Origin of the sequence: Enterobacter sp. Cy-643 (genome assembly GCF_011752815.1) — a bacterium.
In the GTDB taxonomy this organism is placed as follows: Bacteria; Pseudomonadota; Gammaproteobacteria; order Enterobacterales; family Enterobacteriaceae; genus Cedecea.
Window position 1 is genome coordinate 1 of the sequence record NZ_VWWV01000011.1, and the last position, 43,514, is coordinate 43,514.

General features: G+C 54.4%; 39 protein-coding genes, 3 tRNA genes, 1 rRNA gene and 4 pseudogenes. 18 read left to right on the top strand and 29 right to left on the bottom strand.

Annotated elements, in window-relative coordinates; all coding sequences use genetic code 11:
• Positions 1 to 672 (top strand): annotated as a pseudogene (locus F3J29_RS21915) (hypothetical protein); the annotation flags it as partial.
• Between the two features lie 175 nt (positions 673 to 847).
• On the opposite strand, the pseudogene F3J29_RS22805 reads toward F3J29_RS21915, so the two are convergent.
• A pseudogene (locus F3J29_RS22805) lies at positions 848 to 1,015 on the bottom strand (integrase core domain-containing protein); the annotation flags it as partial.
• 121 nt (positions 1,016 to 1,136) lie between these two features.
• Between F3J29_RS22805 and F3J29_RS21925 the strand changes: the two are divergent.
• Entirely contained in the window at positions 1,137 to 1,433 is a 297-nt protein-coding gene (locus F3J29_RS21925; RefSeq protein ID WP_166869259.1) for a hypothetical protein, read from the top strand.
• A 98-nt stretch (positions 1,434 to 1,531) separates the two neighbouring features.
• On the opposite strand, the pseudogene F3J29_RS21930 reads toward F3J29_RS21925, so the two are convergent.
• From F3J29_RS21930 to F3J29_RS21940, 3 genes and pseudogenes are all read right to left on the bottom strand, one after another.
• A pseudogene (locus F3J29_RS21930) lies at positions 1,532 to 2,058 on the bottom strand (IS30 family transposase); the annotation flags it as partial.
• 6 nt (positions 2,059 to 2,064) lie between these two features.
• A complete protein-coding gene (locus tag F3J29_RS21935) occupies positions 2,065 to 3,075 on the bottom strand; it encodes a hypothetical protein (protein WP_166869260.1) in 1,011 nt (336 codons plus the stop codon).
• Entirely contained in the window at positions 3,072 to 3,572 is a 501-nt protein-coding gene (locus F3J29_RS21940; RefSeq protein ID WP_286175471.1) for an XF1762 family protein, read from the bottom strand. Before F3J29_RS21940 ends, F3J29_RS21935 begins: the two co-directional genes overlap by 4 nt.
• Positions 3,573 to 3,887: 315 nt before the next feature.
• Between F3J29_RS21940 and F3J29_RS21945 the strand changes: the two are divergent.
• Positions 3,888 to 4,377: pseudogene (locus tag F3J29_RS21945) on the top strand (NADPH-dependent FMN reductase); the annotation flags it as partial.
• A 187-nt stretch (positions 4,378 to 4,564) separates the two neighbouring features.
• On the opposite strand, the gene F3J29_RS21950 reads toward F3J29_RS21945, so the two are convergent.
• From F3J29_RS21950 to proB, 4 genes are all read right to left on the bottom strand, one after another.
• Complete coding sequence (locus F3J29_RS21950; RefSeq protein ID WP_166869262.1) at positions 4,565 to 5,761, bottom strand: tyrosine-type recombinase/integrase; 1,197 nt, start codon at positions 5,759 to 5,761, stop codon at positions 4,565 to 4,567.
• A 163-nt stretch (positions 5,762 to 5,924) separates the two neighbouring features.
• Positions 5,925 to 6,000, bottom strand: a tRNA-Thr gene (locus tag F3J29_RS21955).
• Positions 6,001 to 6,111: 111 nt separating this feature from the next.
• On the bottom strand, positions 6,112 to 7,365 hold the full coding sequence (proA, locus tag F3J29_RS21960) for a glutamate-5-semialdehyde dehydrogenase (protein ID WP_166869263.1): 1,254 nt from the start codon (positions 7,363 to 7,365) through the stop codon (positions 6,112 to 6,114).
• Positions 7,366 to 7,376: 11 nt separating this feature from the next.
• Entirely contained in the window at positions 7,377 to 8,480 is a 1,104-nt protein-coding gene (proB, locus tag F3J29_RS21965) for a glutamate 5-kinase (protein ID WP_008457354.1), read from the bottom strand.
• Between the two features lie 298 nt (positions 8,481 to 8,778).
• Here proB and ompC point away from each other — a divergent pair, with 298 nt between their 5' ends.
• The gene (ompC, locus tag F3J29_RS21970) at positions 8,779 to 9,888 is read left to right on the top strand and encodes a porin OmpC (protein ID WP_166869265.1); all 1,110 of its coding nucleotides are present in this window, start codon (positions 8,779 to 8,781) and stop codon (positions 9,886 to 9,888) included.
• A 55-nt stretch (positions 9,889 to 9,943) separates the two neighbouring features.
• Here ompC and crl read toward each other — a convergent pair whose 3' ends face one another.
• The 3 genes from crl to gpt all read right to left on the bottom strand — a co-directional run bounded on the left by crl (position 9,944) and on the right by gpt (position 12,230).
• On the bottom strand, positions 9,944 to 10,345 hold the full coding sequence (gene crl, locus F3J29_RS21975; RefSeq protein WP_166869267.1) for a sigma factor-binding protein Crl: 402 nt from the start codon (positions 10,343 to 10,345) through the stop codon (positions 9,944 to 9,946).
• A gap of 57 nt (positions 10,346 to 10,402) precedes the next feature.
• The gene (frsA, locus tag F3J29_RS21980; protein WP_166869269.1) at positions 10,403 to 11,650 is read right to left on the bottom strand and encodes an esterase FrsA; all 1,248 of its coding nucleotides are present in this window, start codon (positions 11,648 to 11,650) and stop codon (positions 10,403 to 10,405) included.
• A gap of 121 nt (positions 11,651 to 11,771) precedes the next feature.
• Positions 11,772 to 12,230, bottom strand: coding sequence for a xanthine phosphoribosyltransferase (gpt, locus tag F3J29_RS21985; protein ID WP_008457349.1), 459 nt, complete (start codon positions 12,228 to 12,230; stop codon positions 11,772 to 11,774).
• 255 nt (positions 12,231 to 12,485) lie between these two features.
• Between gpt and pepD the strand changes: the two genes are divergently transcribed.
• Positions 12,486 to 13,943: a beta-Ala-His dipeptidase gene (gene pepD / locus F3J29_RS21990; protein ID WP_166869271.1), complete on the top strand. Its 1,458-nt coding sequence runs from the start codon at positions 12,486 to 12,488 to the stop codon at positions 13,941 to 13,943.
• Between the two features lie 362 nt (positions 13,944 to 14,305).
• Here the strand turns inward: pepD and dinB are convergent, their stop codons facing one another.
• Complete coding sequence (gene dinB, locus F3J29_RS21995) at positions 14,306 to 15,361, bottom strand: DNA polymerase IV (protein WP_166869280.1); 1,056 nt, start codon at positions 15,359 to 15,361, stop codon at positions 14,306 to 14,308.
• Positions 15,362 to 15,653: 292 nt separating this feature from the next.
• On the opposite strand from dinB, the gene dpaA reads away from it, so the two are divergent.
• A complete protein-coding gene (dpaA, locus tag F3J29_RS22000; protein WP_045781444.1) occupies positions 15,654 to 16,394 on the top strand; it encodes a peptidoglycan meso-diaminopimelic acid protein amidase in 741 nt (246 codons plus the stop codon).
• Here the strand turns inward: dpaA and F3J29_RS22005 are convergent.
• Together F3J29_RS22005 and lpcA are read right to left on the bottom strand one after the other, a co-directional pair.
• Positions 16,365 to 17,132: a class II glutamine amidotransferase gene (locus F3J29_RS22005; protein ID WP_008457309.1), complete on the bottom strand. Its 768-nt coding sequence runs from the start codon at positions 17,130 to 17,132 to the stop codon at positions 16,365 to 16,367. The two genes, dpaA and F3J29_RS22005, sit on opposite strands and share 30 nt — an antisense overlap.
• A 55-nt stretch (positions 17,133 to 17,187) precedes the next feature.
• Positions 17,188 to 17,769, bottom strand: a complete 582-nt coding sequence (gene lpcA, locus F3J29_RS22010; protein WP_008457307.1) for a D-sedoheptulose 7-phosphate isomerase — start codon at positions 17,767 to 17,769, stop codon at positions 17,188 to 17,190.
• 229 nt (positions 17,770 to 17,998) lie between these two features.
• On the opposite strand from lpcA, the gene fadE reads away from it, so the two are divergent.
• Positions 17,999 to 20,443 carry an acyl-CoA dehydrogenase FadE gene (gene fadE / locus F3J29_RS22015; RefSeq protein ID WP_166869282.1) on the top strand — a complete coding sequence of 815 codons (2,445 nt, stop codon included), beginning with the start codon at positions 17,999 to 18,001 and terminating at the stop codon, positions 20,441 to 20,443.
• 96 nt (positions 20,444 to 20,539) lie between these two features.
• Positions 20,540 to 21,307, top strand: coding sequence for an amidohydrolase (locus F3J29_RS22020; protein ID WP_008457303.1), 768 nt, complete (start codon positions 20,540 to 20,542; stop codon positions 21,305 to 21,307).
• A gap of 42 nt (positions 21,308 to 21,349) precedes the next feature.
• Here the strand turns inward: F3J29_RS22020 and hpxK are convergent, their stop codons facing one another.
• The 3 genes from hpxK to F3J29_RS22035 all read right to left on the bottom strand — a co-directional run bounded on the left by hpxK (position 21,350) and on the right by F3J29_RS22035 (position 24,875).
• Positions 21,350 to 22,609 (bottom strand): allantoate amidohydrolase, encoded by a 1,260-nt coding sequence (gene hpxK, locus F3J29_RS22025; RefSeq protein WP_166869283.1) that lies wholly within the window; start codon positions 22,607 to 22,609, stop codon positions 21,350 to 21,352.
• On the bottom strand, positions 22,609 to 23,850 hold the full coding sequence (locus F3J29_RS22030; protein WP_166869285.1) for a pyridoxal-phosphate-dependent aminotransferase family protein: 1,242 nt from the start codon (positions 23,848 to 23,850) through the stop codon (positions 22,609 to 22,611). Before F3J29_RS22030 ends, hpxK begins: the two co-directional genes overlap by 1 nt.
• 185 nt (positions 23,851 to 24,035) lie before the next feature.
• Positions 24,036 to 24,875, bottom strand: coding sequence for a MurR/RpiR family transcriptional regulator (locus F3J29_RS22035; protein WP_166869287.1), 840 nt, complete (start codon positions 24,873 to 24,875; stop codon positions 24,036 to 24,038).
• A gap of 122 nt (positions 24,876 to 24,997) precedes the next feature.
• Here F3J29_RS22035 and F3J29_RS22040 point away from each other — a divergent pair, with 122 nt between their 5' ends.
• Genes F3J29_RS22040 through hpxZ form a run of 4 tightly spaced genes read left to right on the top strand, consistent with a single transcriptional unit; the run spans position 24,998 to position 28,538 of the window.
• The gene (locus F3J29_RS22040; protein WP_166869289.1) at positions 24,998 to 26,581 is read left to right on the top strand and encodes a gamma-glutamyltransferase family protein; all 1,584 of its coding nucleotides are present in this window, start codon (positions 24,998 to 25,000) and stop codon (positions 26,579 to 26,581) included.
• 11 nt (positions 26,582 to 26,592) lie between these two features.
• Positions 26,593 to 26,781, top strand: a complete 189-nt coding sequence (gene hpxX, locus F3J29_RS22045; RefSeq protein WP_166869290.1) for an oxalurate catabolism protein HpxX — start codon at positions 26,593 to 26,595, stop codon at positions 26,779 to 26,781.
• Positions 26,778 to 28,154 carry an AtzE family amidohydrolase gene (locus F3J29_RS22050; RefSeq protein WP_166869292.1) on the top strand — a complete coding sequence of 459 codons (1,377 nt, stop codon included), beginning with the start codon at positions 26,778 to 26,780 and terminating at the stop codon, positions 28,152 to 28,154. Before hpxX ends, F3J29_RS22050 begins: the two co-directional genes overlap by 4 nt.
• Positions 28,155 to 28,538, top strand: a complete 384-nt coding sequence (gene hpxZ, locus F3J29_RS22055) for an oxalurate catabolism protein HpxZ (protein ID WP_166869294.1) — start codon at positions 28,155 to 28,157, stop codon at positions 28,536 to 28,538.
• A gap of 64 nt (positions 28,539 to 28,602) precedes the next feature.
• Here hpxZ and puuE read toward each other — a convergent pair whose 3' ends face one another.
• The 3 genes from puuE to F3J29_RS22070 are packed head-to-tail and all read right to left on the bottom strand — an operon-like array spanning position 28,603 to position 31,030.
• Entirely contained in the window at positions 28,603 to 29,559 is a 957-nt protein-coding gene (gene puuE, locus F3J29_RS22060; RefSeq protein ID WP_166869322.1) for an allantoinase PuuE, read from the bottom strand.
• A 17-nt stretch (positions 29,560 to 29,576) separates the two neighbouring features.
• A complete protein-coding gene (gene hpxA / locus F3J29_RS22065) occupies positions 29,577 to 30,314 on the bottom strand; it encodes an allantoin racemase (protein WP_166869296.1) in 738 nt (245 codons plus the stop codon).
• 2 nt (positions 30,315 to 30,316) lie between these two features.
• Positions 30,317 to 31,030 (bottom strand): GntR family transcriptional regulator, encoded by a 714-nt coding sequence (locus tag F3J29_RS22070; RefSeq protein ID WP_166869298.1) that lies wholly within the window; start codon positions 31,028 to 31,030, stop codon positions 30,317 to 30,319.
• Positions 31,031 to 31,173: 143 nt separating this feature from the next.
• Here F3J29_RS22070 and F3J29_RS22075 point away from each other — a divergent pair, with 143 nt between their 5' ends.
• Positions 31,174 to 32,667 (top strand): NCS1 family nucleobase:cation symporter-1, encoded by a 1,494-nt coding sequence (locus F3J29_RS22075; protein ID WP_166869300.1) that lies wholly within the window; start codon positions 31,174 to 31,176, stop codon positions 32,665 to 32,667.
• A gap of 146 nt (positions 32,668 to 32,813) precedes the next feature.
• On the top strand, positions 32,814 to 33,737 hold the full coding sequence (locus F3J29_RS22080; protein WP_166869302.1) for a DMT family transporter: 924 nt from the start codon (positions 32,814 to 32,816) through the stop codon (positions 33,735 to 33,737).
• Positions 33,738 to 33,848: 111 nt separating this feature from the next.
• Here the strand turns inward: F3J29_RS22080 and F3J29_RS22085 are convergent.
• Both F3J29_RS22085 and dnaQ read right to left on the bottom strand, forming a co-directional pair.
• Positions 33,849 to 33,925 (bottom strand) — tRNA-Asp (locus tag F3J29_RS22085).
• A 134-nt stretch (positions 33,926 to 34,059) separates the two neighbouring features.
• The gene (dnaQ, locus tag F3J29_RS22090; protein WP_039290488.1) at positions 34,060 to 34,791 is read right to left on the bottom strand and encodes a DNA polymerase III subunit epsilon; all 732 of its coding nucleotides are present in this window, start codon (positions 34,789 to 34,791) and stop codon (positions 34,060 to 34,062) included.
• 66 nt (positions 34,792 to 34,857) lie between these two features.
• On the opposite strand from dnaQ, the gene rnhA reads away from it, so the two are divergent.
• A complete protein-coding gene (rnhA, locus tag F3J29_RS22095) occupies positions 34,858 to 35,334 on the top strand; it encodes a ribonuclease HI (RefSeq protein WP_061278896.1) in 477 nt (158 codons plus the stop codon).
• Here the strand turns inward: rnhA and F3J29_RS22100 are convergent.
• Entirely contained in the window at positions 35,288 to 36,052 is a 765-nt protein-coding gene (locus F3J29_RS22100) for a class I SAM-dependent methyltransferase (protein ID WP_166869304.1), read from the bottom strand. The genes rnhA and F3J29_RS22100 overlap by 47 nt on opposite strands.
• A gap of 35 nt (positions 36,053 to 36,087) precedes the next feature.
• Between F3J29_RS22100 and gloB the strand changes: the two genes are divergently transcribed.
• Positions 36,088 to 36,843: a hydroxyacylglutathione hydrolase gene (gene gloB, locus F3J29_RS22105; protein WP_166869306.1), complete on the top strand. Its 756-nt coding sequence runs from the start codon at positions 36,088 to 36,090 to the stop codon at positions 36,841 to 36,843.
• Positions 36,844 to 36,913: 70 nt separating this feature from the next.
• On the top strand, positions 36,914 to 38,284 hold the full coding sequence (gene mltD, locus F3J29_RS22110) for a murein transglycosylase D (RefSeq protein ID WP_166869308.1): 1,371 nt from the start codon (positions 36,914 to 36,916) through the stop codon (positions 38,282 to 38,284).
• A 47-nt stretch (positions 38,285 to 38,331) separates the two neighbouring features.
• Here the strand turns inward: mltD and F3J29_RS22115 are convergent, their stop codons facing one another.
• The 3 genes from F3J29_RS22115 to F3J29_RS22125 form a co-directional block, all read right to left on the bottom strand.
• The gene (locus tag F3J29_RS22115; protein ID WP_166869309.1) at positions 38,332 to 39,099 is read right to left on the bottom strand and encodes a class I SAM-dependent methyltransferase; all 768 of its coding nucleotides are present in this window, start codon (positions 39,097 to 39,099) and stop codon (positions 38,332 to 38,334) included.
• A gap of 71 nt (positions 39,100 to 39,170) precedes the next feature.
• On the bottom strand, positions 39,171 to 39,974 hold the full coding sequence (locus F3J29_RS22120) for an endonuclease/exonuclease/phosphatase family protein (RefSeq protein WP_039290472.1): 804 nt from the start codon (positions 39,972 to 39,974) through the stop codon (positions 39,171 to 39,173).
• A 146-nt stretch (positions 39,975 to 40,120) separates the two neighbouring features.
• Positions 40,121 to 41,296, bottom strand: a complete 1,176-nt coding sequence (locus F3J29_RS22125) for an MFS transporter (RefSeq protein ID WP_166869311.1) — start codon at positions 41,294 to 41,296, stop codon at positions 40,121 to 40,123.
• Between the two features lie 104 nt (positions 41,297 to 41,400).
• On the opposite strand from F3J29_RS22125, the gene yafC reads away from it, so the two are divergent.
• A complete protein-coding gene (gene yafC, locus F3J29_RS22130) occupies positions 41,401 to 42,303 on the top strand; it encodes a DNA-binding transcriptional regulator YafC (protein WP_166869313.1) in 903 nt (300 codons plus the stop codon).
• Between the two features lie 6 nt (positions 42,304 to 42,309).
• Here the strand turns inward: yafC and dkgB are convergent, their stop codons facing one another.
• The 3 genes from dkgB to rrf all read right to left on the bottom strand — a co-directional run.
• On the bottom strand, positions 42,310 to 43,116 hold the full coding sequence (gene dkgB / locus F3J29_RS22135; protein WP_166869315.1) for a 2,5-didehydrogluconate reductase DkgB: 807 nt from the start codon (positions 43,114 to 43,116) through the stop codon (positions 42,310 to 42,312).
• 175 nt (positions 43,117 to 43,291) lie between these two features.
• A tRNA-Asp gene (locus F3J29_RS22140) sits at positions 43,292 to 43,368 on the bottom strand.
• A 55-nt stretch (positions 43,369 to 43,423) separates the two neighbouring features.
• A 5S ribosomal RNA gene (gene rrf / locus F3J29_RS22145) occupies positions 43,424 to 43,514 on the bottom strand; the annotation flags it as partial.

Consider the following 43,514-nt stretch of genomic DNA (forward strand, 5'->3'; position numbering starts at 1 on the left):
CTTCAGAACGGCGATGATCTGGTGTTCGGTGAATCGGGCTTTGCGCATGGCGATCTCCTCCGGGGACATAATCAGTATGCCGGAAGATCTCTAAATGTGAATGGTCCGGTTTGCCGGGATGCTTACACTGGCAACAGCGCCATTCCTGATGTTCCTGATAACTACTACACCTATGCAGGTGAGATGTCATTCCCATCAATACCTGGGCTACCACTCACTGGCGAGCAAGAAGATGGCTATGAAAATATGGTTTCCGCTGACAGATGGTCAGGCAGTGGTGTTGGGGTAGAGATCACAGTACAGAACTACAATTGGGAGAGCTACCATAGTACAGAGAACCAAAGCAGCGGGGCGAGCCTACCCTCAAAGCAACTTTGTGAGGCTTTGAATCTCAGGTACCGCGCAAATAAATGGGATTTGCATGATGCGGCAGGTGTGGCGTCACTCTACCGCAAAGTTGGCGAGTATGGTTCGGACGTCAGTGGCTCAGTCAGTTATCTATGTCGTGATCTACTTGATCGCTACTTGATGCAATCCGGTAAGGTATTGGTATGGCTTATGTGGGGGGAGCGTGGTTTTCATTATCGGTCTAACAAGATGCGTAATTTGCACCGGTATTACGTGAATCACCAACATATTCACAAGCGTATTGATGTCCATCAGATTGGTTAGAGTACTAGCAACAATAATATTGCAAAGGGTGTCACTACATGAGTTATAACTTCAAAAATCGCTCATCTGCTAATTTTGACGATTTTGTTAAGGAACTTATTAGAAAAGAATAAGCCTTCGCTTCCAAGCGTTCGCTGTAAGTGTAAGCGCACCCATTTTAGCTTCAAGCATTTTTCTAAAGTACCGGTTTTTCAGCCATCAACCGGTACTCTTCCGGCATCAGGTTTTTCAGGGATTCATGAGGCCGCTCACTGTTATATTCCGTCAGTCAGCGCCACATGATTTCCCGCACTTCATTCAGGGTTATGAACAGGATTTCTGTCCGGTATGTTCGGTTAAATCTAGCTGACCTGTCCCCACAGATTAATATGTTCCGATGTTAGCAAAGCCCGCTGCTGGCATGAACGAAAAGTCTCGCTATACTCCGATTAGTTCCGTGGAATCATCTAACAATAGGGTAATAAATGCTGATATATAAAGTTGCAGATAAAGATTATTGTTCCATACTTGAATTGGACGCTTCACCATTAAGCTATTATGAGTCTGACAAGACTGTCATGATGCAATGGGAAGAAGCCAGAGCAAGGATACGTAATCTTCCTAATTATCAGGGAATGAACGCCATACTACCTTTTCACCATGATCCTTCAGTCTATAAGCATAAGGATGGTTATGTGTTCATTTTTACCAATGTTGATGGAACCCCCCTTTATCTGGCCTCTACTCAGCCGTTACATAATTATGGGACACCTATAAAATAATCTGCTTTATGTAAGCACCTCACCCAAGCGGACTATACACTTTTATATATCTAGCCTAGTGTGTCGTAGCATCAAGATGTCCGCTTCTAGCTGTGAGTTCAATAGATGAATGCAACACATTGGTTAAAACACTCTGCGGGTGATTGATCGTCTAGCGTTTTTCTTGGCCTCTCGTTGAGTTGCCTGGCACCGCTGTTCAGTCTTTGCTGGCTGTGAACTGATAATTCAGTTCCTTTTGGAAAATACTACCTGAGTAATTTGTTCGTATTTTAATTAGAGCAGCACTACCAACGGGTGTTGAGGATCGCAGAAATAAACCTAAATATCTATGGCTACAGTAAACCGGGTGTAGCTCGTCATTTCCACGCCCCGGTCCCATGTTAACATTTTATAAAGTTCAGAAGGTAATTCCCGGGCTTGTTTGATGAGTGCAGATATAACCGTTATAGTTTTGTTGTCCCTGATATTGAGCAGCATAACAAAACGAGAATGACGTTCTACTAAGGTGACTATGTAGGAGTTTTTAGAATCCTATCAGATATCCTTCCCTGTGACCTAGCATGACTCTGTCAGCGGCTTCAGATGACCTTTCGCTGAGAGAGATCGTATCAGGAATTGCCCCTAATTTATTTTATTTTTTGTTAAAAAAGTAAAATAAACCACTTGTTGAAATAAATACAAACACGCCAGCCACAAGATATTTAAACAATGGAAATATGTCAAAACCTTCTTTTGCGCTTGATACCATTGCTGCGGCAAAAGCAATTAAACTTAACAAGCCAAATACACTCGCACTACGGAAGTTTATTTTCAACAAGAATTCCTGAGAGACTTTGAAAATATCATTAGCTGTATTTTTTTCAGAAGTTAAATCATAACCCGTAACAGGCTTGAAAGTTATAAAATTTGAATGCTTGAATACTGAAGAAATTTTAACATTCAAAGGAATGAAAATATCATCAAATTCTACTGATGAGTCTATAGGGTTTTGATAGGAAATTACAATATCATCATAGTTGTAATCGATAGATAATTTTCTATCAACATCACCAAAATTCGCAAGGTGCATTGCAATTGTATATCTCTCGCCATGATATAAATCATATACCCGGGAATAGCTTTGTGTATTGTACGTCGAACTAACACTATTCCCCTTAGAATCAAAGATACCCTTAATGTTAAAAAATATAACATCACTGAAAGAAGAACGAAGTTCTTCCACACGACTTTTCCAGTTGTTTTTTTCTTGTTTTTCTTCTATATCTACTTCTTGAAAAAACTTATTTCTAATTGTATGGCCTTTTATTTGCGCATTAATAAATCTTCCAAGTTTCATTCTAATATGATACAACTCAGTTTCTGGAATCCAATCACATGAGAGAATATTTGCTTCCCTGGTGGACACATGAGTTAGCTCATCCACACCCTTGGGGTCATTTGCATCATTGCCTTGTGAAAGAAATATTACAACTTTCCTATCTTCAAGCATTTGCCAAATTTGCTTGTTGACTAATAAATCTTGAACATGCTTCTTTTTATATCGAAAGTGAATAACGTCCCCTTCAGACAAACACATAACTTTATAAATATCCGCTTTATACTGAGGGCGACTATCTGAGCTAAATGCAGCTATAACTTTCATAAATTGGCTCCTGCTAAATCTCGTTCCCATCGGTATTTTTTTAATGTGTAAATCTCAAGTTGTTCTCGCTGAATCCCATCTGTTTTAATCTTATTAGTCCAACGCTTATGAGGGTTGACTATTCCTGACAATTCCCAGCCAGCGCCTTTAAGAGATGCTCCTGATTCAGTAGAGAGAGTATATGTAATAATTTTTCGCCCTCCCATCATTCTCCAAATTGAGCAACAACGACTGAGCAGGAATGAACAAGTGCCCATGGGGGCTGAGGGTAAAACACATAATCTAGTAATTTCTAAAGTCACACCATCCATATATGTTGCGGATACCGGGTTACCTACTATAGCCACGCCAACATTTTCGTCAGAAACTCTATCATATGCAGCCAGAGCCCACCTACCAGTATTTCGTGACGTTGGTCTATGATGCCGATGATGATTAGCAACAAAAATATTAGCACTTTTAATTGTAATTGGTTTAATATAAATGCTTTTTGCCATCGTTATATTTCATTACCATTCTAAAAATCCCATTGTTATTCTTAATCATACCCTATCAATTAACATTTAACCATCCCTAAAGCAAACAATATAGTTTTGACAATCATTCAAATCCTAATAATAAAAACGGGAATCAATAGGCTCTCGTTCTCAAAAATACAGAATCTGGATTACATATTTCGATTATCGCATCACTAAACTCTTAATGTTTCAGCAGCTTCTCACCTTCTCTCAGACGTTCGAAGTCATAGGTCAGGGTCTTAGCGGTAATAGTACCTTTGGTGCATTTAACAATCGGGTCTGCGGCTTTGAACTCTATTTAACCCATCAGGTTTGCCTCTTCCGGATGATGCTCCGGATACCCATCCTACAGTCACCGAGTTGCGCGGGCTGATCCGATGATGTTACGGAATGGTGTGGAGTTCCCCAGACCTGCATGGGCAATGAGTGCTGCGATGAAAGCACAAATTGGTTGGGTCCCTTTAAGCAAAGGGGCCGTTCGCCCTTCCCAAGGAAAAACTCATGCGGAAATGCTGGTCTGCGGCTGTTCTCAGTCCTTCAACGCCGTGAACCAGATGCGTATTCTTAGGCGTTGGATGCGATGTACACGATGCTCAACCAGTCCCCAGTGGCTATGGCCTGGCAGGAATTCGATGAGAATGGGTGAATAAGACCTTCGTCCTAGTATGATCGTATCGCCAATGTGCCCGAAGAGTTTTTTAAAATCACGCCGCTGCTCAAGGTCGAAACCGGCTACCTTGCAGACTGTTACAGTGAACGAAAGGAAAGTCATAAAGAGCTTTAATCCCGCGTGAACCAGGACAAAATATAACATTCGTTTCTTCGTTAAATTAAAGACTCTCTTTTGGCACTAAGCAGACCTTCATACTCTATGGTATGCAAATATAACTTTTCTGAAGAAAGCGTAAAAAAATACCAGCATTGAGCCCCTCCATTTTGGAGGAGCTTAACTCAAACATTTTATTGGGAACTTATGAGGCGACGGAGAACTTAGATTGTCCTTTTTTTCCGATATAATCCGCATACCACTGCATCATCTCCCTCCGCCCTTCCAGATACAATGCATGGTTATACGTCCCACGAATCGCGTTCTTATCAACATGCGCAAGCTGGGTTTCAATCCATGCCGTATTGAACCCTTCCTCATGCAAGATCGTACTCATCGTGTGGCGGAAACCATGCCCCGTTACCTTCCCTGTATATCCAATCCGTTTGAACACCTGATTTATACTCGCTTCGCTCATCGTTTTGCGGGGATCATTCCTCCCAGGAAACACCAGTGGATATTGCCCTGACATCACTTTGATTTGCTGTACAATTTCCAGTGCCTGGGTAGAGAGGGGGACAAGGTGAGGCCGTTTCATCTTCATTCGGTCGGCAGGTATTTCCCACACCGCTTTTTCAAGATCAAATTCACTCCAGAAAGCACCTCGGAGCTCGCCTGTACGAACTCCCGTAAGTATCAGCAAACGTGCGGCAAGAACAACCAGAGGGCTGCCTGTATAGCCTGTGAGAGCTTTAAAGAAGTCTGGTAACTCCTCAACAGTAAGGAAGGGATAATGCTTCGATTCATGCCCTGACATCGCGCTGGTTAGATCCGCTGCAGGATTGTATTCCGCGCGACCGGTAACGATGGCGTAACGAAAAACTTCGCTGCAGCGCTGGCGAACCTTCTTAGCCTTCTCTGTCGCACCACGGCTTTCCATTCGACGCAGTACATTCAGCAGAACCAGCGGTTTGATTTCATTCACCGGCTGCTGACCGATATATGGGAAAATATCTTTATTAAAGGCCTCAAGAATGTCAGAAGCATACCCTTCTGACCATCTGCTCACCTTCGTACCGTGCCACTCAAGCGCCACAGACTGGAACGTATTATTGAGTTGCACATCGCGAACCAGCTTTTCTTCTTTCTTGGCAAACGATGGATCGATACCTTCGGCCAGTTTTTTCTTGGCTTCATCACGTAGTGCCCTCGCTTGTGCAAGGGACACTGCCGGATAAACACCAAAAGCCATACGCTTCTCTTTTCCATTGAAGCGATATTTCATTCGCCAGTATCGAGAACCAGAGGGAACAACTTCAAGATACAAACCAGCACCATCTGCCAGCTTATAGGCTTTCTCTCTGGGTTTAGCTGCATCTACCTGTCGCGCATTTAGCTTCATTGGGGGCATCTCCCTGGACCGAACACAGAATGCCCCCATTTATGCCCCCAACTGTAACTTGATTTCGGTTGAGTACAGTTGATAACAGGAGATAAGATACGGGCTATAAACCGCAGTATACGAGCTTTTAGTTGATTTCGGTAGACCTGGGAAGAGCTTGAAATGGTGCCGATAATAGGAGTCGAACCTACGACCTTCGCATTACGAATGCGCTGCTCTACCAACTGAGCTATATCGGCTTTCCGGACGCGCCACGAGCGTGGCTGCGGTGTAAAAGGTTAGGGAAGATTGGGTGATGCGTCAACCACTTATCAAACTGACTGCTGGTTTTTGCATCACCCTCTCTTCAATTACGCACGAATAGTGTCGTCGCCGAAGCCGATCCATTTGTAGGTGGTTAAGGCTTCAAGCCCCATCGGGCCGCGGGCGTGCAGCTTCTGGGTGCTGACCGCCACCTCCGCACCGAGGCCAAACTGGCCGCCGTCGGTGAAGCGGGTTGAGGCGTTGACGTACACCGCCGAGGAATCCACTTCGTTAATAAAGCGGTTCGCGTTGCGCAGCGTGCGGGTCAGGATAGCGTCCGAATGCTGGGTGCCGTGCTCGCGAATATGGGCGATGGCAGCATCGAGATCCGCCACTACTTTCACATTCAGGTGCAGCGACAGCCATTCGTCGTTGTAATCCGCCTCTTTCACCGCTTCCACCGCCGCCGGGCCGGTTTGCAGCACGGGCAGGGACTTCTCGTCAGCATGCAGCGTCACGCCTGACTCGGCCATTTGCTTGCTCAGGGCAGGTAAGAAGCGGTCGGCAATCGCCTGGTGCACCAGCAGCGTTTCCACCGTGTTGCAGGTGCTCGGGCGCTGGGTTTTGGCGTTCACGATAATTTTCAGCGCCGGTTCAATCTCGGCGGTGTCGTCCACTACGATGTGGCACACGCCGATGCCGCCGGTGATCACTGGGATCGTCGACTGTTCACGGCAAAGTTTATGCAGGCCCGCACCACCGCGCGGGATCAGCATGTCGATGTAGCGATCGAGGCGCAGCATTTCGGTGACCAGCGCGCGGTCCGGGTTTTCAATCGCCTGAACCGCCGCTTTCGGCAGGCCGCACTCTTCCAGCGCCTGCTGGATCACCGCCACCGTGGCGTTGTTGGTGCGCCAGGTTTCTTTCCCGCCGCGTAGAATTGCCGCGTTGCCGGTTTTCAGGCACAGAGAGGCGACGTCCACGGTCACGTTCGGGCGAGCTTCATAGATTACGCCCACCACGCCGAGCGGTACGCGGCGGCGCTCAATGCGCAGCCCGCTGTCCAGCAGCCCGCCGTCGATCACCTGCCCTACCGGGTCAGCGAGACTGCATACCTGGCGCACATCTTCAGCGATGCCTTTCAGGCGAGCCGGGGTGAGCTGCAGGCGGTCGAGCATGGCTTCGCTGAGGCCGTTTTTACGCGCCTCGTCCACATCCTGCTGGTTGGCGGTCAGGATTTGTTCCGAGCGAGCTTCCAGATAGTCGGCAATTTTTTCCAGCACGCGGTTCTTTTCGCGGCCGGAGAGCAGTGCCAGCTGGTAAGAGGCCTCTTTTGCCGCTTTGCCCATTTGTTCAAGCATTGATCTGCTCCTTAATTAACAATCATGTCGTCGCGATGCACGGCCACCGGGCCGTATTCATAGCCGAGGATATCGTCTATTTGCTGGGAGTGGTGCCCGGCAATGCGGCGCAGCGCGTCGCTGTTGTAGCGGCAAACGCCGTGGGCGATGTCGCGCCCTTCCAGGCTGCGAATGCGGATCACCTCCCCACGGGAGAAGTTGCCGCTCACGCTTTTGATGCCTTTAGGCAGTAGCGAGCTGCCGCGCTCCAGAATAGCGGACAGTGCGCCGTCATCCACGGTGATTTCGCCGGCAGGCGGAGCGCCAAAGATCCAGCGTTTGCGGTTCTCCAGCGGCGACTGCTGCGCGTGGAAGCGCGTCCCTACAGGATTGCCGGCCATGACGTCGCCGATAACGCCGGGCTTGCTGCCTGCGGCGATGATGACGTCAATACCCGCGCGGCAGGCGACGTCGGCCGCCTGGAGCTTGGTGCCCATGCCGCCCGTGCCGAGGCCGGAAACGCTGTCGCCCGCAATGGCGCGCAGCGCATCGTCAATGCCGTGCACTTCTTTAATCAGTTCCGCTGCCGGGTTGTTACGCGGGTCCGCGGTATAAAGACCCTGCTGGTCGGTGAGCAGCAGCAGTTTATCGGCCCCGGCCAGAATCGCGGCTAGCGCGGAAAGGTTGTCGTTGTCGCCGACTTTGATCTCAGCCGTCGCCACTGCGTCGTTTTCATTAATGACCGGCACGATGTTGTTATCTAACAGCGCTCTGAGCGTGTCGCGGGCATTAAGGAAACGCTCGCGGTCTTCCATATCGGCGCGGGTCAGCAGCATCTGCCCGACGTGAATGCCGTAAATAGAGAACAGCTGTTCCCAAAGCTGAATCAGGCGACTTTGCCCTACCGCGGCCAGCAGCTGCTTGGACGCGATGGTGGCGGGGAGTTCGGGGTAGCCGAGATGTTCACGCCCGGCGGCAATCGCCCCGGAAGTCACAATCACAATACGATGCCCCGCCGCGTGCAGCTGGGCACACTGGCGAACCAGTTCAACAATATGGGCGCGGTTCAGGCGGCGGGAGCCACCGGTTAATACGCTGGTGCCTAGTTTTACGACCAGCGTCTGGCTGTCACTCATGATTCTCTGCCGTTTCTACAAATAAGGGGAAATTAAAAAGCCAGATGACGTTGTAACAGGAGTCGCGCGGCTTGCCAACAGGCGGCGTGGGAAAAGGGCTAATAAGCCAGAAAGGATCGCTGAGGATAGCGGATATATTTTACATTTTTATGACATATAAACTTTATTACGTTTATTTAATCTTTCTCCTAAATTGTCATAAATCTTTAATCTGAGAACGATAAAACCCTTCCTGTTTTTAGCAGGAGCCCGACTCCTGGATCAATTTTGCAAGCGTTCATCATTCTTGGGATAACAAATGAAAAAGAGCACACTGGCATTAGTGGTAATGGGTATCGTGGCTGCTTCTGCTTCTCAGGCAGCCGAAGTTTATAACAAAAACGGCAACAAGGTTGACATCTATGGCCGCGTTAAAGCTGAACACTACTTCAGTGACAACACCGGTTCCGATGGCGACCAGACTTACGCTCGCCTGGGCTTTAAAGGTGAAACTCAGATTAACAGCCAGCTGACCGGTTACGGCCAGTGGGAATACCAGATTGCGGGTAACAAAGCAGAGAACGACTCTACCGGCACCAAAACTCGTCTGGCGTTCGCGGGCCTGAAAGCCGGTGACTACGGCTCATTCGATTACGGTCGTAACTACGGCGTGCTGTACAACATCGCCTCTTACACCGATATGATGCCAGAGTTCGGCGATGATGCTTTCGTCAGAACCGACACCTTCATGACCGGCCGTGCGACCGGCGTGGCAACTTACCGCAACAACAACTTCTTCGGCCTGGTTGACGGCCTGAAGCTGGCTCTGCAATACCAGGGCAAAAACGGGGCTGACAGCGCAAACACCCGTTCCGACACTTCTCGCCAGAACGGCGACGGCTTCGGTACCAGCCTGTCTTACGACATCGCTGACACCGGCCTGAGCGTTGGCGCAGCATACGCCAACTCTAACCGTACCAACGCGCAGAAAGCCTCCGTTTACGGTAAAGGCGATAAAGCTGAAGCCTGGACCACCGGCATCAAGTACGACAAAAACAACGTGTACCTGGCAACTATCTACGCTGAAACCCGTAACATGAACCCAATCAGCGTCCCGGGTTCCCTGGCGGGCACCAGCAGCAGCGTCTCTGGTTTTGCTAACAAAAACCAGGCGTTCGAAGCCATTGCTCAGTACCAGTTCGACTTCGGTCTGCGTCCATCCCTGGGCTACGTGCAGTCTAAAGCAAAAGACATCGAAGGCATTGGTGATGCGGATCTGGTGAAATACATCGACGTGGCCGCCACCTATTACTTCAACAAAAACATGTCTGCGTTTGTTGATTACAAAATCAACCAGCTGAGCGACAACAACAAACTGAAGCTGAACAACGACGACGTTGTTGCGGTAGGTATGGTGTACCAGTTCTAATTCGCGATACTGCGGATAAAAAAATCCCCGTCAGGTTGACGGGGATTTTTTATTTTCAGGCGGAGAGTTTAAGCGACTTTTCCGCAAAGTTCTCGGCAGGCACCAGCCCAAGCTCAAGGGTGGCGAGTAAATCTTTCAGGCGTCCGTGGAATCCGCGCAGCGTCTGCTCCAGTTTTTCATCCACTTCTTTATCTTTTGCCGGGATCGCCGTCCATTTGCCGTCTTTATCAAACAGGCCGAACTGCCAGGTGTAGGTAAACTGCTTTTCCTGGGCTTCCAGCACCATCCACCATCCCCAAAATTCGCGTTTCTCCGGCGCGGGCTTTACGTTAACGCACACCGCCAGGCAATCGAAGAAGAAACGGTTGTCTTCACACTGCTCTTCCCGGATATACGGGCCAAGCGAGGCGAACTTTCTGATCAGTCTACTTTTCGGGTGTCCACTCGGTAACGTCATTACGATCTCCTGTTGTGAAGCAACTGTTTTAGCAAACCGCCGTAATTTAGCAAATATTTAACGTAATCTTTGTTTCACCCAGCCGGTAATTTCCTGCAGCGCTTTGTCAAAATTTTGATACACCGGCTTAAACGGGATCTGGAGTAATTTGCCGTCGGCAGATGACGAAGTGATTAAACGGGATTCTTCTTCCGGGCTGAACGGATCGTTCTCCCAAAAGCCGGACAGCATCGGCGTTGGGCAGCGGCGGCCAAGCAGCCCCTGCGTTTTCAGGGAGTAGCGGTTCAGCTCCACGCTCAGCGCGCTGTCGGAGATGCTGGTCATGCCCAGCCGGCTCGCCAGCACGTCAATGTACATTTCCGGCACGCTGGCCTGGCGCTGTGGGTCGCTCAGCAGGGCGTGAACCACCGGCCCCAGGCAGGCGACGGCTTTCAGGCGCGGCGCTTCCAGGTAGGCCAGACGCACGGCAACGTTGGCGCCAAAGCGGAAGCCAAATGCCGCGACGCGGGTATGGTCAACCCACGGAATGTTGGGTAACGCTTTGAGCACGTGCTGATGCAGAATGCTGGAATCCTGGGTTAGCTTCCACTTTGAAGAGAAGCCCACCGACGGCATGTCGATGGTCAGCATCGCGATGCCCTGCGGAGCAAAATATTTCTCAAACAGGCTGTAATAATCGCTCTGTAAGGCATCGAGGCCGCCGCACATCAGCACGGTCGGGAATGGCCCTTCTGCCCCTTTAGGCATGTGCAGGAAGCCGCTGATGGTGCCGCCACCGGTCATCGGGAATTCAAGCTCGCGCAGCCCACCGGATAACCGGGGAGCCGCCTCTTCGTAAGCCCGATTAGCCAGCACCTGGGCCTGCTCCGCCAGCGCGTCCCCTTTCAGGTGCGGGTACGCCGCAATGCTGTAGAGGTTAGCCGCCTGCAGCCAGCATTTGCCGATTTTCTCTTCGTCCGTTTCCTGGCCAGCACGCTGCTGCCAGAGCATCGCCTGCTTCGACCATTCGTAGATCCAGTTGCCCCCGCGATAGCCCATCACGGTATCAAACAGGTCGTCGTTGGTACGTTCAGCCTCGGTGCAGGCAATCCGGGCCTGGACTTCGAGGATTTCACGCGGATCGACCCCGCGCCAGATCCACATCAGGCGGTTGATCATGCGGTACCAGTGGGGCACGTTTTTGCCGTCCAGCGCAGACTGAATCGCGGGCGTGGCGATATGCCGCGCGCGACGGACAAGCGTGGACGTTTCCGGGTGTTTGAATCTGGGCTTAAAGAGGGTTTCGCTGAGGTTGGCCTGCGACATCGTTTCACTGCCTCCATGAATACGAGAAACGTCGCTATTGTAGCCTGATACGGTCCAAATAACACAAACGCCCGGCTATGCCGGGCGCCAAATAAATGACAAAGCTCAAATCATGGAGGGATTAACGGCCAGCCAACGGCGGCACAAACACCACGCCCATATCCCACGGCTGCTCAATCCAGGTGTCCTGCGGAATATCAATCACGTAATCATCCACCAGCGGCTGGCCTGCTGGTTTGGCGAAGATAGTGACGAAGTGAGCTTTTGGATACATTTCGCGAATCGCCACCGCGGTACCGCCGGTGTCGACTAGGTCATCGATGACGATGAAGCCTTCGCCGTCGCCTTCCGCACGCTTCAGCACGGTCAGCTCACGCTGGTTGTCGTGGTCGTAGCTGGAGATACAAACGGTATCAACATGGCGAATACCCAGTTCACGAGCCAGCAGCGCGCCCGGCACCAGGCCACCACGGCTAACGGCAATAATGCCTTTCCACTGTTCGGCTGGCAGCAGACGCTGAGCCAGTTTGCGGGCGTGAATCTGCAACATGTCCCAGGTGACGACGTATTTTTCGCTCATGTGAAGTGTCCCGGCCTGTAAATAACGGCTTAAAAAGTATTCGAAGGAGTTTTGGTTGCGCGAGATTATAGAGATCTGGCGCACTAAAAACCAGTGCCGCAGGCCACTGGCAGCGGATTTTGCTCGTATTCAGCCTTCACGCAACAAAAGAAAGTGGTATTCTCAGGACATCGCGCAAGCCGTGCTTGTGGTGTATCTGAACCCGGCCAAAAACATAACCGGTCAGCCAAAAAAACGACTCCAGGGAGACTCAACGTGTCTGAATTGTCTCAATTATCACCACAGCCGCTGTGGGATATTTTTGCCAAAATCTGTTCTATTCCGCATCCGTCCTACCATGAAGAAGCGCTGGCGGAACACATCCTGTCCTGGGCAAAAGAAAAAGGCCTGCACGTCGAACGTGACCAGGTGGGGAATATCCTGATTCGCAAGCCTGCTACGCCGGGCATGGAAAACCGCAAACCTGTGGCGCTGCAGGCGCACCTCGACATGGTGCCGCAGAAAAACAACGACACCGTTCACGACTTCACTAAAGATCCTATCCAGCCGTACATCGACGGCGAGTGGGTAAAAGCGCGCGGCACCACTCTGGGTGCAGACAACGGTATCGGTATGGCATCCGCGCTGGCGGTGCTGGCTGACGACAGCGTGGCGCACGGCCCGCTGGAAGTGCTGCTGACTATGACCGAAGAAGCCGGGATGGACGGCGCGTTTGGCCTGCAGGCGGGCTGGATGCAGGCAGATATCCTGATCAACACTGACTCCGAAACGGAAGGTGAGATCTACATGGGCTGCGCGGGCGGCATCGACTTTATCACTACGCTGCCGCTGCAGCGTGAAGCCGTTCCGGCCGGTTTTGACACCTTCAAGCTGACCATTAAAGGGCTGAAAGGCGGCCACTCCGGCGCAGATATTCATCTGGGCCTGGGGAACGCCAACAAGCTGCTGGCCCGCTTCCTGCTGGCTCATGCTGCGGAACTGGACGCACGCCTGCTCGACCTGAACGGCGGTACCCTGCGTAACGCGATTCCGCGCGAAGCCTTTGCTACGCTGGCCGTGCCTGCGGCGAAAGCGGCCGAGCTGAAGTCTGCGGCTAACGACTACCTGGCCGTGCTGAAAAATGAACTGTCTGCGGTCGAGAAGAACATTACCGTGCTGGTAGAAGCCACAACGTCTGACAAACAGGCGCTGACCGCTAAAACTCGCGATACCTTCCTGCATCTGCTGAACGCGACGCCAAATGGTGTGATCCGTAATTCGGACGAGGTGAAAGGCGTGGTTGAGACTTCCCTGAACGCGGGCGTCGTGACCATGAGCGATGACAGCGCAGAAATTATCTGCCTGATTCGTTCCCTGATTGATTCCGGTAAAGACTACGTGGTTAGCGTGCTGGAGTCCCTCGGCGAACTGGCTGGGGCAAAAACCGTGGCGAAAGGCAGTTATCCTGGCTGGCAGCCGGACGCTAAGTCTCCGGTAATGGCTCTGGTGCGCGAGACTTACCAGAAGCTGTTCAACCAGACGCCAAACATCATGGTTATCCACGCGGGCCTGGAATGCGGTCTGTTCAAAAAACCGTACCCGGAGATGGACATGGTTTCCATCGGGCCAACCATTACCGGCCCACATTCCCCGGACGAGCAGGTGCATATTGAGAGCGTTGGCCAGTACTGGACGCTGCTGACCGAGCTGCTGAAGGCGATTCCGGCGAAGTAAGTTTTACCCTCACCCTAACCCTCTCCCTGTAAGGGAGAGGGGATTTTCTTTATCTGCCTTACTTTCATACGCACCTCTTTCTCCCTGACGCTTTCTCTCAAATAGAGAGGAGACCTTCTTTATCTGCCTTACTTCCAGCGAAAACGTGTTTTTCCCCTTCTCCCTTACAGGGAGAAGGCCGGGATGAGGGTTGCGTTTAAAACCTGAATAGCTGAAGGCGATTCCGGCGAAATAAGTTTTACCCTCACCCTAACCCTCTCCCTGGAAGGGAGAGGGGATTATTCTTGCCAGCCTTACTTCCAGCGATAACGTGTCTTTTCCCCTTCTCCCTTACAGGGAGAAGGCCGGGATGAGGGTCTTATTCACAACCCCAACAGCAGTTGCCTCTCCAGTTGCGGGTCGAGCAAAGTCACATGCAGCCCCACCAGTCGGACGCCACGCCCTCCCCGCCGCTCTTCCCATGTTTTACGGGCAGTGGCGATCAGGTCTTCTTTGTTCAGCTTCGGCCAGACGTGCTCCTGGGTCGTCAGCTGAAAGTCATTAAACTTCAGCTTGATACCTTGCCGGGCGATACGCAGGTCAGCCCGCTCTTTGGCCAGCCGTCGCTCAAGCTCCGGGTACAGGCGTTCAATAATCTCTTCGCATTCTGGCCATTCATGAATGTCTTCCGCGAGCGTCCGCTCAACCCCCACAGACTTTCTCTGACGATCGTTACTGATCTCACGCTCATCAATGCCCTGGCTGCGCTCCCACAGCACCCGGCCAAATTTCCCAAAGCGTTTTAACAACATGGCCAGGTCAGCATTTTGCACGTCAGCGCAGGTTCGCAGACCGAGCGTTTCCAGCTTTGCCGCCGTGACTTTACCCACGCCGGGAATTTTCCCGAGCGGCAGCGTCGCTAAAAAGTCCGGTACCTGTTCGGGCGTAATGACATACTGGCCGTTGGGTTTATTGAGATCGGAGGCAATCTTTGCCAGAAACTTTATCGGCGCAATGCCAGCTGAGGCGGTCAGGTTCAGTTCGTCGGCAATGGCCTGGCGAATTTCGCGTGCAATCAACGTGGCCGAGCCCTGGCAGTGTTCGCTGTCCGTAACGTCCAGATAAGCTTCATCCAGCGACAAAGGTTCGATCAGCGGGGTATAGCGGGAGAAGATTTCACGAATATGGTTGGAGGCTTCTTTATAGGCGTCGAACCGGCCTGGCAATAGCGTGAGATGCGGACAGAGTTTTAGCGCCATCGCGGTCGACATCGCGCTGCGCACGCCGTATTTTCTGGCGGGATAGTTCGCCGTGCTGATCACGCCTCGCCGCTGGGCGCTGCCGCCAATAGCGAGAGGAATATCGCGCAGGGCCGGATTATCACGCATCTCAACGGCGGCAAAAAAGCAGTCCATATCGACATGAATGATTTTGCGCATATCCACTCAACCAGAAAAATAACACTGGATAAGTATACAGCTAATTTTCAAAATGAGGAAATTGTCGCAGGCCACCAAATCTTTCCCTGCGAGTGGCATCACCTCGGGCATAAAGTGACACACCGCAAAAACTCCAATTGATTCCAATAAAATGTGTAAACGCCCGCGTCTGGCGCTTGCGAAAATTAGCCACGATGCTAATGTGGGCGCAATCCTGTACAGAATTTTCTGATTTCGGGTCCCTTTAGCCGTCCTGGCTGTTAGTTTCAGGTTTATCAAGGAATCAAGCAGTATGCGTAAGATCGCACTGATTATTGCGATGCTCTCTATGCCGTTTTTCTCTTTCGCCAGCCTGCTTAATAGCGGCGGTGTCGCCGCCCCTGTCGGCAAAGATAGCAGACAGCAGCTAATGGGCTCCCCGGTTTATATTCAAATCTTTAAAGAAGAGCGCACCCTGGAGCTGTGGGTGAAGATGGGCGAGCAGTATCAGCTCCTCAACAGTTACCGCATCTGTAACTATTCCGGCGGCCTGGGACCAAAACAGCGCCAGGGCGATTTTAAAAGCCCGGAAGGGTTTTATAGCGTTGATCGCAGTCAGTTAAAACCGGACAGCCGTTTCTATAAAGCCATTAATATCGGCTTCCCGAACGAATTTGACCGCGCTCACGGCTATGAAGGGAAATACCTGATGATTCACGGCGCCTGCGTGTCGATTGGCTGCTATGCCATGACCGACTCCGGCATCGACGAAATCTTCCAGTTTGTGACCGGGGCTTTGGTGTTTGGCCAGCCGCGCGTGCAGGTCAGTATCTTCCCGTTCCGCATGACCGACGCCAATATGGAACGCCACAAGTACTCCACCTACATCAACTTCTGGAAAGAGCTGAAACCGGGCTATGACTACTTCGCGGCTAACCATCAGCCACCGGGCGTGGCCGTGGTCAGCGGGAACTACGTCATCAGCAAACCTGCGGTGATGACGCCAGTTCAGCCCCAGCTGGCTTCAAACTATAAGCTCACCGAGGCAAAATAACGCCGACTTGCCTGGCTCAATTTTGTGCCAGGTTTCGTTGGCGGTCAGCGGCTGAGTCGCGATGACCGTGACCACATCGTTCGGTGTGGTCTCTTCCTGAAAATCAATTTCCACGTCCTGATCCAGCAGCTTAGCGACGCCGAACGGCGCTCTGCGGGTGATCCAGAACAGGTTCGTCGAGCAAAACGCCATCACGTAGCGCCCGTCCGACAGCAGCATGTTGAACACGCCCTTTTCTCTAAGCTCTGCACCCAGTTCAGTAATGTAGCGGAATACCGCTTCCATATTGCCCGGCGTGCGCGGATAACGCTGCGTGAGTTTGTGCAGCAGCCAGCAGAACGCCTGCTCGCTGTCCGTTTCGCCAATCGGGCGGAACGTCCCCGTCTCCAGCGTGCGATAGCCCTTGAGTTGCCCGTTATGGGCATAGGTCCAGTTGCGGCCCCACAGTTCGCGGGTGAACGGATGGGTGTTTTCCAGCGCAACCTTGCCGCGATTTGCCTGCCGAATGTGCGCGATAACCGAGCAGGATTTAATCGGGTAATCCTGAACGAGGCGAGCGATGGGCGAGTTAAAGCTCGGCTGCGGATCTTTAAACGTGCGGCAGCCTTTCCCTTCGTAGAAGGTAATCCCCCAGCCGTCTTTATGGGGGCCTGTTCCGCCTCCGCGCTGCACCAGTCCGGTAAAACTAAAACAGATATCCGTCGGTACGTTGGCACTCATCCCGAGCAGTTCGCACATCTCTTCTCTCCCACAACGAATGCCCCTGCTCCGGGAGGAGCTGGGGCATTACGGGCTAAGCTTTAACCATTTCTTTTTCGATTAACTGAATCAGGATGTGGATCACTTTGATGTGAATTTCCTGAATGCGGTCCGCATAGCCGAAGTGCGGCACGCGGATTTCGATGTCAGCCGTACCGGCCATTTTGCCGCCGTCTTTGCCGGTCAGGGTAATGACTTTCATGCCTTTCGCGCGGGCAGCTTCAATCGCTTTGATGACGTTGCCGGAGTTGCCGGACGTGGAGATCCCCAGCAGCACGTCGCCTTCGCGGCCAACGGCTTCAACGTAGCGAGAGAAGACATAGTCGTAGCCAAAATCGTTGCTGACGCAGGAGATATGGCTCACGTCAGAAATCGCGATTGCCGGGTAGCCCGGGCGGTTCTCACGATAGCGGCCCGTTAACTCTTCCGCAAAGTGCATAGCATCGCAGTGTGAGCCACCGTTCCCGCAGGACAGTACTTTGCCGCCCGCTTTGAAACTGTCTGCCAGCAGCACCGCTGCGCGCTGGATGGCATGAATGTTGGCTTCATCCTTAAGGAAGTTAGTCAGCGTTTCCGCCGCTTCATTGAGCTCACTACGAATAAGATCCTGGTACATGAGGAGGTCCTTGAGGTTTGAGTGAATTTCACATCCCGCAGTGTACCGGATAGCGCCGAAAGCGAGAAGCTTAACCCCGCGCCTTAAGCCGGGGTTTTCCCCGGAAGTGCGGCAACAATGTGAGCAAGGTTGTAATTATTTTGTAAACACATTGCTAAAGAAAGCAACATCCACTACAACCAATACATCACAAGTGGTCAGACCTCCTACAAGCAAGGGAGCTTTCTTTATGTTGATTTTAAGCATTGTCCTTACCGTTGTTCTGCTGGGTGTATTGTTCTATCACCAGGCAAATCTGCTGCTTAGCAGCGTCATTCTGCTCGCGTGGACCGCCGCGCTGGGTTTCGCTGGCATCTGGTCTTTCTGGGTGCTGGTTCCGCTGGCGGTGATTCTGGTGCCGCTGCTGGTCACGCCGCTGCGTAAATCGCTGATCTCCGCGCCGGTTTTCCGTGGCTTCCGTAAAGTGATGCCGCCGATGTCCCGCACCGAAAAAGAAGCCATCGACGCCGGGACGACCTGGTGGGAAGGCGATCTGTTCCGCGGCAAGCCGGACTGGCAAAAGTTGCATAATTACCCGCAGCCAAAGCTGACCGCAGAAGAACAGGCTTTTCTTGATGGCCCGGTGGAAGAAGCCTGCCGTATGGCGAACGACTTCCAGATCACCCATGAGCTGGCTGACCTGCCTCCAGAACTGTGGGCTTACCTGAAAGAACATCGCTTCTTCGCGATGATCATTAAGAAAGAGTACGGTGGCCTTGAGTTTTCTGCCTACGCTCAGGCTCGCGTCCTGCAAAAACTGTCCGGCGTTTCCGGGATCCTGGCGATTACCGTCGGCGTGCCTAACTCCTTAGGCCCGGGCGAACTGCTGCAGCACTACGGCACCGAAGAGCAAAAAGATCACTACCTGCCACGCCTGGCCCGCGGCCTGGAAATTCCTTGCTTCGCGCTGACCAGCCCGGAAGCCGGTTCCGATGCCGGCGCAATCCCGGACAGCGGCGTGGTTTGCATGGGTGAATGGCAGGGCGAACAGGTGCTTGGTATGCGCCTGACGTGGAACAAACGCTATATCACGCTCGCCCCTATCGCCACCGTGCTGGGCCTGGCGTTTAAACTGTCTGACCCGAAACGCCTGCTCGGCGGCGAAGAAGACCTCGGCATTACCTGTGCGCTGATCCCAACCCACACCCCTGGCGTGGAAATCGGCAAGCGTCACTTCCCGCTGAACGTACCGTTCCAGAACGGCCCAACCCGTGGGAACGACATCTTTGTGCCAATCGACTTTATCATCGGTGGCCCAAAAATGGCCGGTCAGGGCTGGCGTATGCTGGTTGAGTGCCTGTCCGTAGGCCGCGGTATCACCCTGCCCTCTAACGCCACCGGCGGCCTGAAATCCGTGGCGATGGCAACGGGTGCTTATGCGCATATCCGCCGTCAGTTCAAAATCTCTATCGGTAAAATGGAAGGGATTGAAGAGCCGCTGGCACGCATCGCCGGTAACGCCTATGTGATGGATGCTGCTGCCTCTTTAATTACCTACGGCATCGTGCTCGGTGAGAAACCGGCCGTGCTGTCAGCGATTGTTAAGTACCACTGTACCCACCGCGGCCAGCGCGCCATTCTTGATGCGATGGATATCGTCGGCGGGAAAGGCATCATGCTCGGTGACACTAACTTCGTGGCCCGTGCTTACCAGGGCGCACCGATCGCCATCACCGTTGAAGGCGCCAACATTTTGACCCGCAGCATGATCATCTTCGGCCAGGGCGCAATTCGCTGCCATCCGTACGTGCTGGAAGAGATGGCTGCGGCGCAGAATAACGATGTGAATGCCTTCGATAAGCTGCTGTTCAAGCACATCGGCCACGTGGGCAGCAACAAAATGCGCAGCCTGTGGCTGGGCCTGACCAACGGCCTCGGCAGCAGCACGCCGACCCGCGATGCCACTAAACGCTACTACCAGTACATCAACCGCCTGAGCGCCAACCTGGCGCTGCTGTCGGATGTCTCCATGGCCGTGCTGGGCGGGAGCCTGAAGCGCCGGGAGCGTATCTCTGCTCGCCTGGGTGATGTGCTGAGCCAGCTTTATCTGGCGACGGCGGTGCTGAAACGCTACGAAGATGAAGGCCGTAACGAAGCCGATCTGCCGCTGGTTCACTGGGGCGTGCAGGATGCGCTGTTCCAGGCCGAACAGGCAATTGATGACCTGCTGCGCAACTTCCCGAACCGCTTTGTGGCCGGTACGCTGCGCCTGGTTATCTTCCCGCTGGGCCGCCGTTATGATGCGCCGTCCGACGCGCTGGACCACAAACTGGCGAAAATCCTGCAGGTGCCGTCCGCAACCCGTTCACGCATCGGCCGCGGTCAGTATCTGACGCCAAGCGAGCATAACCCTGCTGGCCTACTGGAAGCCGCCCTGCTGGATATTATGGCCGCCGAGCCAATCCACCAGCGCGTATGCAAAGAGCTGAAGCGCAATCTGCCGTTCACTCGCCTGGATGAACTGGCGAAGCAGCTGCTGGGTGAAGGCAAGATCACTGCCGATGAAGCGGCGATTCTGACCAAAGCCGAAGCCAGCCGTCTGCGCAGCATCAACGTGGATGAGTTTGATCCGGAGGCGCTGGCAACACAGCCGGTGAAGGTGCCGGAAAAGCACAGAAAGGTTGAAGCCGCCTGACCATTAACCCCTCTTATGAGGGGTTTTTTATTGCCAACAAAAGCACGTTTTCTCGTGCTACAGTGGAAGAAATATTCTGCTAAGAGGCTGCCGATGGTGTCTGGTCTGAAAGTTTCCGTTCTGCAACAACCGCTCGTCTGGATGGACGGTGCCGCTAACCTGCGTCACTTTGATGTGCTGCTGGAAGGCGTGCGCGGGCGTGACCTGATTATTCTGCCGGAAATGTTCACCACCGGCTTTGCGATGGAAGCCGCCGTGCAGTCAATGCCGGAACAGGAAGTGATTGACTGGATGCAGTTCAAAGCCCAGCAAACCCAGGCGATGATCGCCGGCAGCGCCGCTCTGCAAACCGAACGCGGGCCGGTAAACCGTTTCCTGCTGGTGCAGCCGGACGGCAAAGTTCACTTCTACGATAAGCGCCACCTGTTCCGTATGGCCGATGAGCATCATCATTATCAGGCCGGGGAAGAGCGGGTGATTATTGAGTGGAAAGGCTGGCGTATTTTACCGCTGGTTTGCTACGACCTGCGTTTCCCGGTGTGGTCCCGTAACCGCAACGATTACGATCTGGCGCTGTACGTCGCCAACTGGCCAGCGCCGCGCTCGCTGCACTGGCAAAGCCTGCTGCAGGCGCGCGCCATTGAGAACCAGGCTTACGTGGCAGGCTGCAACCGCGTCGGCACCGACGGCAACGGCCACCATTACCGGGGCGACAGCCGGATCATCAGCCCGCAGGGCGAGATCCTGGCAAGCGTTGAACCTCACCAGGCAGCACGACTTGATGCCGATCTTTCGCTGATTGCGCTGCGGGAGTATCGGGAGAAATTCCCGGCCTGGCAGGATGCCGATCCTTTCAGTCTTTGAGCATGAAAGCATGGAGAAACCGGCCCATCCTGGCCGGTTTTTTTATTGTTCCGCCAATAGAGTGACGGCGCGAGTGAAAGCCTGGACGGCAAGAGCCACATCGCGTTCAGTGACGGATTCCGCCGGATGATGGCTGATGCCCTTCTCGCAGCGAACAAACAGCATGGCGCTCGGCCAACGCTCGGCGATGGCAATGGCGTCGTGCCCTGCGCCGCTTGGCAACGACAGGCTCCGCCCCTGAACTTCGCTCACCGCCTGCGTTAGCGTTGCCTGCAACGCCGCATCACACGGCGTGGCCGGAATAGCGTAGTAGGCTTCTGCGGTGAACTGCATGCCGCGACGGGCAGCAATGGCTTCCCCTTCGGCAAGAAGCTGGCCCAACAAACTTGCCAGGCTTTCGTCACGCGGGCTACGAATGTCCAGCGTAAGCTGCACATCGCCGGGGATGACGTTCACCGCGCCTGGCGCGCAGCTTAACGTTCCCACCGTGGCAACTTCGTCGGGACCGTGGCAGCGCGTGGCGGATTCAATAAAGGTCATCCACTCGGCGGCAGCGGCCAGCGCATCTTTGCGCAGCGCCATCGGCACGGTCCCGGCGTGGCCAGCATGGCCGGTAAAGCTGCAGTTCAGGCGACGGGCGCCGTTAATGGCCGTGACCACGCCCAGCGCAAGCCCCTGTTCTTCCAGTACCGGTCCCTGCTCGATGTGCAGTTCAAGGTAAGCGCTGAAATCGCTTTTTGGCCGCTCCGCGCAGGCCATTCGCGTGGGATCCAGACCGGCAATCGTCATGGCCTGCGCCACGCTGACGCCGCTGGCATCTTCGCAGCTCAGCCAATGCGCCGGCCAGCTGCCGGTGATGCCCCGGCTCCCCAGCAGGGTAACCCCGAAGCGGGTGCCCTCTTCATCGCCAAAGCCGACAATTTCAATGGCCTGTTCGAGCTGGATATTGTTTTGATACAGGTACGCGACAACTTCCAGGGCGCACAGCACGCCGAGCATCCCATCGTAGCGCCCCGCATTGCGCACCGTATCAAGATGAGATCCCAGCAGAATCGCCTGCGCACCTTCTTGCCTGCCTTCATAGCGCCCGCAAATATTGCCGACCGCATCCTGCCAGGTCGTCATGCCGAGTTGCTCCATCCAGCTGGCCACCAGCTGATTCGCCCGCAGATGTTGCACCGAAAGGTAAACGCGAGTCAGCTGGCCCGCGCTTTCGCTGATGGCGGCCAGCCGATCGGCCCTGTCCATGACGCGCTGGGCGGCAATCTCCGCATAATTCACATCCATAAACAGCGCGCCCATTAGCGGGCACCTTGCGCATAAACGTTCCACGCCGCCTGCATCGCTTCACCCTGCACGCTTTTAAAGCCGAGGCGGTTAAGCACCGCTTCCAGCGCGGTGAGCGTTTGCAGGACGCAGTCTTTGCGGGCGTTATAGCCCATAGTGCCGATGCGCCAGATTTTGCCCTGCAGCGGGCCGAAGGAGGTGCCGATCTCGATATGGAAATCTTCCAGCAGGAGTTTACGCACTTCTTCGCCGTGAACCTGCGCCGGGATAGTCACGCCGAGGACGTTGTTCATCTTGTGGTTAAGGTCGCCGAAGGTTTCCAGCCCCATGCCCTGGATCCCCGCCACCATCGCCCTGCCGTGCAGCTCATGACGGGCAATGCCGGCGTCCAGACCTTCTTCCAGGATAATGCGGGCACACTCGCGGGCAGCAAACAGCATACTCGTCGCTTCGGTGTGGTGATTCAGCCGTTCCGGCCCCCAGTAATCCATGATCATGCCCAGATCGAAATAGTTGGAGTAGATCATCTCTTCGTCCCCGTCCTGATGGGCGGCAGTGCGAATGCCTTCTTCCACGCATTTACGGCGGCGAATGGCCTCTTCCATTTTCGGGCTGAGCGTGACCGGTGAGCTGCCTGACGGGCCGCCCAGGCACTTCTGCAATCCGGCGGAAACGGCATCCAGTCCCCAGGCATCGGTGAGCAGTTCGTTCCCGCCAAACGATGCTGTAGCATCGGTGTAGAACAGCACGCCGTGGCGGCGGCAGATCTCACCCAGCTCGGCCAGCGGCTGCAGCATCGTGGTGGAAGTATCGCCCTGCACGGTCAGCAGCAGGCGAGGTTTTACCGCTTTGATGGCGTCTTCGATTTGCTGCGGGCTGAATACTTCGCCCCACGGCACTTCAATGGTGTGCACTTCGGCGCGGCAGCGGCGGGCAATCTCACACAGCAGGTGACCAAAACGGCCAAACACTGGCACAAGCACTTTATCGCCGGGGCGAATAGCCGACAGCAAAATGGCCTCGATCCCGGCGCGGGAAGTACCGTCCACCAGCATCGTCCACTTGTTTGTCGTGCGGAAGAGCTCGCGGTACAGCACCATCACCTCATTCATATACCCCGTCATCACCGGGTCATACTGGCCAATAAGCTGGCTCGCCATGGCACGCAGCACGCGCGGATCGGCATTGATCGGGCCTGGCCCCATAAGCAAACGGTGCGGCGGGTTGATCTGGGAAAACTGCTGAATATCAAACATGGCGATTCCTTGAGTCTGAGATTGAAACAAAAGATTCTTATAATCATCTTTTGCAACTAATGTGCCAGCCGCAGGCAAAATTTTTTCCGGCTGACAGGCTTAAGCCAGCGCGGAAAAACAGGTTCGGTAAAAACGATGAACTCTTTTGGCTCCCCCGGAGCGTGCAACTGCACCAGCGAGGAGCGTTAACGCTGTTCGAGCTCGTCCAGCTCTGTATACAATTCAGCGATATTATGGATACGCTGACGCCCGCTGGTCAATGATTCATGCAGCACCGCGTTAGCCAGTAAATTCACCAGGCTCATGGCGCTGCTGTAGCTGTCGAACGCCGAAACGCTATCGAGTGGCGCGCTCAAATGCCAGCCAGAATAAGCTGCCAGCCCGGTCGAAACGGGCTCGCTCAGCACCACCAGCGGGATACCGCGCTGCTGCAGGCTGGCGAGCAGCGGCTTGATAATGCGCGGCCTGCGGCGAAACGCCACGGCGACCACGCAATCTTCCGGGCCGATATCCACCAGCTCTTCCGCCAGCGTCTGCCCAGGCTGCGGGAGCAAATATACGCCGCTGCGCACCTGCAAAAGCTGCTGGCGTAAGTGCATCGCCACCGGCCAGGAGTTACGCATCCCAATGATAAATAAACGCTTCCCGGTCACAAGGGCATTAACCACTTCGGCAAACGGCCCCGCTTCCAGCTGATTCACCAGCTGAGTGAGGTTCGCCATTTCCTGTTTGTAATGCCGTGCCAGCAGCGTGTTGCCCTGCACAGCATCGCGGTTTTCCGTCAGCGGCATCCCGCTCTGGCGCAGGGTACGCAGCTCTTCGCGCATATCTTTGTAGCGCTCGTAGCCTAAGCGCTTAAACAGGCGGCTCACCGTGGCCTTGGACACGCCGGAAAGCCGCGCCAGCTCGGCGCTGTTGTAGCTGATTAAGTCATCAAAGTGGTCAACGATGAACGAGGCCACGCGCTGCTCCTGCGGGGAAAAAAGCGCCCATGATGCCCGCAACCGCTCGTCTAACTGTTTCATGCTGACTCCTGTAACTTTTGTTTCATCAAAGCCTGACACAGTGAAACGATCCTCGTCAACCTGGAACATCTCTTGCTTCTGACTCTCCTACCCGAGCGGATTTCCTGCAAGAGAAGAAAAATATGCAAAGCAATATGGCCCCCGGTGGCATGGCGGTGACGCCCCATCATCTGGCTTCTGAAAGTGCGCTGTCTGTGCTGCGCCAGGGCGGTGATGCCATTGAAGCGATGGTCGCCGCAGCCGCGAGTATTGCGGTCGTTTATCCCCATATGAACGGTATTGGCGGGGATGGATTTTGGCTGATTGTTCCGCCTGAGGGAGAACCCGTTGCCATCGACGCCAGCGGGGCTTCCGGATCGCTGGCGTCACTGGATTTCTACCGGGGAGAACGCGCCATTCCCCATCGAGGCACTCGCGCTGCGTTGACCGTGCCCGGCACGCTGAGCGGCTGGGCAGAAGCGCTGAAAGTGTCATCGGAGCTTGGCGGCGGGCAAATACCGCTTTCCCGCCTGATGGCCGATGCTATTCGCTATGCGGCGGACGGGATCCCGGTCACCGCCTCTCAGGCGAACGCGACGCAAAGCAAATACGCCGAGCTGGTTGATATTCCCGGATTTGCTGAAACATTCCTGCAGCATGGTGACGCACCCGCGACCGGGAGTCGTTTCACGCAGCCCCGACTGGCCGCGACCCTGACACGAATAACGGTAGAAGGCCTGGACAGTTTTTATCGTGGTCCGCTGGCCTCAATCATTGCCGAAGAGCTGGCCGGGCTGGGGATACCAGTCACAGCTGACGATCTGGCGGCGCACCGGGCTACTCGTACCAAACCGCTTCGGCTTGAGCACCAGGCCGGGGAAGTTTTTAATCTCGCCCCGCCGACGCAAGGGCTGGTCTCGCTGGCAATCCTCGGCATTACCGACCGTCTGTCGATGGCAAACGCCAGTGAAGTTCAGACCGTACACCGCATCGTGGAAGCCACCAAAAAAGCCTTTGCGCTGCGCGACACGCATATCACCGACCCACGCCTGATCGATACCTCAATACAAAACCTGCTGGATCCCGAAGAGTTGGATCTGCTGGCCGCAAAAATTGATGACCAAAACGCCGCCCCGTGGGGCAAAGGCAAAGGCCCCGGCGACACGGTCTGGATGGGCGTCATCGACGGTAACGGCCTGGCCGTGTCGTTTATTCAAAGTATTTATCACGAATTCGGCAGCGGGGTTGTGCTGCCCGAAAGCGGCGTGCTGTGGCAAAACCGCGGGGCGTCTTTCAGCCTCGATGCAGAGCACCTGCTGGCGCTGGCACCGGGCAAAAAACCGTTCCACACCCTGAATCCGGCAGCGGCCAGGCTTGCGGACGGCAGGACGCTGGTTTACGGCTCGATGGGCGGCGATGGGCAGCCGCAGACGCAGGCCACAATCTTTACCCGCTATGTACTTCAGGGCGCCGGTTTACAAGAGGCGATCTGCGCGCCTCGCTGGCTGCTGGGACGTACCTGGGGACAGGTTTCCGACAGCCTCAAGCTTGAAAACCGCTTCAGCCCAGACACCGTAAACGCGCTTGAAGCCCTGGGACACGAGGTAGAAACGCTCCCCGCCTTCAGCGAGATCGTCGGCCACGCCGGCGCCATCGTCAGACATACCAATGGCATGCTCGAAGGTGCGTGGGATCCGCGCAGCAACGGCAGCGCCGCAGGCTTTTGAGGAAAATACCAATGAACCAACCTTCTTTTGAGTGGCAGCACTACATTGCCCTGATGGAGCAACTGCTCGCCGTGCCGCTGACCGATGAGCGCCGTAGAGAGCTGGAGTTTCAGCTGGCGCGCATTGCGGCCATGGCTGAACCGCTGATGGCCTTCCCGCTTGCCGACCGCCAGGAAACCGCCGGAGTCTATACATTATGACCGTTCTTTCTATCCGCCAGATCCAGCAGGGACTGCGGGACAAGGCTTTTTCGGCCACCGAGCTGGCCCAACAAACGCTGGCAAAGATTGAACAGCGAAACCCGCAGCTTAATGCTTTTACCGACGTCACCCGGGATCGTTTGCTGGCAGAGGCCGCCTCGGTCGACCAGCTTATTGCCAGCGGCAGCCCTCTGCCTTCGCTCGCGGGTGTACCTTACGCGGTAAAAAATCTTTTCGATATTAAAGGCGTAACAACCCTTTCAGGCGCGGAGCTGTTTGCCGGACAACCCGCGGCATCCCAGGATGCCTTCGCTATTACGCAGCTGCAAAAAGCGGGTGGAATGCTCAGCGGCGCGTTGAATATGGATGCCTATGCCTACGGCTTCACCACGGAAAACAGTTATTACGGCGCCACCAAAAATCCGCACGATCTCTCGCGTATTGCGGGCGGATCGTCCGGCGGCTCGGCGGCAGCTGTCGCCGCGGGCATGGTGAATTTCTCTCTTGGTACCGACACCAACGGCTCCATTCGCGTTCCATCTTCGCTTTGCGGGCTGGTCGGCCTGAAGCCGACTTTTGGTCGCCTGTCGCGCGGCGGCAGCCATCCTTTTGTCGCCAGCCTCGACCATATCGGCCCGCTGGCTCGCAGCGTGGAGGATGTCACGGCGGTTTACGATGTGCTGCAAGGCTATGACGGCAGCGATCCTTTTCAGACTTCGCGCGCCATTGAGCCGGTTTATACGACACTGGATCGCGGTACGCCGCTTCGCGTGGCGATGCTTGATGGCTTCTTTGAAAGCTGGTGTGACGCGGATGCGAAAGAGGCCGTTAGCCGGGTAGCCAAAGCGCTCCAGGCCACGGAAAAAGTTTCTATGCCGGAAGCTGAACTCGCCCGCTCGGCGGCTTTTTTGCTGACCGCCGCCGAAGGGGGCAATCAGTATCTGCCCGCGCTGCGAACCCGCCCTGAATGCTTCGAGCCTAATTCTCGCGAACGCCTGCTGGCCGGGGCCATGACGCCGTCAGCCTGGTACACCCAGGCTCAGCGTTTCCGGGCCTGGTTCCGCGATCGTACGCTGCCGCTGTTTGACCATTTTGATCTGCTTATTGCGCCTGCCACGCCCTGCAGCGCCACGCTTATCGGGCAGCAAACCATGCATATCAACGGGCAGGAGATCCCGGTCAAAGCCAGTATGGGGATCCTGACGCAGCCGATCTCTTTCCTCGGGCTACCGGTTGTCAGCGCCCCGCTGATCGCGACCAGCGGTTTACCGATCGGCGTGCAATTAATTGCCGCACCGTGGCGAGAAGACATTTGCTTGCAGGCCGCTCGCCGCCTGGAAATTCAGGGTATTCTACAGACGAAGGTAAGTTAAATGATGCGAGATGATATCGACCGCCCGGCCGTTTTAAATGAAGTCACTGCGGCATTTTATCGCTATGAGCAGGCGCTGATCGCCAACGACGTCGCCGTTCTGGATGAGCTGTTTTGGGAGGATGCTCGCACCGTGCGTTTTGGTGCGACGGAAAACCTTTATGGCATTGAGCAGATCCGCACTTTCCGCAACGGGCGTTCGCCGAAGGGGCTGGATCGCCAGCTGAGAAACACCGTCATTACGACATTTAGCGACGATCTGGCGGTGGCAAGCACAGAATTTACCCGAGAAGGCAGCGATAAGATTGGCCGCCAGATGCAGACCTGGGTCCGGTTCGCGTCAGGCTGGAAGATTGTGGCGGCGCATGTAAGTTTAATGGGGTGATTTCCCCTCACCCTGGCCCTCTCCCTGGAAGGGAGAGGGGATAACACCATGATAAAAATGAGTATTACTCAACAAAAGGATGCGTCTTCACCCAATGTTCGGCAATGTCCTGCCTTCTGCAAATCCACACGCCCTCATGTTGCTGCACATAATCCAGAAAACGCTGCAGCGCCCGGAAGCGTCCTGGTCGCCCTAACAGGCGGCAATGCATGCCGATGGACATCATCTTCGGCGCCGTTTCGCCTTCTTCATACAGCACGTCGAAACTGTCTTTCAGGTAGGTGTAGAACTGCTCGGCGGTATTGAACCCCTGCGCGGTGGCGAAGCGCATATCATTGGTATCCAGCGTGTACGGCACGATCAGATGGGGTTTGGTACTGCCGTCTTCGCAGGTCACTTTGCTCCAGAAAGGCAGGTCGTCGCCGTAGTAATCGCTGTCGTACAGAATACCGCCGTGCTCAACCACCAGCCTTCGCGTATTGGGGCTGTCGCGCCCGGTGTACCAGCCCAGCGGGCGGGAGCCAAAGAGGTCTTCCAGGACTTCCATCGCCTGATGCAGGTGCTGGCGCTCGGTGGCAACGTCCATATTCTGATAATGGATCCAGCGCCAGCCGTGGCTGACCACGTCGTAATCGGCGGCTTTGATGGCAGCCACAATGTCCGGATTGCGGGCCAGCGCCATGGCGACGCCAAACACCGTCAACGGCAGGCCGCGCTTTTGGAATTCATTATGAATACGCCAGAACCCCACCCGGGAGCCGTATTCGTACAGGGAGTCCATCGACATATGGCGGTCCGGGAAGCTGGCCGCCCCGATGATGTCGGAGAGAAATTGTTCCGAGCCGCTGTCGCCGTGCAGGACGTTGTTTTCCGCCCCTTCTTCAAAGTTCAGGACAAACTGAACCGCAATGCGTGCGCCGTTCGGCCACTGCGCATGGGGAGGATTGCCGGCATAACCGGCGAGATCGCGCGGGTAGTTTTCAGTAAATGGGTAGCGATTACGCTTTTGCTCTTCCGTCATCATTAGCCTCTTCAACCTTAGCCCAGGCGAGCAAAAGCGCCGGAAAGCGGCTTTTTATTCGGATAAGCGAGGTCGCCAAATTTACTGGTGCCGATGCCCAGCGCAACCAGCGACTCCACCAGCTTCACCGCCGCGGTAACGCCGTCGATGACCGGGATGCCGATCTCTTCAGTCAGCTCTTTCGCCAGGTTTGCCATACCGCCGCAGCCCAGCACGATTGCCCCGCTGTTGTCTTCTTTTTTGGCCTGAATGCAGCGTTCACGCACCATGCGCTGGGCAAGCCCGGTGCCGTCTTCCAGCGCCAGCACAGGCAGATCGATGGCATGCAGCGCCGCGCAGTGATGCTCAAAGCCATATTGTTGCAGTAAATGGCGGGCGATGATCACCGTGCGCGGTAGCGTGGTCACAATAGAGAAGCGGGTAGCGACCATCGTGGCCATATGCATGGCCGCTTCGGCAATGCCAATCACCGGCCCGCTGGCTATCTCGCGCGCCGCCAGCAGCCCTGGGTCGCCGAAGCAGGCAATGACGTGCCCGTTCGCGCCCTGCGCTTTGCCCTGCTGGATTTGTTCCAGCACGCCGATGGCCGCAATGGCTTCGTCAAAATGCCCTTCTATTGACTCCACGCCCTGTTCCGGGCAGGTCGCGAGGATTTGCGTACCGGGAGCCGCAACGCTACGCGCGGCTTCAGCAATGGTGTGCGTCATAGCCTGGCTGGTATTGGGGTTGATCACTTGAATAATAGGCTGGGGCATGGTTATTCCTGTCGGGTGCCAAAGAGGCGGGCGAAGTCTGGGGTGGTTTCACCGCTGCGCTCAAAATGCAGGCTGGAAACAATGTGATCGAAGTGGTGCTGCATCGCCAGGGTCAGCGGTTCAATGTCTTTTTTACGCAGCAGATCGATTAGCTGTTCATGATCGTCACAGCGGCAGCCACGCTGCCACGGCGCGCCCCAGGCTGCGATCGCCAGCGAGGAGCGGTGCGTCAAACTGGTGACCATTTCCGTCAGCACAGCGTTGCCGGAAATAGCCTGCAGCTGGATATGAAACGCCGCTGACAGGCGGATTGCCGCCGGCCCGTCTCCGTCGCGGTGCGCCTTCTCTTCCTGCTGGATGATTTTACGCAGCGCGGCAAGGTGCGGCGCCTGAAGATGCTCGAGGACATGAGGCAGGTTGGCGCATTCAAGGACGGAGCGGGTCTGGAAGATCGCTTTTGATTCTTCGACGTCCGGCGTGGCCACAAATGCACCACGCCCGGGCAGCATGGTGATCATTTGCACCGTTGCGAGGCGCGTTAAGACTTTACGGATCCCGGTTCGGCTAATGCCAAAAACATCCGCCAGCGCTTCTTCCGGCAGTTTACTGCCCGGCGGCAGCTGGTGTTCGACCATCGCCGTCATCAGCGATTGCCAGATCACGGCTTCTTTATCATGCAGTTCTGCTGGGGCTGTCACCCCGAAATCACGCTTCATTCACCTCTCCTGTTAGCACCAGGCACTCTTTATTTGTATACAATATCACTGATAATTGAATACAAGAAATGCAAACCTGGCCTGGTTCCTGCAATACCTATGGCAGACGTAATCCATCTTCTGTTTTTATAGGAGCAGATCCCATGCCAGGTATAGAGAACAATGCAGCAGCCATGAAAGAGAGTGCCAACGCCGGCTACAGCCCGCGCCTGTGCAACGATGACCTGGCCCCAACCCGCCACCAGACTTGGTCCTGGTATAATATTTTTTCGTTTTGGATGTCTGATGTACACAGCATGGGCGGCTACGTGGTTGCAGCCAGCTTCTTTACGCTCGGGCTGGCCAGCTGGCAGGTGCTGATTTGCCTGCTGGCAGGGATTTGCATCGTGCAGTTTTGTGCCAACCTGGTCGCCAGACCCAGCCAGATGGCGGGCGTACCTTACGCGGTGATTTGCCGCCAGGCTTTCGGGGTCTTCGGCGCCAATATTCCGGCGGTGATCCGCGGGCTTATCGCCTTCGCCTGGTACGGGATACAAACTTACCTGGCCGCTAACGCATTGATGCTGGTGCTGTTGAAGTTCTGGCCAACGCTGGCGCCAATGACGGGCGTCAGCTTCCTCGGCCTGTCTCAGCTCGGCTGGATCTGCTTCGGTATTATGTGGGTACTGCAGGCGATGGTGTTCTGGCACGGGATGAACGCGATTAAGCGCTTTATTGATATCGCGGGCCCCGCCGTATACATCGTGATGATGGCGCTGGCAGGCTGGATCCTGTATCAAACCGGTTTCGATGGCATCTCCTTTACTTTAGCGAGTAAACAGCTTAGCTCCGGCGAGCAGGTGTGGCAGATGATCACCGCCACCGCGCTGGTGGTGTCGTACTTCTCCGGCCCGCTGCTGAACTTCGGCGATTTCTCTCGCTACGGTAAAAGCATGAATGAGATCCGCCGCGGCAACCGCTGGGGCCTGCCGTTTAACTTCCTGCTGTTCTCTATTGTCACCGTGGTGATTGTGTCCGGTACTCAGTCGCTGTTCGGCAAGATGATCACCGACCCGATCGAAACCGTGAGCCATATTGGTAACAGCCTCGCGATGGCGATTGGCCTACTGACGATGATCACCGCAACTATCGGAATCAATATCGTGGCGAACTTTGTTTCTCCGGCGTTCGACTTTTCTAACTGCTCCCCGCAGAAGATCAGCTTCCGTGCCGGCGGGATGATCGCCGCGGTGGGTTCTGTGCTGCTGACGCCGTGGAACCTGTTCCAGTCCCCGGAGCTGATTCACTACACGCTGGATGTGCTGGGCTCGTTCATTGGGCCGCTGTTCGGCATCCTGCTGGCGGACTTCTACCTGGTGAAAGGCGGTAAAATTCACGTCGACGATTTGTTTAACGACACGCCGAAAGGCCGCTACTGGTACAGCCACGGCTTTAACCCGAAAGCGATCATCGCCCTGGTGCCTTCGGTTGCCGTCTGCCTGACTATCAGCTTTATTCCTTCCCTGCATGAAGTCGCCAACTTCAGCTGGTTTATCGGCGTGTTCCTCGGCCTGAGCTGCTACCGCTGGCTGGCGCGTAGCGAAAGAGTCAGCGTTGCTGCCGGTTTTGCTGGCCGCGTCGCCACCTCCAAAGAGTAAACATTGAGGCCTGGGCCCGAAGGGGTTCAGGCTTTTTCATTTCCAGACATACTCTTTTTCTTCTCTGAGACGACGGCTGGCTCAGCGCGAGTGATATATTCTCCCTTCGCCCTTTCCAGCAAAATCCCGTGTCAAAGGAGAGTCCCTTGCTCAGCAGTAAGAAGTCGGCCACTGAGGCTGCCCCCCATAAGCCGTCGGCCTGGTATGTTTTGCTCTTGTTTACTGTTCCGCCGCTGCTTTGGGCGTGTAATTACATCGTCGGCAAAGCCGTTCGCAACGATATTCCTCCGGTAGGGCTCACCTTTATGCGCTGGCTGGTGGCGCTGATTGTGATCCTGCCGTTTGCGCTGCCTTATATAAAAAGAGACTTTCGTCGCTATCGGGAGTATCTGGGCTGGATTGTCGCCGTCTCGGTGACGGGGATCGTCTGTTTCAGTCTGCTGGTGTATATCGGCCTGCACCACACGTCGAGCACCAACGCGCTGTTGCTTAACTCCTGTATACCGGTGCTGATTATGCTATTTGGCGCGCTGTTTTTTGGGCACAAGCTCAGCGTTAAGCAGGTGGTGGGCCTGGCAATTTCCTGCTGCGGTGTGCTGTTTATTATCTTTAAGGGCGATATCCACGGGCTGCTGCAAATGGCGTTTTCATCGGGTGACCTGATGCTGCTGGCGGCCATGGCCTGTTTTGCGCTGTATACGCTGTGGATCCGTAAAATCCCCTCCGATATTAGCCGCATGGGGCTGCTGGGCGTTCAGGTAGCTATCGCGCTGGTGGTGACGCTGCCGCTGTGGCTGCATGAAATGAGCACCGGCGCTGTGCCGCACTGGAATACCATGACGATTTCAGCGGTGGTGTTCCTCGGCGCATTCCCCTCTTTTGTTTCCTATCTGCTCTACGGGCGCTGCGTGGAAGCTGTCGGCGCCGCACGCGCCGGACTTAGCATTCACCTGATCCCCGTCTTTGGCGTGGTGCTGTCGCTGGTGTTTCTCGGCGAAACGCTGCATCTTTTCCATATCATCGGCATTGCAACTATTTTGGTAGGCGTGGCGTTGGCAAGCAGGCACTAGAGGTGGTTTCAGGCAGTCCTCGCGCGATTACGCCGCGAGGACTGGCAAACTTTTAGGGAAGGCAAAAACGACGAAGGCCTGAATCATTGCTGACTCAGGCCTTCTGAATTGTGGCGGAACGGACGGGACTCGAACCCGCGACCCCCTGCGTGACAGGCAGGTATTCTAACCGACTGAACTACCGCTCCGCGTTTTGTTCCCCGTCGGGAACGAAGCGGATATTACGGATTACCCCGATAACCGTCAACGCTTTTTATCATAAAATTAACCGTTTGCCGCAAAAATCACCTGAGTGGCGATTTTTAACTCGTTTTGGCTTTTTTTAACTGCGCCAGAGGCAGCTGCCGCCCTTTTTTTGCACCAGATCAAGACGGGACTCATGGGCCACCAGCTCTTCATCACTGGCGTGGATCACCCGCATGCCTGATGCACGACGCACCACGCGCTGAATACCGCCGCTGCCCTGCTGCTGTTGCACATCACCTTCCATAGAAAATTTGAGTGACGTTTGCCCGCCGGTCATCATCAGATAAACGTCAGCCAGGATTTGGGCATCGAGCAATGCGCCGTGGAGCGTACGTTTGCTGTTGTCTATTTCATAGCGAGAGCAGAGCGCATCGAGGCTGTTTCGCTTGCCCGGGAACATCTTCCGGGCCATTGCCAGGCTATCGGTTACCTTGCAGAAGGTATCCGTTTTAGGAATGTCGCGCCGCAGCTTGCTGAACTCGTAGTCCATAAAGCCGATATCAAACGAGGCGTTATGAATGACCAGCTCGGCGCCGCGAATGTAGTCGAGGAACGAGTCAGCAACCTGATCGAAGGTCGGCTTATCCGCAAGAAATTCGTCCGCAATACCATGAACGCCAAAGGCTTCCGGATCCACCAGCCGGTCGGGCTTGAGGTAGACGTGGAAGTTGTTGCCCGTCAGGCGGCGGTTGATCACTTCAACCGCACCGATCTCGATAATACGATGCCCTTCATAATGAGCACCGATCTGGTTCATACCGGTGGTTTCGGTATCGAGGACTATTTGTCTGGTGGGGGTAGAAATCATATAGCTGTGCTCATCGCGCTCGTTTGTGTCAGACTTGACCTTTTCATCACAGGAAGTCTACCAGAGATGCGTAAACAGGTAGAAGTTTTCACCGATGGCTCGTGTCTGGGAAATCCAGGGCCGGGCGGCTTCGGGGCAATTTTGCGGTACAAACAGCACGAAAAAATCTTCAGCGAAGGGTTTCGCCTCACCACCAATAACCGCATGGAGATGATGGCCGCTATCGTCGCGCTTGAGGCGCTGATCGAACCCTGCGATGTGGTCCTCAGCACCGACAGCCAGTACGTCCGCCAGGGCATTACCCAGTGGATCCACAACTGGAAAAAACGCGGCTGGAAGACGGCAGATAAAAAGCCGGTGAAAAACGTCGACTTATGGAAACGCCTGGATGCCGCCCTCAGCCACCACGAGATTAAGTGGGAATGGGTCAAAGGGCATGCCGGCCACCCGGAAAACGAGCGCTGCGACGAACTGGCGCGCAACGCTGCCTCCCGCCCTACTCATGAGGATGTGGGTTATCAGCCGGACGCGGCGGCACCTTAGCAACGGCTTCGCGGTACTGCCGCGTGGCTCCTACCGCCGAGCGAATCTGATTTTTCGCTTTGCGGCTTTTCATTGGGTTCAGCGTCAGCGGCAACGTGCGTTTACGCGCCACGATAACGTGCATACAGCCCAGCGCCGGCAGATGAGTACTCAGCAAACGACCGCCCTGTTTATGCCAGGGCAATACCTGAAAACTACGCCGATACATCACTTCAAAATTCAGTAAAGACAGCCAGTCTTGTTGCCTCATGGGGGTAAACATTCGGCTATTATAAGGCGCACGCTTACGCATGAACGGGACCGTTTTGCCCAGTCCCAGCAAACTGATGGGATTGAAACTGCTGAGCACGATCCAGCCGTCGTCGATCAGGACACGATCCACTTCCCGCAGCAGGCGGTGGGGATCCGGGCACCAGGGCAAGGTGTGGGCCAACAGGCAGGCATCCACCGACTTCGCCGCAAACGGCAAGTGCAGAGGATCGGCATTAACCTGCAGATGCTCTCCCTGCAGGGCGACATTAACCTGATGAGAAATCGCGCAGGCTTCGGTGTTCACTTCCGCACTCAGGTTGCCGATCTTCAATAAGTGAAAGCCGAACATTTTCGCCAGCCACGGGCGGAGCTGCTCTTCGAGCGCATCCCGATAGTGTTCCCCCCATCGCAGCTGCGCCCAATGATGGGGGGAAGTGATAATCTCAGGTATCCTTGCCGGTTTCATCACTACCTTCTTAATGGCCATAGAGAGGTTGAACTATGAATCTTAACAGCATTCGCGCCTTCCAGGATAACTACATCTGGGTGCTTGATAATGAGCAGGGAAAATGTGCGATCGTCGACCCTGGCGACGCCGCGCCAGTCTTGAAAGCAATAGAGGAAAACGGCTGGCAACCTGAAGCCATTCTGCTGACCCATCATCATGCCGATCACGTGGGCGGCGTTCAGCAATTGAAGGACAAGTTTCCGAAGATTAAGGTCTACGGCCCGGAGGAAACCCGGCAGAAAGGCGCCACTCAGATCGTGGGCGAAGGGGATAAGTTTAGTCTGCTTGAGCGTGAATTTCGCGTGATAGCAACACCTGGTCACACTTTAGGACATATCTCCTTTTTTAGTTTTCCTTATCTATTTTGCGGCGACACAATGTTTTCAGGCGGCTGCGGAAGGCTTTTTGAAGGCACGGCAGATCAAATGTTTAATTCATTTCAAAAGCTTAATGAACTCCCCGCAGATACACTGATTTGTTGCGCACATGAGTACACGGAATCAAACATAAAGTTCGCCTTAAGTATTCTACCCCATGATGAGCATTTAACGGGATACTATCGAAAAGTTAAGGAGTTACGCGCAAAAAATCATTCAACATTGCCGTCTTCCCTGCAAACTGAACGTGAAATAAATATTTTTTTACGCACTGAAGATGCTGTTTTAAAAGAAGAAATAAAAAAAGAAACAAACTTGCAACAACCCCACGAGGTATTCGCCTGGTTAAGGACAAAGAAGGACAGCTTCTGAATATTCTGGTTGTGTTGTCGAAAAGGCGACGGTATCATCGCTCGTCTTTTAAGCAACCATTGACACACACATGAAGGCAAAAGCGATACTACTCGCCTCTGTCTTGCTTGTCGGATGCCAGGCGTCAAAGCATGATGCCAACATTCAACAGCACGCACAGAGTCTGTCTGCAGCTGGTCAAGGTGAAGCAGGAAAGTACACGGGTCGAGCGACCTCCGCGCGATGGATGGATGATGGAACCTTCCTCGCGCAAGATCAAAACCTGTGGAACTTCATCGGCAACGAGCTAAAGATGGGGATACCGGAAAACGTCCGTATCCGCGAACAGAAACAGAAGTACCTGAGTAATAAGAGCTATCTCCACGATGTAACATTACGGGCAGAGCCGTATATGTACTGGATTGCCGGGCAAGTTAAGAAACGCAACATGCCAATGGAACTAGTACTACTACCCATAGTGGAGAGCGCTTTTGACCCCCACGCGACGTCTGGTGCAAATGCCGCAGGCATTTGGCAGATTATCCCAAGTACGGGGCGCAATTACGGTCTGAAGCAGACCAAAGCGTACGATGCACGCCGTGATGTAGTGGCTTCCACCACTGCAGCACTGGATATGATGCAGCGTTTGAACAAGATGTTTGACGGCGACTGGTTGTTGACCGTGGCGGCGTACAACAGCGGTGAAGGCCGCGTGCTGAATGCTATTAAAGCGAACAAATCGCGGGGTAAACCTACCGATTTCTGGTCGCTGGCTTTGCCACGTGAAACAAAGATCTACGTACCGAAAATGCTGGCGTTGAGTGATATACTCAAAAACAGTCAGAAGTATGGCGTACGTCTGCCGACAACGGATGAAAGCCGCGCGCTGGCGCGTGTTGAAGTAAGCAGTCCGGTTGAGTTAACGCAAGTCGCCGAAATGGCAGGCATGTCGCTCACCAACCTGAAGACCTTCAACGCCGGCGTGAAAAGCACCACCGTTGGAAAAAATCAGCGCTATGTGATGGTGCCGAAAAAGCATGCCGAGCAACTGAAAGCCTCTCTGGCTTCAGGGGAAATCGATGCTTTACAGCCAACGCTGGTGGCGGATAACCGCCTCAACGCGGGCGGCAACAAATCCTATAAAGTGCGTTCAGGGGATACTCTGTCCAGCATTGCTTCACGCCTCGGTGTGAATGCTAAGGATTTGCAAAGCTGGAATAACCTGCGCGGTTCGCACCTCAAAGTTGGGCAGACGCTCAGCGTGAAAGGTGGCGCCACGCAGCTGGCCGATAACAGCAGCATCACTTATCAGGTGCGCAAAGGCGACTCGTTGTCGAGTATTGCTAAACGTCACGGCGTGAACATCAAAGATGTGATGCGCTGGAACAGCGGTACCGATGACCTGAGACCGGGTGACCGTTTGACGCTTTTTGTCAGCGGCAACAACTCTCCGGATACCTGATAGCCAGAACAAAAAAGGCACCTTACGGTGCCTTTTCTTTTTTTACGTCACGCCTTTCGCGCTTCCAGCATGATGATGTCGCTGGTGAACGAACCGTCCCGCTGTAATTCAAAGTATTGCTTCACCTCGTCCGAGGCGCTTTTTTGATAGGCACGGATCGCGTCTGATAAGACTATCGGCGTGCGCATTCTGGCTATCCAGCTGTTAAATTCCAGATTCAACCTGTCGCACAGCACGCTGTGCGTTACCAGACCTGCATCATTGAACAGGCTAAGCCATTCTCCGCTCGAATAATTACGCACATGCGAGGTGTCACGCAGCGCCTCAACCGTCTGCAGCCAGATATCCTTCACGGGATGGCCTGGCGAGGTCACATCCATAAAGATGGCAATACCACCGGGCTTAAGCACGCGCTTTACTTCACGCAGCGCCTGACCAACATCATGCCAGTGGTGTGCAGAGTAGCGGCTGATGACTACATCAAAAGTGCTATCGTCAAACGGCAGTGATTCCGCGTACCCCTGGCGTGTCGCGATGTTCGCTATTCCACGCGTTGTTGCCGCCTCGGCAACGACCGCCAGCATCTGATCGGACAGATCATAAGCCACCACCGATTTAACTTTAGCCGCGGCAATAAAGCTGGCGTGCCCTGCCCCGCATCCCATGTCCAGGAGCGTGGCATGAGGGAGGTCATTCAACCGTGCGCTGAGCCGCTCCAGATCGCGCCCGGAAGCATGAACCGTGCTGGTTAAATAGGCGCTGGCCTGAGATCCAAACTGCTGGCCAACTTTGTCGTGATGGGATTGCGTTGTCATCGTTATGTCCTTGCGGTTAAGTGAGAAAAAGGGCAGCGCACAGGTCTGCCCAACGGCAGACCTGACGAACCTTATTTCAGCTCAGGCTTGCCGGGACGGAATTCAACTAGTAGCGGATTATGGTCTGATGCACGGGTCACCAGCACCGAAGCTTCGGTGACGTTCAGGCCACGATAGAACACGAAATCAAGAGGGCGACCAAACGCCCGGCGGCGGTGATCGTCGGTAAAGCGGACTTCCCTGAGCGTCATCTCGCGGGCAAAGCGGAAGAGCGCGTTCATGCGTGGACGGCTCCAGGCATTGAAATCACCGGCCATGATCACCGGCCCGTTATGATGCCCGATCTGGTCTCCAATAGGCCCCAACTGCTTGCTGTAGACATCGACACCGAGGCTAAAATTGACGGCGTGGATATTAATCACCATCAACATGCGTCCGTCTGGCAGCGGATAGACCGTGACCAACGCTGATTTAGACAAGCGCAGGATCGGCTCGCGTTCACGCAGCGGGCAGCAATATACTGGATGGGCTGCAGACAACGTCATCACGCCAGAAGGATGCTGGGGTAAAACAAAGGCAGGAACCTGGTCGGCAGCCAGATAGTTGGTGGTCGCAAACCTGACCAGCTCAGGCGTCGTTTGCGCTTCCTGGAGCAACATCAGATGTGCGTCTTTGCCGAAGGTTTGTAGCACCGAAAGCCAGTCGGCTCGCTGCTGCTTAAAGATATTCCACACCAGAACGCGAATTGTGTCCTGACCGGGTAAAGGTTCACCGGGGGGTAATGCCTGGCCGATAGTCGCAAACGAGCCAGGAGGCAGAATGCGCTCTGCTGGCTGTCCGGCTACATATCGCATGGCATAGGTATTCTTGTGCACGTTTGGCTAACGACCTCAGTAACTCAACTTACCTGCAGCTCGCAGGCTATCTTTCAGTTATAGGGACTTTAGCGCAGACTTTCAACGACCATTACAAACCATTGCCTTTCCGGAACGTAAACCATCACGCTCCGGAAAGATAAAACTTAACCGATAGCAACCCGTGATTGCTTATCGAGTCGGCCACTTAAGCCTATTAACAGCAGTGCCACAACAACGATCACGGCGCCAATCCAAGGCGTTTGCGCCAGGCCGAAGTTCTGTACAGTCTGACCGCCAATAATGGAGCCCAGGGCAATCCCTACGTTAAAGGCCGCGATGTTGAGCCCAGAGGCAACATCTACCGCGTTGGGCGTGTATTGCTCAGCCTTTTGGACAACATAAACCTGTAATCCCGGTACATTACCGAAAGCAAACACGCCCATCACCAGAATCGTCAGTAAAGCAGCGACATGTGAATGTGCTGTGAACTGGAAGACCAGAAGTAACGCAGCCAGCGCGGCAAAGATAAATTTCAGGGCCGGGACAGCCCCGTGGCGATCCGCCAGTTTCCCACCCCAGATATTGCCGATGGCCACCGATACGCCATAACCGAGCAGGATCCAGCTGACTGCAGAAGGTGAGAAGCCGGCCAAATCCTGCATCATTGGGGCAAGGAAAGTGAAGGCGGTAAACACACCACCGTAGCCCAGAGCGGTAACCAGATAGATCAGCACCAGGCGTGGATGCGTCAGGACCTGTAATTGCTCTTTAATTCCCGCCATCGCACGGTTAGGAATATCTTTCGGGATAAGGATCATGCTGCTGATTAACGCGATCACACCAATAGCCGATACCGCGAGGAAGGTTTCACGCCAGCCAAAATGCTGCCCGATAAATGTTCCTAATGGCACACCAGTGACCAGCGCTACCGTCAGGCCACCAAACATAATGGCAATGGCGGAAGCCGCTTTCTCTTTAGGCACAAGGCTTGTCGCTATCGTTGAGCCAATAGAGAAAAACACGCCGTGTGCCAGACCGGTTAGCAGGCGTGCCACAACCAGAGTCTCGTAATTAGGTGATAGCCAGGCGATGACGTTACCCACGGTGAACAGCGCCATAAGCCCGATCAGCAGCTGTTTACGCGGCAGTTTGCCCGTTAAAGCGGTGAGAACAGGCGCGCCAATGGCTACGCCCAGAGCATAGATAGAAACCAGCAATCCTGCCGACGGCACAGAGATAGCGAGCTGTTCAGCGATGGTCGGTACAAGCCCGACAATCACAAATTCGGTGGTACCGATTGCGAAAGCACTGATTGTCAGTGCGAGAAGCGCCAGAGGCATAATTTACTCCATAACAGGTGTCTTTTGATGACACGCAGTATGGCGGGATGCTTAAATAACAAAAATATGTAAAATATCAATAGAATTTTGCTTGTGGAGCAATAATGAAGGCTACATCAGAAGAACTTGCGATTTTCGTTGCCGTAGTAGAAAGCGGGAGCTTCAGCCGCGCAGCAGAACAGCTGGGACAGGCTAACTCAGCGGTAAGCAGAACGGTTAAAAAGCTGGAGATGAAGCTGGGAGTGAGCCTGCTCAATCGCACGACGCGACAGCTGAGCCTGACGGAAGAAGGAGAACGCTATTTCCGTAATGTGCAGCAGATTCTGCAGGCGATGGCAGCCGCCGAAAATGAAGTGATGGAAAGCAAGCAAACGCCGCGGGGATTATTGCGTATCGATGCCGCAACGCCGGTAATGCTGCATTTACTGATGCCGCTGATAAAACCGTTTCGCGAACGCTACCCGGAAATGACGCTCTCGCTTGTCTCTTCAGAAACCTTCATTAACCTCATCGAGCGCAAAGTCGATGTGGCGATCCGCGTGGGTAATTTAACCGACTCAAGTTTACGTGCCCGCCCACTCTTTAGCAGTTATCGCAAAATTATTGCATCACCTGAGTATCTGGCGGCACACGGTACGCCGGAGACCGCCGACGATTTGATGAATCATGTCTGCCTGGGCTTTACCGAACCCTCATCGCTTAACCGCTGGCCGGTCTCACAGGCTGATGGACAGCTTTTTGAGATCGCACCAGGCATCTCATCGAATAGCGGAGAAACGCTTAAGCAGCTGTGCCTGACGGGGAATGGCATCGCCTGCCTGTCTGATTTTATGATTAACAGGGAGATTGAGAGCGGAGAGTTTGTTGAGCTACTTGCCGATAAGCTTTTACCGGTCAATATGCCTTTCAGCGCGGTGTACTACAGCGACCGTGCGGTGAGTACCCGCATCCGGGCCTTTATCGATTTTCTAAGCGAAGCGGTAAAACGGCCCTCTGAAGGGCCGTAATCTGGTTTAGTTATCCCACTCAGGAGCCAGGCCTTCCGGACTTACCAGGCGATCATTGCATTCCAGGGCAGCAATTGCCGCCATGTCTTCTGCATCCAGCTTCAGGTTCAGCGCCCGCAGGTTGCTTTCCAGATTCGCGCGTTTGGTGGAAGAAGGGATGACTGCGTAACCCAAAGCCATTGCCCACGCCAGAATCACCTGTGCAGGCGTAGCCTGATGTTTCTGTGCAATGCGGCCAATGGTTTCATCCGCCAGTGCTTTACCATACGCCAGCGTCATGTAAGACGTGATGTGGATGTTGTGCGCTTTAGCCCATTCAACAACGGTGCGATTTTGCAGGTATGGCGACAGTTCGATCTGGTTAGTCGCAATATTTTCAGCACCAACGGCGTCGATGGCCTGCTGCATCAGCTCAACGGTAAAGTTTGAAATCCCGATCTGACGAGTCAAACCAGCTTCTTTAGCCGCCAACAACGCCTGCATAAATTCAGCAACCGGTACGGCATCGTTTGGCGATGGCCAGTGGATCAGGGTCAGATCGACATAGCCAGTCCGCAGTTTCGCCAGACTCTCTTTCAGGCTAGGGATCAGCTTATCTTTGCTAAGATTTTCGATCCAGATTTTGGTGGTGATAAACAGTTCATCACGCGGAATAGCGCTTTCTTCCAGGGCCTGACCAACGGCCCCTTCATTATCATAGATTTGTGCAGTGTCTATCGCGCGATAGCCCAGCTCCAGCGCAGTTTTAACCGATGCGATGACGACGTCGTCTTTCAGGCGGAAAGTGCCCAGACCGAATGCAGGAATTGCCATTATTAACCTCATTATAGGGTGTGCGTTTGTATGAGGCAGAGTATGCCGGGGAGAACTTTGATGAAAAAGGCAGGTAAATGCAGAAGATTTTTGCTAAATCAGCAACAATGTCGCTGTGCGTGATGAAATTTAAAAACAAAAAAGCCCTGAGTCTAAGACTCAGGGCTTAAATAAGTGGCGGAACGGACGGGACTCGAACCCGCGACCCCCTGCGTGACAGGCAGGTATTCTAACCGACTGAACTACCGCTCCACCGAATTTCTTTACAACCACCGGTTTGTTGCCCCGGTTTACTGCTTAATTTGATGCCTGGCAGTTCCCTACTCTCGCATGGGGAGACCCCACACTACCATCGGCGCTACGGCGTTTCACTTCTGAGTTCGGCATGGGGTCAGGTG

What these genes read in the sequence shown, in the direction of transcription:
- F3J29_RS21925 (WP_166869259.1), top strand. Translation starts at nt 1,137, where the DNA reads ATGCTGATATATAAAGTTGCAGATAAAGATTATTGTTCCATACTTGAA.
- F3J29_RS21935 (WP_166869260.1), bottom strand. Translation starts at nt 3,075, where the DNA reads ATGAAAGTTATAGCTGCATTTAGCTCAGATAGTCGCCCTCAGTATAAA.
- F3J29_RS21940 (WP_286175471.1), bottom strand. Translation starts at nt 3,572, where the DNA reads ATGGCAAAAAGCATTTATATTAAACCAATTACAATTAAAAGTGCTAAT.
- F3J29_RS21950 (WP_166869262.1), bottom strand. Translation starts at nt 5,761, where the DNA reads ATGAAGCTAAATGCGCGACAGGTAGATGCAGCTAAACCCAGAGAGAAA.
- proA (WP_166869263.1), bottom strand. Translation starts at nt 7,365, where the DNA reads ATGCTTGAACAAATGGGCAAAGCGGCAAAAGAGGCCTCTTACCAGCTG.
- proB (WP_008457354.1), bottom strand. Translation starts at nt 8,480, where the DNA reads ATGAGTGACAGCCAGACGCTGGTCGTAAAACTAGGCACCAGCGTATTA.
- ompC (WP_166869265.1), top strand. Translation starts at nt 8,779, where the DNA reads ATGAAAAAGAGCACACTGGCATTAGTGGTAATGGGTATCGTGGCTGCT.
- crl (WP_166869267.1), bottom strand. Translation starts at nt 10,345, where the DNA reads ATGACGTTACCGAGTGGACACCCGAAAAGTAGACTGATCAGAAAGTTC.
- frsA (WP_166869269.1), bottom strand. Translation starts at nt 11,650, where the DNA reads ATGTCGCAGGCCAACCTCAGCGAAACCCTCTTTAAGCCCAGATTCAAA.
- gpt (WP_008457349.1), bottom strand. Translation starts at nt 12,230, where the DNA reads ATGAGCGAAAAATACGTCGTCACCTGGGACATGTTGCAGATTCACGCC.
- dinB (WP_166869280.1), bottom strand. Translation starts at nt 15,361, where the DNA reads ATGCGCAAAATCATTCATGTCGATATGGACTGCTTTTTTGCCGCCGTT.
- dpaA (WP_045781444.1), top strand. Translation starts at nt 15,654, where the DNA reads ATGCGTAAGATCGCACTGATTATTGCGATGCTCTCTATGCCGTTTTTC.
- F3J29_RS22005 (WP_008457309.1), bottom strand. Translation starts at nt 17,132, where the DNA reads ATGTGCGAACTGCTCGGGATGAGTGCCAACGTACCGACGGATATCTGT.
- lpcA (WP_008457307.1), bottom strand. Translation starts at nt 17,769, where the DNA reads ATGTACCAGGATCTTATTCGTAGTGAGCTCAATGAAGCGGCGGAAACG.
- fadE (WP_166869282.1), top strand. Translation starts at nt 17,999, where the DNA reads ATGTTGATTTTAAGCATTGTCCTTACCGTTGTTCTGCTGGGTGTATTG.
- hpxK (WP_166869283.1), bottom strand. Translation starts at nt 22,609, where the DNA reads ATGGGCGCGCTGTTTATGGATGTGAATTATGCGGAGATTGCCGCCCAG.
- F3J29_RS22030 (WP_166869285.1), bottom strand. Translation starts at nt 23,850, where the DNA reads ATGTTTGATATTCAGCAGTTTTCCCAGATCAACCCGCCGCACCGTTTG.
- F3J29_RS22035 (WP_166869287.1), bottom strand. Translation starts at nt 24,875, where the DNA reads ATGAAACAGTTAGACGAGCGGTTGCGGGCATCATGGGCGCTTTTTTCC.
- F3J29_RS22040 (WP_166869289.1), top strand. Translation starts at nt 24,998, where the DNA reads ATGCAAAGCAATATGGCCCCCGGTGGCATGGCGGTGACGCCCCATCAT.
- hpxX (WP_166869290.1), top strand. Translation starts at nt 26,593, where the DNA reads ATGAACCAACCTTCTTTTGAGTGGCAGCACTACATTGCCCTGATGGAG.
- F3J29_RS22050 (WP_166869292.1), top strand. Translation starts at nt 26,778, where the DNA reads ATGACCGTTCTTTCTATCCGCCAGATCCAGCAGGGACTGCGGGACAAG.
- hpxZ (WP_166869294.1), top strand. Translation starts at nt 28,155, where the DNA reads ATGATGCGAGATGATATCGACCGCCCGGCCGTTTTAAATGAAGTCACT.
- puuE (WP_166869322.1), bottom strand. Translation starts at nt 29,559, where the DNA reads ATGACGGAAGAGCAAAAGCGTAATCGCTACCCATTTACTGAAAACTAC.
- hpxA (WP_166869296.1), bottom strand. Translation starts at nt 30,314, where the DNA reads ATGCCCCAGCCTATTATTCAAGTGATCAACCCCAATACCAGCCAGGCT.
- F3J29_RS22070 (WP_166869298.1), bottom strand. Translation starts at nt 31,030, where the DNA reads ATGAAGCGTGATTTCGGGGTGACAGCCCCAGCAGAACTGCATGATAAA.
- F3J29_RS22075 (WP_166869300.1), top strand. Translation starts at nt 31,174, where the DNA reads ATGCCAGGTATAGAGAACAATGCAGCAGCCATGAAAGAGAGTGCCAAC.
- dnaQ (WP_039290488.1), bottom strand. Translation starts at nt 34,791, where the DNA reads ATGATTTCTACCCCCACCAGACAAATAGTCCTCGATACCGAAACCACC.
- rnhA (WP_061278896.1), top strand. Translation starts at nt 34,858, where the DNA reads ATGCGTAAACAGGTAGAAGTTTTCACCGATGGCTCGTGTCTGGGAAAT.
- F3J29_RS22100 (WP_166869304.1), bottom strand. Translation starts at nt 36,052, where the DNA reads ATGAAACCGGCAAGGATACCTGAGATTATCACTTCCCCCCATCATTGG.
- gloB (WP_166869306.1), top strand. Translation starts at nt 36,088, where the DNA reads ATGAATCTTAACAGCATTCGCGCCTTCCAGGATAACTACATCTGGGTG.
- mltD (WP_166869308.1), top strand. Translation starts at nt 36,914, where the DNA reads ATGAAGGCAAAAGCGATACTACTCGCCTCTGTCTTGCTTGTCGGATGC.
- F3J29_RS22115 (WP_166869309.1), bottom strand. Translation starts at nt 39,099, where the DNA reads ATGACAACGCAATCCCATCACGACAAAGTTGGCCAGCAGTTTGGATCT.
- F3J29_RS22125 (WP_166869311.1), bottom strand. Translation starts at nt 41,296, where the DNA reads ATGCCTCTGGCGCTTCTCGCACTGACAATCAGTGCTTTCGCAATCGGT.
- yafC (WP_166869313.1), top strand. Translation starts at nt 41,401, where the DNA reads ATGAAGGCTACATCAGAAGAACTTGCGATTTTCGTTGCCGTAGTAGAA.
- dkgB (WP_166869315.1), bottom strand. Translation starts at nt 43,116, where the DNA reads ATGGCAATTCCTGCATTCGGTCTGGGCACTTTCCGCCTGAAAGACGAC.